Annotated in this window: 48 protein-coding genes, 1 tRNA gene, 1 rRNA gene and 2 pseudogenes; 32 read left to right on the plus strand and 20 right to left on the minus strand. The window is 61.4% G+C overall.

The window, feature by feature from the left end:
• Positions 1-5: 5 nt before the first annotated feature.
• The 4 genes from rrf to DK391_RS28365 all read left to right on the plus strand — a co-directional run bounded on the left by rrf (position 6) and on the right by DK391_RS28365 (position 6,114).
• Positions 6-119 (plus strand): 5S ribosomal RNA (gene rrf, locus DK391_RS28350).
• 732 nt (positions 120-851) lie between these two features.
• Positions 852-1,559, plus strand: a complete 708-nt coding sequence (gene imuA, locus DK391_RS28355) for a translesion DNA synthesis-associated protein ImuA (RefSeq protein WP_109481330.1) — start codon at positions 852-854, stop codon at positions 1,557-1,559.
• Positions 1,489-2,958, plus strand: coding sequence for a DNA polymerase Y family protein (locus DK391_RS28360; protein ID WP_239482979.1), 1,470 nt, complete (start codon positions 1,489-1,491; stop codon positions 2,956-2,958). Before imuA ends, DK391_RS28360 begins: the two co-directional genes overlap by 71 nt.
• A 6-nt stretch (positions 2,959-2,964) precedes the next feature.
• Positions 2,965-6,114, plus strand: coding sequence for an error-prone DNA polymerase (locus tag DK391_RS28365; RefSeq protein ID WP_109481332.1), 3,150 nt, complete (start codon positions 2,965-2,967; stop codon positions 6,112-6,114).
• A 23-nt stretch (positions 6,115-6,137) separates the two neighbouring features.
• Here the strand turns inward: DK391_RS28365 and DK391_RS28370 are convergent, their stop codons facing one another.
• Positions 6,138-7,052, minus strand: coding sequence for an SDR family oxidoreductase (locus DK391_RS28370; RefSeq protein WP_109481333.1), 915 nt, complete (start codon positions 7,050-7,052; stop codon positions 6,138-6,140).
• A 15-nt stretch (positions 7,053-7,067) separates the two neighbouring features.
• Positions 7,068-7,283 (minus strand): heavy-metal-associated domain-containing protein, encoded by a 216-nt coding sequence (locus DK391_RS28375; RefSeq protein WP_109481334.1) that lies wholly within the window; start codon positions 7,281-7,283, stop codon positions 7,068-7,070.
• A 134-nt stretch (positions 7,284-7,417) separates the two neighbouring features.
• Between DK391_RS28375 and cueR the strand changes: the two genes are divergently transcribed.
• The 4 genes from cueR to DK391_RS28395 all read left to right on the plus strand — a co-directional run bounded on the left by cueR (position 7,418) and on the right by DK391_RS28395 (position 10,037).
• Positions 7,418-7,843 carry a Cu(I)-responsive transcriptional regulator gene (gene cueR, locus DK391_RS28380; protein WP_109481335.1) on the plus strand — a complete coding sequence of 142 codons (426 nt, stop codon included), beginning with the start codon at positions 7,418-7,420 and terminating at the stop codon, positions 7,841-7,843.
• 282 nt (positions 7,844-8,125) lie between these two features.
• Entirely contained in the window at positions 8,126-8,272 is a 147-nt protein-coding gene (locus DK391_RS28385; RefSeq protein ID WP_109481336.1) for a DUF3563 family protein, read from the plus strand.
• Between the two features lie 201 nt (positions 8,273-8,473).
• Positions 8,474-8,839: a hypothetical protein gene (locus DK391_RS28390; RefSeq protein WP_109481337.1), complete on the plus strand. Its 366-nt coding sequence runs from the start codon at positions 8,474-8,476 to the stop codon at positions 8,837-8,839.
• Between the two features lie 163 nt (positions 8,840-9,002).
• Positions 9,003-10,037 carry an ABC transporter substrate-binding protein gene (locus tag DK391_RS28395; protein ID WP_109481338.1) on the plus strand — a complete coding sequence of 345 codons (1,035 nt, stop codon included), beginning with the start codon at positions 9,003-9,005 and terminating at the stop codon, positions 10,035-10,037.
• A gap of 30 nt (positions 10,038-10,067) precedes the next feature.
• On the opposite strand, the gene rlmJ is transcribed toward DK391_RS28395, so the two are convergent.
• Together rlmJ and DK391_RS28405 are read right to left on the minus strand one after the other, a co-directional pair.
• Positions 10,068-10,913, minus strand: coding sequence for a 23S rRNA (adenine(2030)-N(6))-methyltransferase RlmJ (gene rlmJ, locus DK391_RS28400; RefSeq protein WP_109481370.1), 846 nt, complete (start codon positions 10,911-10,913; stop codon positions 10,068-10,070).
• 178 nt (positions 10,914-11,091) lie between these two features.
• The gene (locus DK391_RS28405; protein ID WP_109481339.1) at positions 11,092-12,063 is read right to left on the minus strand and encodes an aldo/keto reductase; all 972 of its coding nucleotides are present in this window, start codon (positions 12,061-12,063) and stop codon (positions 11,092-11,094) included.
• 214 nt (positions 12,064-12,277) lie between these two features.
• Here DK391_RS28405 and DK391_RS28410 point away from each other — a divergent pair, with 214 nt between their 5' ends.
• Together DK391_RS28410 and DK391_RS28415 are read left to right on the plus strand one after the other, a co-directional pair.
• The gene (locus tag DK391_RS28410) at positions 12,278-13,075 is read left to right on the plus strand and encodes a 3-hydroxybutyrate dehydrogenase (RefSeq protein WP_109481340.1); all 798 of its coding nucleotides are present in this window, start codon (positions 12,278-12,280) and stop codon (positions 13,073-13,075) included.
• 61 nt (positions 13,076-13,136) lie between these two features.
• Positions 13,137-14,387 (plus strand): patatin-like phospholipase family protein, encoded by a 1,251-nt coding sequence (locus DK391_RS28415; protein ID WP_109481341.1) that lies wholly within the window; start codon positions 13,137-13,139, stop codon positions 14,385-14,387.
• A 103-nt stretch (positions 14,388-14,490) separates the two neighbouring features.
• Here DK391_RS28415 and DK391_RS28420 read toward each other — a convergent pair whose 3' ends face one another.
• On the minus strand, positions 14,491-15,690 hold the full coding sequence (locus tag DK391_RS28420) for an amino acid aminotransferase (protein WP_109481342.1): 1,200 nt from the start codon (positions 15,688-15,690) through the stop codon (positions 14,491-14,493).
• Positions 15,691-16,070: 380 nt separating this feature from the next.
• Between DK391_RS28420 and uvrB the strand changes: the two genes are divergently transcribed.
• The 6 genes from uvrB to DK391_RS28450 all read left to right on the plus strand — a co-directional run bounded on the left by uvrB (position 16,071) and on the right by DK391_RS28450 (position 22,281).
• Positions 16,071-18,164, plus strand: a complete 2,094-nt coding sequence (uvrB, locus tag DK391_RS28425) for an excinuclease ABC subunit UvrB (RefSeq protein ID WP_109481343.1) — start codon at positions 16,071-16,073, stop codon at positions 18,162-18,164.
• 385 nt (positions 18,165-18,549) lie between these two features.
• Positions 18,550-19,098, plus strand: a complete 549-nt coding sequence (locus tag DK391_RS28430; RefSeq protein WP_109481344.1) for an iron transporter — start codon at positions 18,550-18,552, stop codon at positions 19,096-19,098.
• A gap of 86 nt (positions 19,099-19,184) precedes the next feature.
• Complete coding sequence (locus DK391_RS28435; RefSeq protein ID WP_109481345.1) at positions 19,185-19,520, plus strand: cupredoxin domain-containing protein; 336 nt, start codon at positions 19,185-19,187, stop codon at positions 19,518-19,520.
• Positions 19,521-19,583: 63 nt separating this feature from the next.
• Positions 19,584-20,429, plus strand: a complete 846-nt coding sequence (locus DK391_RS28440; protein WP_109481346.1) for an FTR1 family protein — start codon at positions 19,584-19,586, stop codon at positions 20,427-20,429.
• Positions 20,426-21,835 (plus strand): 4Fe-4S binding protein, encoded by a 1,410-nt coding sequence (locus DK391_RS28445; protein ID WP_109481347.1) that lies wholly within the window; start codon positions 20,426-20,428, stop codon positions 21,833-21,835. The genes DK391_RS28440 and DK391_RS28445 overlap by 4 nt, the downstream gene beginning before the upstream one ends.
• A 38-nt stretch (positions 21,836-21,873) precedes the next feature.
• A complete protein-coding gene (locus DK391_RS28450) occupies positions 21,874-22,281 on the plus strand; it encodes a heme-binding protein (RefSeq protein ID WP_109481348.1) in 408 nt (135 codons plus the stop codon).
• 306 nt (positions 22,282-22,587) lie between these two features.
• Here the strand turns inward: DK391_RS28450 and DK391_RS28455 are convergent, their stop codons facing one another.
• The 4 genes from DK391_RS28455 to DK391_RS28470 form a co-directional block, all read right to left on the minus strand.
• A complete protein-coding gene (locus tag DK391_RS28455) occupies positions 22,588-22,878 on the minus strand; it encodes a hemin uptake protein HemP (protein WP_109481349.1) in 291 nt (96 codons plus the stop codon).
• Between the two features lie 149 nt (positions 22,879-23,027).
• Entirely contained in the window at positions 23,028-23,519 is a 492-nt protein-coding gene (locus tag DK391_RS28460; RefSeq protein ID WP_109481350.1) for an SRPBCC family protein, read from the minus strand.
• 39 nt (positions 23,520-23,558) lie between these two features.
• The gene (locus DK391_RS28465) at positions 23,559-23,957 is read right to left on the minus strand and encodes an OsmC family protein (protein WP_109481351.1); all 399 of its coding nucleotides are present in this window, start codon (positions 23,955-23,957) and stop codon (positions 23,559-23,561) included.
• Between the two features lie 154 nt (positions 23,958-24,111).
• Positions 24,112-24,984, minus strand: coding sequence for a pirin family protein (locus DK391_RS28470; protein WP_109481352.1), 873 nt, complete (start codon positions 24,982-24,984; stop codon positions 24,112-24,114).
• A 122-nt stretch (positions 24,985-25,106) separates the two neighbouring features.
• Between DK391_RS28470 and DK391_RS28475 the strand changes: the two genes are divergently transcribed.
• On the plus strand, positions 25,107-26,087 hold the full coding sequence (locus DK391_RS28475; protein WP_109481353.1) for a LysR family transcriptional regulator: 981 nt from the start codon (positions 25,107-25,109) through the stop codon (positions 26,085-26,087).
• 370 nt (positions 26,088-26,457) lie between these two features.
• On the opposite strand, the gene DK391_RS28480 is transcribed toward DK391_RS28475, so the two are convergent.
• Genes DK391_RS28480 through DK391_RS28490 form a run of 3 tightly spaced genes read right to left on the minus strand, consistent with a single transcriptional unit; the run spans position 26,458 to position 28,416 of the window.
• On the minus strand, positions 26,458-26,877 hold the full coding sequence (locus DK391_RS28480) for a biopolymer transporter ExbD (RefSeq protein ID WP_109481354.1): 420 nt from the start codon (positions 26,875-26,877) through the stop codon (positions 26,458-26,460).
• 16 nt (positions 26,878-26,893) lie between these two features.
• The gene (locus tag DK391_RS28485) at positions 26,894-27,625 is read right to left on the minus strand and encodes a MotA/TolQ/ExbB proton channel family protein (RefSeq protein WP_109481355.1); all 732 of its coding nucleotides are present in this window, start codon (positions 27,623-27,625) and stop codon (positions 26,894-26,896) included.
• A 59-nt stretch (positions 27,626-27,684) separates the two neighbouring features.
• Positions 27,685-28,416, minus strand: coding sequence for an energy transducer TonB (locus DK391_RS28490; protein WP_109481356.1), 732 nt, complete (start codon positions 28,414-28,416; stop codon positions 27,685-27,687).
• Here DK391_RS28490 and DK391_RS28495 point away from each other — a divergent pair.
• Positions 28,406-28,702 (plus strand): hypothetical protein, encoded by a 297-nt coding sequence (locus tag DK391_RS28495; protein WP_162600928.1) that lies wholly within the window; start codon positions 28,406-28,408, stop codon positions 28,700-28,702. The genes DK391_RS28490 and DK391_RS28495 overlap by 11 nt on opposite strands.
• Here DK391_RS28495 and DK391_RS28500 read toward each other — a convergent pair.
• The 6 genes from DK391_RS28500 to DK391_RS28525 form a co-directional block, all read right to left on the minus strand.
• Entirely contained in the window at positions 28,681-28,917 is a 237-nt protein-coding gene (locus DK391_RS28500) for a (2Fe-2S)-binding protein (RefSeq protein WP_109481358.1), read from the minus strand. The genes DK391_RS28495 and DK391_RS28500 overlap by 22 nt on opposite strands.
• Before the next feature lie 241 nt (positions 28,918-29,158).
• Entirely contained in the window at positions 29,159-30,043 is an 885-nt protein-coding gene (gene murI / locus DK391_RS28505; protein ID WP_204117455.1) for a glutamate racemase, read from the minus strand.
• A gap of 114 nt (positions 30,044-30,157) precedes the next feature.
• Entirely contained in the window at positions 30,158-30,634 is a 477-nt protein-coding gene (gene bfr / locus DK391_RS28510; RefSeq protein WP_109481360.1) for a bacterioferritin, read from the minus strand.
• Positions 30,635-30,806: 172 nt separating this feature from the next.
• Positions 30,807-32,330, minus strand: coding sequence for a fumarate hydratase (locus DK391_RS28515; protein ID WP_109481361.1), 1,524 nt, complete (start codon positions 32,328-32,330; stop codon positions 30,807-30,809).
• Positions 32,331-32,390: 60 nt separating this feature from the next.
• A complete protein-coding gene (locus DK391_RS28520) occupies positions 32,391-32,951 on the minus strand; it encodes a TIGR00645 family protein (protein ID WP_204117457.1) in 561 nt (186 codons plus the stop codon).
• Positions 32,952-33,248: 297 nt separating this feature from the next.
• Complete coding sequence (locus tag DK391_RS28525) at positions 33,249-34,148, minus strand: DMT family transporter (protein WP_109481363.1); 900 nt, start codon at positions 34,146-34,148, stop codon at positions 33,249-33,251.
• 422 nt (positions 34,149-34,570) lie between these two features.
• Here DK391_RS28525 and acs point away from each other — a divergent pair, with 422 nt between their 5' ends.
• The 11 genes from acs to DK391_RS28575 all read left to right on the plus strand — a co-directional run bounded on the left by acs (position 34,571) and on the right by DK391_RS28575 (position 43,676).
• Entirely contained in the window at positions 34,571-36,553 is a 1,983-nt protein-coding gene (gene acs / locus DK391_RS28530; protein WP_109481364.1) for an acetate--CoA ligase, read from the plus strand.
• A 176-nt stretch (positions 36,554-36,729) separates the two neighbouring features.
• Complete coding sequence (locus DK391_RS28535) at positions 36,730-37,095, plus strand: DUF4212 domain-containing protein (RefSeq protein WP_109481365.1); 366 nt, start codon at positions 36,730-36,732, stop codon at positions 37,093-37,095.
• Positions 37,092-39,110 (plus strand): sodium:solute symporter family protein, encoded by a 2,019-nt coding sequence (locus DK391_RS28540; RefSeq protein ID WP_109481366.1) that lies wholly within the window; start codon positions 37,092-37,094, stop codon positions 39,108-39,110. The genes DK391_RS28535 and DK391_RS28540 overlap by 4 nt, the downstream gene beginning before the upstream one ends.
• 63 nt (positions 39,111-39,173) lie before the next feature.
• Positions 39,174-39,264: transfer RNA gene (locus tag DK391_RS28545), tRNA-Ser, on the plus strand.
• Positions 39,265-39,556: 292 nt separating this feature from the next.
• Positions 39,557-40,357: a hypothetical protein gene (locus tag DK391_RS28550; protein WP_109481367.1), complete on the plus strand. Its 801-nt coding sequence runs from the start codon at positions 39,557-39,559 to the stop codon at positions 40,355-40,357.
• An 88-nt stretch (positions 40,358-40,445) separates the two neighbouring features.
• Positions 40,446-40,724 carry an AlpA family phage regulatory protein gene (locus DK391_RS28555; protein WP_239482980.1) on the plus strand — a complete coding sequence of 93 codons (279 nt, stop codon included), beginning with the start codon at positions 40,446-40,448 and terminating at the stop codon, positions 40,722-40,724.
• Positions 40,711-41,100: a GIY-YIG nuclease family protein gene (locus tag DK391_RS28560; RefSeq protein WP_162600929.1), complete on the plus strand. Its 390-nt coding sequence runs from the start codon at positions 40,711-40,713 to the stop codon at positions 41,098-41,100. Before DK391_RS28555 ends, DK391_RS28560 begins: the two co-directional genes overlap by 14 nt.
• Positions 41,097-41,993: an AAA family ATPase gene (locus DK391_RS45405; RefSeq protein WP_239482981.1), complete on the plus strand. Its 897-nt coding sequence runs from the start codon at positions 41,097-41,099 to the stop codon at positions 41,991-41,993. Before DK391_RS28560 ends, DK391_RS45405 begins: the two co-directional genes overlap by 4 nt.
• 168 nt (positions 41,994-42,161) lie before the next feature.
• Positions 42,162-42,515 (plus strand): hypothetical protein, encoded by a 354-nt coding sequence (locus DK391_RS45410; RefSeq protein WP_239482982.1) that lies wholly within the window; start codon positions 42,162-42,164, stop codon positions 42,513-42,515.
• Complete coding sequence (locus DK391_RS28570; RefSeq protein WP_204117456.1) at positions 42,512-43,090, plus strand: hypothetical protein; 579 nt, start codon at positions 42,512-42,514, stop codon at positions 43,088-43,090. Before DK391_RS45410 ends, DK391_RS28570 begins: the two co-directional genes overlap by 4 nt.
• Positions 42,975-43,676 (plus strand): hypothetical protein, encoded by a 702-nt coding sequence (locus DK391_RS28575; protein ID WP_239482984.1) that lies wholly within the window; start codon positions 42,975-42,977, stop codon positions 43,674-43,676. Before DK391_RS28570 ends, DK391_RS28575 begins: the two co-directional genes overlap by 116 nt.
• A gap of 306 nt (positions 43,677-43,982) precedes the next feature.
• On the opposite strand, the pseudogene DK391_RS28585 reads toward DK391_RS28575, so the two are convergent.
• Positions 43,983-44,657: pseudogene (locus DK391_RS28585) on the minus strand (competence protein CoiA family protein); the annotation flags it as partial.
• Between the two features lie 186 nt (positions 44,658-44,843).
• Here DK391_RS28585 and DK391_RS45415 point away from each other — a divergent pair.
• Together DK391_RS45415 and gpW are read left to right on the plus strand one after the other, a co-directional pair.
• Positions 44,844-45,140: pseudogene (locus DK391_RS45415) on the plus strand (phage terminase large subunit family protein); the annotation flags it as partial.
• The gene (gene gpW / locus DK391_RS45420) at positions 45,070-45,333 is read left to right on the plus strand and encodes a gpW family head-tail joining protein (protein WP_239482985.1); all 264 of its coding nucleotides are present in this window, start codon (positions 45,070-45,072) and stop codon (positions 45,331-45,333) included. The pseudogene DK391_RS45415 and the gene gpW, both read left to right, overlap by 71 nt.
• Positions 45,334-45,822: 489 nt before the next feature.
• Here the strand turns inward: gpW and DK391_RS44445 are convergent, their stop codons facing one another.
• Positions 45,823-46,137, minus strand: a complete 315-nt coding sequence (locus DK391_RS44445; protein ID WP_162600930.1) for a hypothetical protein — start codon at positions 46,135-46,137, stop codon at positions 45,823-45,825.
• A gap of 377 nt (positions 46,138-46,514) precedes the next feature.
• On the opposite strand from DK391_RS44445, the gene DK391_RS28600 reads away from it, so the two are divergent.
• The coding region (locus DK391_RS28600; protein ID WP_162600931.1) for a filamentous hemagglutinin N-terminal domain-containing protein at positions 46,515-48,880 on the plus strand (2,366 nt) is incomplete at its 3' end.

The following is a 48,880-nucleotide window of genomic DNA, read 5'->3' on the forward strand; positions in this document are numbered from 1 at the left end:
TCATGCCTGATGACCATAGCGAGTCGGTCCCACCCCTTCCCATCCCGAACAGGACCGTGAAACGACTCTACGCCGATGATAGTGCGGATTGCCCGTGTGAAAGTAGGTAATCGTCAGGCTCCTTACCCAAGACAAGACCCCGCCCTCAAAAGCGGGGTCTTGGCGTTTGGGCGGCGTGAATTCGCGTTCACACGTCCTCCAGCCGCAAAACGGTCGCACTTGGCCGCAGCAGTCTTACTCCTGCCTACTCCTCGCTCAACAACGCGCGAAACATCGCGCGTATTCAACCAGTGCGCCAACTTCGCACTGCACTAGGCGCTCACTTTCCGGCAAGCGCCAATTCCATCATCCCCAGCACTCCGTCAATCTCGTGATGTTCTCAGCGAGCATTCAGATTGATCAGACGATCGCTTTAAAAAGCGAAGCGGCAAAACCGTATCCACGCAGGGTGCGACACCGATCTCACCGCGACCTGAAACCTCCCGCGCAAGCTCAATGCTTCACTTGTACGATCGCACGACGTCAATACTTCACTTAACGCAGACGGTACCGTATCTGAGCTGACTCGACTCATATCGCGTCACGCCGCTTCGATCCACGTCTAGAGATTTTAAGCCGCGATCAATCTTCTCCCATCCTCCTCCGAACCGCTGACCACTCCAGCGTCTCCGCAACCTTCCAATATCCATTCGCGCTCCACCCTGTTAAGGCCCGTTAAAACATCTGACGAGATGTCTTAACTACGCCTTCACACTCCAATAAATCACCCCAACCCTCTCAAAAAGGGCGCCATTCCCATCATCATTTGCGTGTAGGATACTGTATAAATATACAGGTATTTTCCTACGCCGATGTCATCCACAGCTACCCGCGTCGATGAGATTCATCCTTCGCTGTGGCGAGCCTCGCAGCTCGCACGCGGCGGCCGGCGCACGCTCGACACCGGCTATCCGGCGCTATCGACTGAATTGCCCGGCGGCGGCTGGCCCATCGGCGCGCTGGTCGATTTGCTCGTTCAGGTGCCGGGCGTAGGCGAGATGCGCCTGTTGCGGCCCGCATTGAGTTCCATGGGCGATCGTCCGATCGCGCTGGTGCAGCCGCCGCATATCCCAGACGGCTTAGGTCTCGATTACATCGGTCTCTCGCTCGACAGGTTGCTGCACGTGAAAGCGCAAACCAGCGCCGACGCCTTCTGGTCCGCCGAGCAGATTCTGCGCGCCGGCACCTGTGGCGCGCTGATCCTGTGGGCGCAGCATGCGCAGGCGTCGTCGTTGCGTCGGTTGCATCTGGCGGCGCAGTCGTCCGAGACGCTCTTCATCATGGTCCGGCCGCTCACATCGGCTCCTGACTCATCGCCGGCTTTATTGCGGCTTGCCTTACGACCATCGGCCGACGGCCTGATGGTCGACATCGTGAAACGACGAGGCCCAACACGCGCGGAGCCGCTGTCGATTCCTCTTCAACCCACACCCGTTCTGTTTTCCCGTCATGCGCGTCTTTCTCGCCGTCCACTTGCCGAAGTTGCCGCTCGAAGTGTTCCGACCGAGGTGGTCGCCTGAACCCGCGCACGGCAGCGTGGTGCTGGAGAAGGACAAGGTCACGATCGCCGACAGTGCGGCGCGCGCGGCAGGCGTACGGTTGGGAATGAAGCGCGGCGGCGTACTGACGCTATCGCCGGAAACGGCCCTGTATGAACGCGACATCGCGAGCGAGCAAGCAACACAACGGGACGTCGGCATGGCGCTGATGAAGTTTTCACCCGATGTCACGCTGCTCGACGATGCCACCGTGCTCGTCGAAGTCGGCGGAAGTCTGCGGCTTTTCGGTGGTTTGTTATCACTGTGCCGGCAGGCGAAGGCGATGCTCGATGCGCTCGGTCTGACGGCGCGTATCAGCGCCGCACCGACCGGGCAGGGCGCATGGCTGTTGGCGAAATACGGCAACCGGCGCGTGCTGCAGCTCGCGTCGCTCGAGCGCGTGCTCGAACCGCTGCCGATGCTCGCCGTGCCCGAAATCCGGCCGTTTGCCGACTGGTTCAGCGGACTTGGCTGCGAATCGATCGCCGATGTGCGTCGTTTGCCGCGCGCGGGTTTGCAGCGGCGTTGCGGCGAGCATCTGCTGGATTCGCTCGACCGCGCGTTCGGCACCGCGCCGGAACTGTTCGACTGGCTCGAACTGCCGCCCACGTTCAACGCGCGTCTCGAATTGCCCGATCGCCTGGAAGATGCGGACGGCGCCGTCTTTGCCGCGCATCGGCTGATCGTGCAGTTGTGCGGCTGGCTATGCGCGAAGCAACTGGCCGTCACGGCGATCACGCTGTCGTTCGAACATGAGCGCGGCCGCGACGCGATCGCGCCGACGTCGATCGACATCGCGCTGGGTGAGGCCGCGTGGCGCGAAGATCATCTGCTGCGTCTAGTGAAGGAGCGCTTGCATCGTCTGACGCTGGAGGCGCCTGCGATTGTGTTGCGGCTCGATGCATCGAAAGTCGAGGCCGCCGAGCCTGCGACCGATCAACTGTTTCCGCAGCCAGGCGGCTCGCCGGCGGATCATGCGCGCCTGCTCGAATTGCTGATCGCGCGTAACGGCGAAGAGAACGTACTGCGTTCTGTGCCGACCGCCGATTATCGCCCTGAAATCGCCAACCGCTGGCTGCCGATCCATCACGTGGAAAAGAAACGCCAGTTGCCCAAAGGCTTGCCGCGCCCGACATGGATGCTCGCGACACCCGTGCGCCTGCTGATGCGCCAGCATCGGCCGTTTTATGGCTCGCCGCTGAAGTTCGCGTCACCGGGCGAGCGGATCGAAGCGGGCTGGTTCGATGGCGTGCTCGTCACGCGCGATTACTTCGTCATGCAAGGCGAAGACCGCAGCTGTTACTGGGTGTATCGCGAGCGCGTCAGCAGCCGCGATGCCGAAGAGGAGCCGCGCTGGTTCCTGCACGGCCTGTTCGGATGACGCGCGATGGATACGACCTTCAACGTACTGCCGGCCTACGCCGAACTGTTCTGTCTTTCGAACTTCACGTTTCTGCACGGTGCATCGCACGCGGAAGAACTGGCGGAGCGCGCGTTTCAACTCGGCTATTCGGGGCTGGCCGTCACGGATGAATGCTCGCTTGCGGGCGTCGTGCGCGCGCATGTCGCGGCGAAGGAAGTGGGCTTGCCGCTCGTGATCGGTGCGTACTTCCAGTTGCGCAATGCCGATGGCACGCCCGCGTTCGGTCTGATCCTGCTAGCGCAGAATCGCGAGGGCTACGGCAATCTGTCGGAGTTGATCACGCTTGCGCGCACGAGCGCGCCGAAGGGCGAGTATCGGCTGACGCCGCACGATCTGTCGCGACCCGAGCGCGAGTATGCGCATCTGCGCGGCATGCCCGATTGTCTCGCGATCCTCGTGCCGGATTTTCCTGCGAACGAAGCGGTGCTCGACGCGCAGATCGCATGGCTCGACGAGACGTTTCCAGGTCGCGCGTGGGTTGGTCTCGTGCTGCATCAGCGCGCGATGGATGATATTCATCGTGGTGCGCTCGAATATGTCGCGGGGAAGCAAAACGTGCCCGTCGTCGCATTGGGTCACGTTGTGATGCATGTGCGTTCGCGCAAACCGCTGCAGGACACGATGACGGCGATCCGCGTCGGCAAGCCGGTGCACGAATGCGGCTATGAACTCGCGCCGAATGCCGAGCAGCATTTGCGTTCGCGTTTGCGGATCGCGAATCTCTATCCGGAACACACGATACGCGAGACGATCAGTGTGCTGTCGCGCTGTGCGTTTTCGCTCGATGAGCTTCGCTATGAATATCCCGACGAACTCGTGCCCGAAGGCTTCACACCGACCGCGTATCTGCGGCAGGAGACATACATCGGCGCGCGGCATCGCTTTCCGTCGGGCATTCCGTTCAACGTGCAGGAACAGATCGAGCATGAACTCGCGCTGATCGCCGATCTCGGCTACGAGCCGTATTTTTTGACCGTCTACGACATCGTGCGTTATGCGCGCAGTCAACATATCTTGTGTCAGGGACGCGGCTCGGCGGCTAATTCGGCTGTCTGCTATTGCCTTGGCGTGACGGAGGTCGATCCCGCGCGCGGCAACATGCTGTTCGAGCGATTCATTTCAAAAGAACGCGGCGAGCCGCCCGATATCGATGTCGACTTCGAGCATCAGCGGCGTGAAGAGGTGATCCAGTACATCTATCGCAAGTATGGGCGCGACCGTGCTGCGATTGCGGCGGCGGTGTCCACGTATCGACCACGTGGCGCGTTGCGCGAAACGGGCAAGGCGCTCGGCATCGATGCGCAGATCGTCGATACCGTCGCGAAGTCGCATCACTGGTTCGATACGAGTCACGATCTGCTCAAGCGCTTTGAAGAGTCCGGCCTCGATCCCGAGAAACCGATGATCCAGGCGTGGGCGCGGCTCGCAGCACAACTGCTCAATTTTCCGCGTCATCTGTCGCAGCATTCGGGCGGTTTCGTGATCAGCCGCGGCAAGCTCACGCGGCTCGTACCCGTCGAGAACGCGGCAATGGCTGATCGCTCGGTGATCGAATGGGATAAGGACGATCTCGAATCGCTTGGTTTGCTGAAAGTGGATGTGCTTGCGCTCGGCATGTTGTCGGCGATTCGCCGCACGCTGAATCTCGTCGCGGAACAGCGCGGCGAGCGCTTCGAGATGCAGGACATTCCACCCGAAGACAAGGCAACCTACGACATGATCTCGAACGCCGATACGATCGGCGTGTTTCAGATCGAGTCGCGCGCGCAGATGAGCATGTTGCCGCGTCTGCGTCCGCAGAAGTTCTACGACCTCGTGATCGAAGTCGCGATCGTGCGGCCGGGGCCGATTCAGGGCGGGGCGGTGCATCCGTATTTGCGGCGGCGGCAGAAGCTCGAACCCGTCAGCTATCCGAGCGAGCAACTGAAGATCGCGCTGGAGCGCACACTCGGCGTGCCGATTTTCCAGGAGCAGGTGATGCAGGTCGCGATTCTCGCGGCAGGCTTTACGCCCGGCGAAGCCGATCAGTTGCGTCGCGCGATGGCCGCGTGGAAGCGTAAAGGCGGCCTGGAAAAGTACTACGACCGTATTGTCAACGGCATGCAGGAGCGCGGTTACGAGCAGAGTTTTGCCGAAGCGATTTTCGAGCAGATCAAGGGCTTCGGCGAATACGGTTTTCCGGAGAGCCACGCGGCGAGTTTCGCGTTGCTGGTCTACGCGAGCAGCTGGCTGAAATGCCATGAACCTGAAGCGTTTCTCACCGCGATGCTCAACAGCCAGCCGATGGGTTTCTATTCGCCGTCGCAACTGGTGCAGGACGCAAGGCGGCATGGCGTGATGGTGTTGCCTGTCGATGTGACGGTGAGCGGCTGGGAGTCATCGCTTGAAATCGTGGAAGGTCATGCACGGCGCGCGGTGCGTCTCGGTCTGTCGCTGTTGCGCGGCATGAAAGACGGCGCAGCGGAGCGCATCGAGAACGCGCGCGCCGTGAGGCCGTTCCGAAGCGTGCACGATCTCGCGCGCCGCGCGCAACTCAACCGGCGCGATCTGCATGTGCTCGCGGATGCGAATGCGTTGTCGTCGCTGGCTGGCAACCGGCGCGAAGCGTTGTGGCATTCGGTGGATGCCGTGCCCGACAAGGACATGCTGTCGGTCGCCGCCGTTCAGGACGATACGCCCGAGCTCGGCGCGCCTTCGGAAGCGCAGGATATCGTCGCCGATTACCGCTCGGTGGGACTGACGCTTGGCCGTCATCCACTGGAGTTGCTGCGGCCTGCGTTGCTCGAACAGCGGCTGATGCCGGCGTCGGCGTTGCGCGACTATCGCAATGGCAGGCTCGCGCGCGGTTGCGGCATCGTCACCGTGCGGCAGCGGCCAGGCACGGCGAAGGGCGTGCTATTCGTGACGATCGAGGACGAAACGGGCAACGTCAATGTGATCATCTGGCCGAGCCTGCTGGAAAGACAGCGGAAAGAGGCGCTCGGCGCGTCGCTGCTCGCCGTCTATGGCACGTGGCAATGCGAAGGGGAAGTGCGGCATCTGGTGGCGCAACGGCTCGTCGATATGTCGCATCTGCTGGGCGGCCTGCAATCGGTGAGCCGTGATTTCCACTGACACGTATCGCGCCGGGTAACGCGCTAACCGCGCCACGGAAATTGCGCGAGTACTTCGTGGATCGCCGTATCGAACGGTGTGCGTCGCCCGATACCGAGCGCTTCGAGTCGCGCCGAATCGAGATGGCAGTTATGCGGACGCGGCGTCGAGTCGGTCGGCGTGTGCTGCGGCGTCAATTGCGCGTCGATATCCAGTGCGTTCGCGAGGCGCTGAGCGATGTCGTACTTCGTCATCGGCTCGTCGCCAGACCACTGCGTGATGCCGCACACCGCTTCGCCGCGCGCATGCCGCTCCAGCAATTGACGCACGACCACGGCGACGTCGGGCGTAAACGTCGGATAACGGATGGCCCACGCATCCATCACGGCAGGTTTCGCTTCTGGCCTCGTGCGCGCCGATGCGGCAATCGCGGTTACGAGACTCGTCACGGCCGACTCCTGCCATCCGATGATCGGCCCGAACAACAAGGGCAGGCGCAGTACGCAGCCAAGATTCGTCGATTCGATCAGCGCCCGTTCGCCTTCCAGTTTGCTGCGGCCATAGGCGTTAATCGGCGACGGCGCGGCGTCGTAACGGTAGGGCGGTTGCGTGCCGTCGAACACGTAGTCGGTGGAAATGGACAGCACCCATGCGCCGCGCCGCCGCGCCGCCGAGGCAATGGCGCGCACGGCGTCCACGTTTAACGCCCGGGCGAGCGCCGGGTCGTTTTCGCACACATCGGGACGCCGCTCGGCGGCCGCGATGACGATTGCATCGGGTTGCTCGCGTTCGACGAACTGCGCGACAGCGTCGGCATCGCGAATGTCGAGCCTGACGCTGTGCGCGGCGGAGCGGCTGAAGGTGGTCTGAACGAGTCCCCAATCGCGCTGCTGCGCCAGTTCATTGACGATCGCGCGCCCCAGCAGACCCGATGCACCGATAACAGCCACTTTGAACATGCGTGCTTTCCCCGCTCAGTTGCTGCCGACGCCGACGCCGACGACGGTGTAGCCGGCTTCATCGATGGCCGCCTGGAGCGAGTCCACCGATGCGCCCGACTGGACGGCGACCTTGCCCGCCGACAGATCGACCTGGACCTGTGCGCCCGCGTCCTGTTCCTGGATGGCGCGCGTGACGGCTGCGACGCAATGCTGGCAGCTCATGCCTTCTACCTTGAATTCGATGCTCATGCTTGTCCTCTAGCTGATAAGTCCTGCAACGGTTGAATTATGCCTGTCGACCGGCAACTACATGATTGACCTTCCCACTGTGGGAAGGTCAAGAATCATGCAACATATCGTGAAAGCAGAGTGGGGAACCAGCGATGAACATTGGTGAAGCGGCCCGTGCGTCGGGCGTGACGGCGAAGATGATCCGCTACTACGAGAGCGTCGGCCTGCTCGCGGCGAAGGAGCGGACCTCGGCGGGGTACAGGGTTTACGGCGCGCAGGAAGTGCATTCGCTGCGTTTCATCCGTCAGGCGCGGCGTCTCGGTTTTCTGGTCGAGGATATCCGCAAGCTGCTCGCACTGTGGCACGACCGGTCGCGCGCGAGCGCAGAGGTGAAATCGATTGCGCTGGAACATGTGACCGAGCTGGATCGCCGTATCGCCGAGTTAACGGAGATGCGCGACACGCTGGCGCATCTCGCCAACCATTGTCACGGAGACGATCGTCCGGATTGCCCGATCATCGAAAGCCTGGCGGCCCTGGATTCACCGGCAACTGCGCCGCATTGTCACGGCGATTGAAAAACAGTGACGCAACGTTGTGGGTAATCGCCGTGTGCGCACCGAGATGGTGCAAAAGCAGGCTGGCCACCGGCTGATTTTTCGATCTTTGTCGAAAAAATGACCACAAATCAACGCTTTGATGAAGAAATTAACGTGCACCATTCCAAACCGGAATGCACGCCATTCGTGCAATTCACTGGCAAGGTGGCACCGACGCGCTATAATTCGGGTTAACCCTCTTACGGGAAATCCCTGATGCCCAATTCACCGGGGATTCTTAACTGATCCTTGGAGTTCATCATGTTTGCGTTTTTGATCGAAAAGCTGAGCAACTGGTTTGAAACTGCTGAACGTAGCCGCCGTGAGGCCTACCTGGCAGCATCGTCGGACATCGTCCAACTCGAGCAGCGTATTCGCAACCTCGAAACCAGCGGCTACTCGCTGTAAGCAGTACGCACCGGCTCGTACGGTAACGTTCGAAAACGAGCCCCGGTTGCTAGATCAAGCCCCGTTTTACGGGGCTTTGTCACATCTGGAGCCTGTCGATTGCGCTACGCTGGGCGCCGGCGACTAGCTCAAAAACGTGCGCCGCGGTAAGGTATGATGTTTTCGCGATAACCGGCATTCCTACAAACATCCGGGGCGCCCATGTTTTCAGACCACTCGATTCTCTGGCTGCGAACGGCAGCGACTGTCGTACTGCTCGGGGCAGCATCGACGGGATTTGCTGCTTCGTCGACGAGCCGCCCGCCGCTGGTTCTCGACACCCAGGGCGGCATCAGCGACGGCCAGGGCGGCACCGTGCTGCAGACGGCGCCGCTGTCGCACAGCCGTATCGTCGAAGCGCAGCCCATCGCCGCGCCCCAGGAACTCACGCCCAACGGCGCTCCGCCTTATATCGTCGCGCCGTATATCCAGGTGCCGGGCGGTTCGGCGACGCCATATCCCACGCCGACGCCACAGCCTCAACCGAGACCTCAGCCGCGCGTGCTGACGGTACCGCACTCGCAGTAATCCGGCTGGCGGAGCCCAGCAGCGCTCTGATTATTCGGGTTTCGGCGCATGGCGCACGCCAGTTCATCAGACGACAATCGTTGCGCGATCATCGCCCGCCGACGCGTATTTCACGCGTTCCGCGCCGCGAGACGAACAATTCGAACAGAACAGGAGACGACGAATGCGCAACCTCTGGTTACGCCGTACGACGAGTGTGTGTGCGGCGCTGCTGGCACTTGCGGCACACCCTGCAATCGCAAAGGACACGCCCGAGAAACCGGCGCTGACGATGGCCGTCGGCGGCTTGCCGGGCCTTTACTATCTTCCTGTGTTGACCGCGTCTCAGCTTGGCTTCTTCAAGGACGAAGGGCTCGATGTGACGCTGGAGGATTTCGCAGGTGGATCGAAGGCGCTGGAAGCAGTGGTCGGCGGTAGCGCGGACGTCGGCGCCGGCGCGTACGAGCACACCATCTTCATGCAAGCCAAAGGCCAGCACTACCGCGCGTTCGTGCTGATGGGCCGCACACCGCAGATTGCCGTCGCAGTGACGAAAGGCAAGGCCGATACGCTGAAGTCACTGGCCGATTTCAAAGGCGCGAAGGTCGGCGTGAGCGCGCCGGGTTCGTCGACCGCTCTGGTTCTGACTGTCGCGCTGCGCAAGGCGGGCGTGCAACGTAGCGATATTTCGGTAATTGGCGTCGGCAGCGGGGCGACGGTGATTTCGGCCGTGAGCAACGGACAGGTCGACGCACTGTCGAACGTCGAACCGATGATGACCACACTGCAGCGCTCGGGCGATATCAAGGTGCTGATCGATACGCGCACCGTGAAGGGTACGCAGGACGTGTTCGGCGGCACGATGCCCGCCGCGACGCTCTACGCATCGGACAGTTTTATCCAGAAAAATCCGAAGACGACTCAGGCGTTGGCCAATGCAATCGTGCGTGCTGATCGCTGGCTTCAGACGGCAAGCGACGCCGATATCGTGAAGATGGTGCCTGCTGCGTATCTGCTGAACGACAAGGCGCTTTACATCGATGCGTTTCACAACGTTCGCGAGGCGTATTCACCGGATGGCATGATGCCCGCCGACGGCCCACCGACCGCGTTGCGTGCGCTCTCATCGTTCGATACGCGGCTCGATGCGTCGAAGGTCGATCTGAAAGCGACCTACACGAACGACTTCGCGCGCAAGGCGGCCGAGCAGGTCAAATAGGGCGCACGGCGTTGCAAGGCTCGCGGCGGCTCAGTCGCCGCGATGCTCGATCTTGAATTGCGCGGCCTTGTCTTCTCCAAGCGCTTCGACGAGCCACGGCAACGTGTCCTTCATCATCTTCGCCAGCGTGTAGGGCGGATTCAGAATGAACATGCCGCTGCCGAAGAGTCCAAAACCGTCGTCAGGCGGGTTGCTGACCGTCAACGAAACATGCAGCCAGTTCTTGTCCTGCAGCCGTTTCAGTTGCTCGGGAAAGCGCTGCGATTCTGGCCGTGCGACCTGCGGATACCAGATCGCATAGGTGCCGGTCGCAAATCGTTTCAGACTTTCCTCAACGCAGTTCAGCACACGCGCATAGTCCTTCTTGTCTTCATAAGACGGATCGACCAGCACCAGCGCGCGACGTGGCGCGGGCGGCAGCAGTGCCTTGATGCCATCGAAGCCATCGCCTGCGAACAGCATCGCGCGGCGGCCGGCGTCGCGGAAGTTATGCCGCAGCACGTCGATCTCGGTGCTATGCAATTCGAACAGCCGCATGCGGTCCTGTTCGCGCATCAGACGCCATGCGAGATAGGGCGAGCCGGGGTAATAACGCAACTCGCCGTCGGGATTCAGCGCCGACACTTCATCGACATAATCGGCGAGCACGGGCGGCAGATCCTTGCGGTTCCACAATCTGGCGATGCCCGTTTCGAACTCGGCGGTTTTGGTCGCGTAGCCTTCCTTCAGCGAATAGACGCCTGCGCCCGCGTGCGTGTCGATGTACCAGTACGCCTTGTCCTTTTGTCCAAGGTAGCGCAGCAACTGCACGACAACGGCGTGCTTGAGGACGTCGGCGTGATTGCCTGCGTGAAAAGCGTGGCGGTAACTGAGCATGGCGATGAAGGCGCTGAAGAAAGACAGGTTTATGCGGACGCGCTGCAAAGCATTGCGGCCGCACGGTCAAACGTTGGGGCTGCGTATTGTACGCGAGCGGGCGCCGCAGCCCGCCGCAGCAACTTGACTGCGCAGACCGCCAGCAACATGCAGCCGGCCTGCGCGTAATCCCAAACGCTTACTGATAACCGTCGCCGACGATCGATTCGATCTTTTCCTTGAGTTCCGGCGTGATCTGTTCGGCCACGTCCTTCGCTTTCATGTTTTCCGCGATCTGTTCGACACGCGACGCGCCCGTGATGATCGTGCTGACATTCGGATTCTTCAGGATCCACGCGAGCGCTAGATGCCCCATGGTGCAGCCAAGCTCATCGGCGATCGTGCCAAGCTGGCCGACCACATTGTTCTTGCCCGAATCCGTCAGTTCCTTGCGCAGCCAGTCGTAGCCCTGCAGGTCCGCGCGGCTGCCTGCTGGTACGCCGTTACGGTACTTGCCTGTCAGCAAACCGGAAGCGAGCGGGCTCCACGTGGTGAGGCCGAGACCGATGTCTTCATACAGCCGGCTATATTCCTGCTCGACGCGCTTACGATGGAACAGGTTGTATTGCGGCTGCTCCATCACGGGCTTGTGCAGGTGATGACGCTCGGCAATCTCATAGGCTGCGCGAATTTCATCGGCGCTCCATTCGGACGTGCCCCAGTAGAGCGCCTTGCCGCGCGTGATCATGTCGCTCATCGCCCAGACCGTTTCTTCGACGGGCGTGTTTGGGTCAGGCCGATGACAGAACACGAGATCGACATAATCGAGTTGCAGACGCTTGAGCGAATGGTCGATTGCGTTCAGCAGATACTTGCGGTTGAGCGTGTGATACTGGTTCGGTGCCTCGTTGAGCCCCCAGAAGAATTTGGTCGAGACGATGTAGCTCACGCGCGGCCAGTTCAGTTCCTTCAGCGCTTCGCCCATGATCTGCTCGGACTTGCCGCCCGCATAGACCTCGGCGTTATCGAAGAAATTCACGCCCGCGTCGCGCGCAGCCGCCAGCGATTCCCGCGCGGCGCTTCGGTCCACCTGATTGCCGTAAGTCACCCATGAACCGATGGACAGTTCGCTGACTTGCAGGCCGGAACGGCCGAGACGTCGGTAGTTCATCCAGATCTCCTTGTGTGAATGTCGTGCTGGAACCCAACACGATAATCCGAATCTTTAAGACGTGCCTTTGCATGTGTAGTTCGCGCCGGTTCATGCACAATAGCGGAACCGGCCGCAGTGCAGCAATCGACCGAACGGCATATGCCATTCAGCCAGCTTGATGCTGCCTGCGCGCCATATTTTCATTGCTCAATCAACTGCATGGAGGTTCTGGATGTCGTCATCGAATGAGAGTCTGAAAGGCAAGGTCGCCGTCGTCACGGGTGCGGCGAGCGGCATCGGCAAGCAGATCGCGTTGACGCTGTCGGCGGCGGGCGCGGCCGTCGCGATCGCGGACCTGAACCAGGACGGCGCAAACGCCGTCGCCGAAGAAATCAACAAGGCAGGCGGCAAGGCGCTTGGCGTCGCGATGGACGTGACGAACGAAGACGCCGTCACCCAGGGCATCGATAAGGTCGCGGCCGAACTCGGCTCGGTGGATATCCTGATTTCAAACGCCGGCATCCAGATCGTTAATCCAATCGAAAACTACTCGTTCTCGGACTGGAAGAAGATGCAGGCGATTCACGTCGACGGCGCCTTCCTCACCACCAAGGCGGCACTCAAGCACATGTACAAGGTCGATCGCGGTGGCATCGTGATCTACATGGGTTCGGTGCACTCGCATGAAGCGTCGCCGCTGAAATCGGCCTATGTGACGGCCAAGCACGCACTGCTCGGTCTGTCGCGCGTGCTCGCGAAGGAAGGCGCGAAGCATAACGTGCGCTCGCATGTCGTATGTCCGGGTTTCGTGCGTACGCCGCTGGTCGACAAGCAGATTCCCGAGCAGGCCAAGGAGCTGGGCATCAGCGAGGAAGAAGTGGTCAAGCGCGTGATGCTGGGCGGTACGGTGGACGGCATCTTCACGACGGTCGAAGACGTCGCGCAAACAGTGCTGTTCCTGTCGTCGTTCCCGACGGCGGCGCTGACGGGCCAATCGTTCATCGTCAGCCACGGTTGGTACATGCAGTAAGCGCGCAATAGGTGTGCAAAAAGCGTGCAATAACCGCATGCAATAGACGAGGAGGGTGATGATGGCGCAACGCGATTCACAACGCAGTGTGAAGCGGGCACGCGCCGGCGATGCCGGTGCAGGAGAAAGTGGGCAGGCGGGCGCCGCGCCCGACGTTCGCGCCAGTCATCACGCGGCGATACCTGAGTACGAAACCGTCGCGCTGATGCTGCAAGGCGGCGGCGCGCTCGGTGCCTATCAGGCGGGTGTGTACGAGGGGCTGGATGAAGCCGGCATCCGGCCCAACTGGCTGGCGGGCATATCGATCGGTGCGTTGAATACGGCGATCATTGCGGGCAATGCGCCTGAGCATCGCGTCGAAAAATTGCGCGAGTTCTGGGAGACCATCTGCCAGCCGGCCTATGGTCCGCCCGTGCCGCCTGCCATCGAGCAGGCGTTCTTCAACTCGAACGACACGGTGCGCAAGGCGTTCACGGCGATGCAGGCAGTCGGTGCTCTCGTCGATGGGCAGAAGGGCTTTTTCACGCCGCGTTTTCCCCCGCCGTTGCCCGCCGTTTCCGTCCCGCCGCAGAATGCGAGCTACTACGACACCACGCCGCTCAAGGCGACCCTCGAACGCTTATGCGATTTCGACCGGATCAACTCGAAGAAGATGCGTGTTTCGGTTGGCGCGGTGAATGTGCACACCGGCAACTTCGCGTATTTCGACAACTCGAATACGACGCTGAGGCCCGAACATTTCATGGCGTCGGGTGCGTTGCCGCCGGGCTTCGGCGCGGTGGAGATCGACGGGCAGTATTACTGGGACGGCGGATTGATGTCGAACACGCCGCTCCACGAAGTAGCGCAAACCAGCCCACGCCGCGATACGCTCGCGTTTCAGGTGGACTTGTGGAGCGCGCTGGGGCCGGTGCCGGACAACATCACCGACGTGCAAGGCCGGATGAAGGATATTCAGTATTCGAGCCGCACGCGCCTCGTCACAGACATGATTCAGCGCACGCAGCGCTTCCGGCATGTGTTGCGCGAAGTGCTGGCGCGGGTCGCGCCCGAGCATCGCGACGACCGCTGGTGCAAGCTCGCCGAAGAACTGTCGTGCTCGAAGCGCTATAACGTGATTCACCTGATCTACCGCAACAAGGAATACGAAGGGCACTACAAGGACTACCAGTTCGGGCTGTCGACGATGCTCCAGCATTGGGAGAGCGGCCTCGAAGACATTCGCCACTCGCTTGCACAACCGGGTTGGCTAGAGATGCCCGATAACGATTCGGGCTTCGTCACGCACGATATCCATCGCGATCTGCGTTGAGTCAGATTTCAGTCCGATGCACGCGGCATAAAAAAGGCGCTCACAAGGAGCGCCTTTTTTTAATCGACGTTGAGACGGCGTCTGCCGCCGTCCCTCGCCATACTTACTTCAGAACAGCAGCAACCGCGTTAGCCACCACGTCCAGGTTGCGCGTGTTCAGCGCAGCCACGCAGATGCGGCCCGTGCTGACAGCGTAGATGCCGAACTCTTCGCGCAGACGGTCCACTTGCGGTGCCGTCAGACCCGAGTACGAGAACATGCCGCGCTGTGCGTTGACGAAGCTGAAGTCGCGGTCGATGCCCGCTGCCTTCAGACCCTCGACGAGGCCATTGCGCATCGCGCGAATGCGGTCACGCATTTCGCCGAGTTCCGCTTCCCACGTAGCGCGCAGTTCCGGCGAACCGAGCACGGCTGCCACGACGGCACCGCCATGCGTCGGCGGGTTCGAGTAGTTCGTGCGGATCACGCGCTTGAGTTGCGACAGCACGCGTGTGGCTTCTTCCTTGCTGCCCGTGATGATCGACAGCGCGCCGACGCGCTCGCCGTACAGCGAGAACGACTTCGAGAACGACGACGACACGAACACGTTCAGTTCCGATTGTGCGAACAGACGCACTGCGGCTGCGTCGGCGTCGATGCCGTCGCCGAAGCCCTGATACGCGATGTCGAGGAACGGCACCAGTTCACGCGCCTTCACGACTTCAACGACCTGCTTCCACTGGTCGACCGTCAGATCCACGCCCGTCGGGTTGTGGCAGCAGGCGTGCAGCACGACGACCGTGCCTGCCGCATAGCTGTTGAGCGCCGACAGCATGCCTTCGAAGTTCACGCCGTGGGTGGCGGCGTCGTAGTACGGGTACGAGACGACTTCGAAACCAGCGCTTTCGAACAGCGCGCGGTGGTTTTCCCAGCTCGGATCGCTGATCGCGACCTTCGATGCCGGGTTCACGCGCTTCAGGAAGTCCGCGCCGATCTTCAGCGCGCCCGTGCCGCCCAGCGCCTGCGCCGTGACGACACGGCCAGCCGCGATCAGCGGCGAATCGTTGCCGAGCAGCAGCTTTTGCACGGCTGCGTCATAGACAGCGATACCTTCGATAGGCAGATAGCCGCGCGGCAGCGCTGCTTCGATGCGTGCCTTTTCTGCATCGCGGACAGCGCGCAGCAGAGGAATCTTGCCTTCTTCGTTGGTGTACACGCCGACGCCAAGATTGACCTTGGTCGTGCGCGTATCGGCGTTGAAAGCTTCGTTCAGGCCCAGAATCGGGTCGCGAGGAGCGAGTTCGACAGCGGAGAACAGAGACATGATGATTCGGCAGTAGTGAAAAGAGGGACGACTTCGGATGCTGCTAGGAACCGCATGCACCTTGCAGTGGCCGGGTTCGGAATGAGTGGCGGAGCATTGTGCCCCGCATTCCGGCGATGCCTGAAACCGACGGCCGCGCTGGCGCGCAACGTGCCATTGTAACGAATCTCGCCGGGTTTTTTGACATCGGCGTGACGGGCGAGCGGATTAATTTGCAATGAAAACAGCGATCTGGCGATGTTTTTATGCCGCGTCCGCATGAATCCGTGCGCAGCAGCGGAAGGGCGTCACGCAAGCGCAGGCCCACGCGGCGAGCCGTCAGCCCGCCTGTTCGCAAAACGCTAGAATAGTCGTTTGCTTCCGGCATAGGTGCCGCTTCCATGTCCGAACATCATCTGAGTGAAGTCCAGGACGCTCTCGACGAATCCAAATTCGTGACGTTCGAGGGCTCTCCGTTCCGGCTCTACCAACCGTATCCGCCCGCCGGCGACCAGCCGACGGCTATCGACACACTTGTTGAAGGTGTCGAGGACGGCCTGTCGTTCCAGACGCTGCTCGGCGTGACGGGCTCCGGCAAGACCTACACGATGGCGAACACGATCGCGCGCCTCGGCCGGCCGGCTATCGTGTTCGCGCCCAACAAGACGCTCGCCGCGCAGCTGTACGCGGAATTCCGCGAGTTTTTCCCGCGCAACGCCGTCGAATACTTCGTCTCGTACTACGACTATTACCAGCCGGAAGCGTACGTGCCGCAGCGCGACCTGTTCATCGAGAAGGACTCGTCGATCAACGAGCACATCGAACAGATGCGTCTGTCGGCGACCAAGAGCCTGATGGAACGGCGCGATGTCGTGATCGTCGCGACCGTGTCGGCGATTTACGGTATCGGAAATCCGTCGGAATATCACCAGATGATTCTGACGCTGCGCACCGGCGACAAGATTGGGCAGCGCGACATCATCGCGCGTCTGATTGCGATGCAGTACAACCGCAATGAAGCCGATTTCGCGCGCGGTTCGTTCCGGGTGCGCGGCGACACGATCGATATTTTCCCGGCCGAGCACGCGGAAATGGCCGTGCGCGTCGAACTGTTCGACGATGAAATCGACACGCTGCAACTGTTCGATCCGCTCACGGGCAAAGTGCGTCAGAAAATTCCGCGTTTCACCGTGTATCCCTCGTCGCACTATGTGACGCCGCGTGAGACAGTGATGCGGGCTGTTGAGACGATCAAGTCGGAATTGCGTGATCGTCTTGAGTTTTTCTACGGCGACGGCAAGCTTGTCGAAGCGCAGCGGCTCGAACAGCGCACGCGTTTCGATCTGGAAATGCTGCAGGAACTGGGTTTCTGCAAAGGCATCGAGAACTACTCGCGGCACTTCTCGGGTGCGCTGCCCGGCGAGCCGCCGCCGACACTCGTCGACTATCTGCCGTCCGACGCGATGATGTTCCTCGACGAATCGCACGTGCTGATCGGCCAGTTGAACGGCATGTACAACGGCGACCGCGCGCGTAAGGAAAATCTCGTCGATTACGGTTTCCGGCTGCCGTCCGCGCTCGACAACCGGCCGCTCAAGTTCAACGAGTTCGAACGCAAGATGCGCCAGGTCGTGTTCGTGTCGGCGACGCCCGCTGACTACGAGAAGAAGACGGCGGGGCAGGTGGCCGAGCAGGTGGTGCGCCCAACGGGGCTTGTCGATCCGGAGATCGAAGTGCGCCCGGCGCGCTCGCAGGTCGACGATGTGCTCGGCGAGATCAACGAGCGCGTGAAGGCGGGCGATCGCGTGCTGGTCACCGTCCTGACCAAGCGCATGGCCGAGCAACTGACCGAGTTTCTCGCCGACCACGGCGTGAAGGTGCGCTATCTGCATAGCGACATCGACACCGTCGAACGGGTCGAAATCATCCGCGATCTGCGTCTGGGCACCTTCGACGTGCTGGTCGGGATCAACCTGCTGCGCGAGGGTCTGGATATTCCGGAAGTCTCGCTGGTGGCGATTCTCGATGCCGACAAGGAAGGTTTCCTGCGCGCCGAGCGCTCGCTGATCCAGACCATCGGCCGCGCCGCGCGGAATGTGAACGGCAAGGCGATTCTCTACGCCGACAAGATCACCGATTCCATGAAGCGCGCAATCGACGAAACCGAGCGGCGGCGCGCCAAGCAGATGGCGTTCAACGAGAAGATGGGCATCGTGCCGCGTGGCGTGGTGAAGCGCATCAAGGACATCATCGACGGCGTCTACAACGTCGACGAAGCGCGGGCTGAGCTGAAGGAGCAGCAGGTTCGTGCGAAGTTCGAAGACATGTCTGAAAAGCAGATCGCCAAGGAGATCAAGCGTCTTGAGAAGCAGATGATGGAGCACGCGAAGAATCTCGAATTCGAAAAAGCGGCTCAGATGCGTGACCAACTTGCACTGCTGCGGCAGCGCGTGTTCGGCGCGAACGTCGGCGATCATCTGACGGGCACGGACTAAACCTTGGTGTCCAGGAGGCGTGCATGCGGCGCTTTGCCGCCGTGTGCACGTCTATCGAGCACGTTTTTGCGCGATATTCCTGCGGAACCATTTCGAAACCTGCGTTAAAGCTCACCGTAAGACCCTGTTGCAGCAAGGCTTTCGACGCTCCCACATTTGTTTCTCCCCTTGAACAGTGATAAACTGGATCAAGTATTGAGAATGGTTCGCATTACCGTTCGTTGCTGGTTTCGCATTTGCGTCGGCGCGTTGTTGGCGCATTGGCGTCGGCGGCATCGAACCATTTGAGGAAGACGCGAAGACCACGCGCAGGCGAGACCTCTTCAGCGCGGTTTCAGATTTCAGCTTTTCGTTGCTTCAGTCTAAAAAAACCAAAGGAGTTTCAATGCGCGTTTCGTCAATCTTGAGCGGCGGGGTTGCTGCCCTTGCTGCCGTGGCCATGATGTCGGCGTCGGCCGCTGAATACCCCATCGGCAAGCAGCAGATCCGTGGCGGCATGGAAATCGGCGCCGTGTATCTGCAGCCGATCACGATGGATCCGGAAGGCATGATGCGTAAGGCGTCGGATTCCGATGTCCACCTCGAAGCCGACATCCACGCCGTCAAGAAGAACCCGACGGGTTTCGCCGAAGGCGACTGGATGCCGTATCTGCAAGTGCGTTACGAACTGACGAAGCCGGGTTCGAGCTACGACCAGAAGGGCGACATGATGCCGATGGTCGCCGACGACGGTCCGCACTATGGCGACAACGTCAAGCTCGCCGGCCCGGGCAAGTATCACCTGAAGCTGATCGTGCAGCCGCCGATGCAGGATGGCCATATGGCATTCGGCCGTCACGTCGACAAGGAAACGGGCGTGGGCCCGTGGTTCACGCCGTTCACGCTCGAATACGACTTCACGTTCGCGGGCATCGGCAAGAAGGGCGGTTACTAAGCGTTTGATCGCATCGCGATCCCTGATGTAGTACGCGGCGCGTGAGAAGTATGTGAAAAAGCGCGCCGCATTCTTAGGAAGGGTGCATGAGAGTGAATAAGAAGATTGCCGTTCTCGCGATGGCGGCATCGTTGTTCGGGGTGGCGCACGCCGCCGAGGAAGCCGTTACGTTCAAGCTGGAAATGACGGACGGCAAGCTGACGCCGGCGCGTATCGAAGTGCCTGCGGGCAAGCGTATCCGTATCGAAGTGAAGAACACGGGTAAGGGCGCGGCCGAGTTCGAAAGCGTCGAGCTGCGCAAGGAAAAGGTTCTGGCGCCGGGCGCCGAATCGGTGGTCGTGATCGCGCCGCTCGATCCCGGCACCTACAAGTTTTTTGATGATTTCCATCAGCAGGCGCAGGGCGTGATCGTCGCCAAGTGACGTCGCGGCAGCACGAGCCGTAACACGGACGCGCGGCGTCCACTGAAGTGGTTGGAGGTTTCGATGGGTCAGGTAGTGTTCATCGTATGGCGGGAAAGCGTCGAGGCGCTGCTCGTCGTCGGCATTCTGTACGCGTGGCTGAAGAACGGCGACGAACAGGCGCGTCATGGTCTGCCGTATCTGTGGGCGGGCGTCGCCGCGGGCATTCTGGCCGCGATCGGCCTGGGTGCGGCGCTGGTCGGCTTCACGGAAGTGTTGTCGGGCGATGCGCAGGATTATTTCCAGACAGCCATGGTGCTGGTCGCCTGTGTGCTGATCGTGCAGATGGTGATCTGGATGAAGTCGCATGGGCGCACGCTCAAGCGCGACATGGAAAAGTCGCTGCTCAAGAGCACGCAAAGCGCGAACTGGTGGGGCGTGGCCGTGCTGGTCGCGCTGGCGATTGCGCGTGAAGGCAGCGAGACGGTGATCTTCCTGTACGGCCTCGGTTTCGGCCAGTCGGGTCATGTCGGCATGGATCAGATTCTTGCTGTGCTGATCGGCCTTGGTCTCGCATTCGTGACGTTCTACATGCTGCAACTCGGCGGCAAGATCTTCTCGTGGCGCCTGTTTTTCCGCGTCACCGAAATCATGCTGCTGTTCCTCGGCGCGGGCCTGTTCCAGACGGGCGTCGACAAGCTGATCGACAAGGAAATCCTGCCGACCATCGTCGACCGCGTGTGGAACACGTCGATGATCATCGACGATTCGAGCACCTTCGGTTCGCTGGTCGCGACGCTGACGGGTTATCGCGCGCATCCGGCGCTGATGAACCTGATCACGTACGCGTTGTACTGGCTGGTCGTGTGGTATCTGATCCGCCGTTCGCAACGTGCACCGGCGCAACACGCAGCAGGACGCGCGGCATGACAGGTGCAGTTGCAAATCGCCGCAGCTGGCTTGCGGAAGCCGGTAACTGGATGCAGCGCCACGGCGCTGCCATCCGCGGCATTCAGTGGGTGGTCGTTGCTGTCTACGCGTTTCTGATTCTCGTCCCGGCGTTCACCGAACTGCCGGGCGACACCGCGCATCTATGGAACAACCTGACGCTCGCCGCGCAGTTCGTGTTCTGGGGCATCTGGTGGCCGTTCGTGCTGCTGTCGATGGTGATGCTCGGGCGCGTGTGGTGCGGTGTCTTATGTCCCGAAGGCGCGCTCGCCGAATTCGCAAGCAAATACGGCAGAGGCTGGGCGATTCCACGCTGGATGCGATGGGGCGGCTGGCCTTTCGTCGCATTCGGTCTGACGACGATCTACGGCCAGATGGTCAGCGTCTACCAGTATCCAAAAGCAGTGTTACTGGTGTTAGGCGGATCGACCTTCGCCGCGATGATCATCGGATTGTTATACGGTCGAGAGAAGCGCGTCTGGTGTAAATACCTGTGCCCCGTCAACGGGGTTTTTTCGCTTTTGGCGCGCCTCGCGCCGTTCCACTACAAAGTCGATGAAGATGCGTGGCGCCGTTCGTACAAGGAAGGCGAACACGGGCATCGCGTGATCCCGATCAACTGTGCACCGCTGGTGCCGTTACGCAAGATGGAAGGCGCGGCGGCGTGCCATATGTGCGGCCGTTGCAGCGGTCACCGCGACGCGATCGCGCTGACGTGGCGCAAGCCTTCCACCGAGGTCGTGCAACTCGGCGACAAGCAGGCGAGCGCATGGGACACGGCGCTGATCCTGTACGGTCTGCTTGGCATTGCCATCGGCGCGTTCCACTGGACGGGTTCGCCGTGGTTCATCGACATCAAGCAGTCGCTCGCGACGTGGCTCGTCGATCACGACATCATGTGGCCGCTCGACACGAACGCGCCGTGGTTCCTGTTCACGCATTACCCCGAGCAGAACGACGTGTTCTCGTGGCTCGACGGCACGATGATCATTGCCTACATCCTCGCGACGGGCGTGGTCTACGGCACGATTCTGCTCGCGCTGCTGGCGGGCGCGACGCGCATGCTGGGACGCTTCGATCGCACGCGTCTGCATCACCTCGCGCAGGCGCTGATTCCGATTGCGGGCACGGGCGTGTTTCTCGGTCTGTCGGCGACCACGCTGTCGCTGCTGAAAGCCGAGCATGTGCCGCTCGACTGGGCATCGGATGTGCGCATCGGGATTCTCGTGATCGCGAATGCGTGGAGCGCATGGCTCGCGGGGCTGGTGACGCGCCGCTACACGGCACAGATTTTCCAGCGCGCGGCGTCGGTGGTATGGTTCATGGCAGCACTGGCCGTCGTCGATAGCGCGTGGTGGCTGATGTTCTGGTACTGGCCGGCACACTGATTGATCGGCGGCGCGCCGCGTACCGAGCGAGGCGCACCGTGAGAACCAAACCTGTACTGACCGACGAAGACGTCATCAACATGGCCGCCGCTGCGCAAGCGCATGCGGTGGCCAATCACTGGACCGTGACGATCGCGATTCTCGACGACGGCGGTCATCTTCTTCATCTGCATCGAATGGATGGCGCGGCGCCCGGCACGGTCGACATGGCGACCGCGAAAGGGCGCACAGCCGCACTTGGCCGCCGCGAGACTAAAGTCTACGAAGACATCATCAAGCAAGGACGCATCGCGTTCCTGAGCACGCCGCTGGCGGCGTGCGTGGAGGGCGGGGTGCCTGTCATCGTGGAAGGCGAGACGGTGGGCGCGATCGGCGTGTCGGGCGTGAAGTCGGAGCAGGATACGGCGATCGCGCGCGCTGCGATTGCGGCGCTCGAACTGCACTGACGCTGCTGCTGCGAACCGCGAGCTTCAGCCGTCAACCATCGGCCGCAAAAACAAAAGCCGCGCAGATGTCTTAATCTGCGCGGCTTTGCTTGCTTCATTCATCAACGTTGCGCCAATCATTTGAGCGCACGTCGCAGTGAGAACCAAAAAAAGCGGCCTGGCTTGCTTCGACGGCTGGCTTGGTGTCTGCACGAAGGGGTCTAGATCTCGCGTGCAAGCCGTCGTGGCTGGCTAGTGCCCAACACCTCTCTGGGAGGTGGTCCCCACAATACCCGGTACTGAATCGATCCTTACTGCGGCAATTCTTTACTTCGTCAGGATCAGCTTGCCCAATCGCGTGGCGCGCAGCTGATACGTCTCGCCGTTGTGCATGATGCTCACGTGGCTGCGACCCTGAAGCAACGCGTCGCTGCGCAGCACGCGCTCGGACGTTTCGGCGCTAGCGGCAACGGCAGCGGGCGCTGGTGCGTTCCCGGTACCGCCTGCATGGCGTTCCGCGGGCGCCGATGTCACGGACCTGGCCGGACGGCTGGTCGTCAATGCTGCTGCCGCGGGGCGGCGCAGGCTGAGCGTGGAAGAGCGCGTCATGTTCGTCATGCTTGCCGTTGAGTTCGTGTTCGTCGATTCGTTAGAAGGATTCTAAATGATAACCATTCCCATTTACAAGGTTGAAGAATTAATCGATTACACGTTTTGATAGGCGAGGGGATTTTGCGCCGCCAGAGAAGGCTGGCGGCGCGCAGGACTTAATGCAACTGGTCAGGCGTATTGCGCGAGCTGACGTACTGGCGGATCAGTCGAACGGTATCGATGTCCGACTCGCGATACGCCGATTTCACGATCTCTTCCGTCTGATGCGCGTCGGGATCGGCGGCGGCTTCGGCAGACGGCAGACTCGTCTTGTACTCGAAGCGCAGGAAGAGTTGCAGTTCGTCGGGTTGCTCGATGGTCATCGTCAGCGAGCCGCCGACATAATCCGCCGTGGCAAGAATGTCGTAGCGCACGCTTTGTTGCGGCGTAAGCGTGACGTGATCGCGCACGGTGGCGTGGCCATAGTGCAGTTCGCGCTCCATCGTGCTGTCGGTGCGCGACAGGATCGAACAGCTGTCTAGGCCCATCACGAACAGTTGCGGCTGTTCCGCGCGCAGCACGAGACCCTCCCACAACTGCTCGCGCGTCATGGTTTCGACGAGCGGATTGAGGGGATCGTTGATCTGAATGAGATGTTCGAAGTTCAAAATGCCAGCTTCCTTTTGATGCTCAACGTTCACGCAGTATCAGGCGACAGCGAGACCCGTGCGGATCGAGATCGGATTGCTCAGGATCTTGTGCACAGGGCATGCATTGGCGATTTGCAGGAGTCGTTCCTGCTGTTCGTCGGACAGATTGCCCGTCAGCACGATCTGGCGATCGATCGCCGTGCCGTCGCCTTCCTTCTGCATCGACAGCGTCACGCGCCCTTCGTCGAGCGGCCAGCCCTTGCGCTGCGCGTACATCTTCAGCGTGATCGACGTGCAGGCGCCGAGGCTCGACAGCAGCAGCGAGTTCGGCGTCGGGGCGCGATCGCCGCCGCCCAGCGACTCGGGTTCGTCGGCGAGCCATGTGTGTGCGCCGTCGTCGAACATCCCCTGATAGTTCGTCGAGCCGATATGTGCGGTGACCTTCGTGTCTGCCATGCGCGCTCCTGTGCGGGACATTGTGTCGTGACGTTGAATCGGGACAGATAGCGCCACGCGCCGCATGACGCGGCGCGTGGCTCGAATTGCTATTGTGAACGAATTTGGCGTGTTTCGCGGCTGAGCGCTGGCAGGTGGCGAGCCGCGCAGCCGGTCAGTGCGTGATTTGCCCCATGCGGCCCGCCTGATAGTCGATCACGGCCTGGCGGATCTCGTCTTCCGTGTTCATCACGAACGGGCCGTAACGCACCACAGGCTCGTTCAGCGGCACGCCGCCGAACAGCAGCACATCGAGCGGTTCGTCGCCGGCAGCGATAGTTACCGTGTCGCCGTCGTTATCGAAGACGATCATCTGCTGCGCGCCGATCTCGAGCCGCTCGTCGCTATAGAAGCCTTTGCCCGTCAGCCCATACGCAAACACGCGATAGTCGCGCGGCACGGGATGCACGATGGCCGCACCCGGCTGCAACGTGAAATGCTGATAGAGAATCGGCGTGCGGGTTTCGATGGCGGCCTTCACGCCGAGCGCTTCGCCTGCGATCACCTTGACGCGAACCTTGCCGTCGGCGGACGTCGCAACGGGAATGCCAGCCGACGGCATTTCCTGATAGCGCGGCGCGATCATCTTGTCGCGCTTCGGCAGGTTCACCCACAGTTGCAATCCATGCACGCGGCCACCCGTCGCGACAAACGACGGATCGGGCATCTCGCTATGCACGACGCCCGCGCCGGCCGTCATCCATTGCACGTCGCCTGCGCGCAGCGTGCCGGAATGACCCGCCGAATCCTTGTGACCGAACTGGCCTTCGAGCACGTACGTGACCGTTTCGAAGCCGCGATGCGGGTGATCCGGCGCGCCTTTTGCCTCGCCCGGCGCGTAGTCGACAGGGCCCATTTCGTCGAGCAGCAGAAACGGGTCGAAATCCATCAGCATGCGGGTCGGAAACGGTCGATGGACGACAAAACCACCGCCTTCAACCGTGCGAACGGAAGGGTACGTGCGTTCGATCGTGCGGGTCGCGCTCATCAAAGTCACCTCGAAAATTGGGGAATAGCGTTATTTCTGAAACGTAGCAGTATTATATGGACCGTTTTGGGGCATAACAGGCCCTCTATCGCAATGGATTGTTCTGCTAGTGAAACGATGACATGAAGATCGATTCGCATAACCTCAACGACCTGATGTACTTTTCGCAGGTCGTCGAACATGGCGGGTTTTCCGCCGCCGAACGCGTGCTCGGCATTTCGAAGTCACGCCTGTCGCGCCGGCTGACGGAACTGGAGGCATCGCTGGGCGTGCGCCTGCTGCAGCGCTCGACGCGCAAGCTCGCGCTGACGGAAGCAGGGCAGCTGTTCTACCAGCATTGTCAGGCGATGCTGTCGGAGGCGCAGGCGGCCGTCAACGTGGTGCAGCAGTTGCGCGCGTCGCCGCGTGGCACCGTGCGCGTGAGTGTGCCCGTGACGATCTCGCAGACCATCATGTCGCAGATCATCTCGGAGTTCATGCATCGTTACCCGGAAGTGCGCGTCGTGGTGCGCGTGACGAACCGCGTGGTCGATCTGTTCGAAGATTCGATCGATGTCGCCTTGCGCGTGCGTTCGGAGCCGCCGGAGAACGCGAATATCGTCGTGCGGCCGCTGTGGCGCACGCAGCAGATGCTGGTCGGCGCGCCGAGCCTGCTGAGCCAGAATGCGCCGCCGCTCGAACCCGGCGATCTGAAGGGCTTCGAAACGCTCGATACGCCGACAGGCGATGGCCGGCACGTATTCAACCTGATTGCGCCGGATGGCTCGCGCCACACGCATGAACACGAGCCGCGTCTGGTGACAGCCGATCTGATGATGGTGCTGGAAGCCGCGCTCGCCGGTGTCGGTATCGCGGCACTCCCGGAGATGATGTACGGCGCGGCGTTGCGCAGTGGGCGGCTGTCGCCTGTGATGCCGGGCTGGACGCTGCCGTCGCCGCAGCTGTACGCGGTGTTCCTGTCGCGGCAGGGCATGGTGCCTGCAGTGCGGACCTTCGTCGATTATCTCGTCGAGATGCTCGATCCCGACACCGGCAAGTTTATCCAGCAGGAATGCCCGGAGCGTGAAGCGAAGCAGGCGCGGCTGAAAGCAGCCGTAGCGTAGAGAGCTTGAAGAGCACGCGCGCCGCGAAAGGGAAATACCTTTTGGCATTTAAGCTCCGCCAGCGATGGATACTTTCAATGGCCGCAGGCTTGAATGAAAGGACGTGCAGGCTTATATTGAAATCCCTTCGCTAAGGAGCTTCCTATGCGAAAAATCACGGCCGCTTTGATAGTAGGCCTGATAGGGCTGACAGCGTTGTCCGTGTCGACCACGGCGTTCGCATGCAGTGATCAGATGCAGAGCACGAGTTCTGGCAAATGATCCTGCCGCCCGAAGGCGCCGAGTGCGCATGAAAAAAGGCCTTCATCCGACGATGAAGGCCTTTTACTTTTAGCCCTGAAAAACAGGGTTTTTATTCAAACTGAAGCGCTTATTTAGCCTTCGGCTCCGTGACGAAACCGATCTTCGTCAGGCCGCCTGCCTGTGCCGCCGACATCACCTGCGCCACCTTCTCGTACGCGACCTTGCGGTCCGCGCTCAGGTGCAATTCAGGCTGCGGTTCCTGCTGTGCGGCTGCGGCGATCTTCGCTTGCAGCATATCGTCGGAGATCTTCTGATCGTCCCACGCCAGGTTGCCGTCGGCATCGATCGCTATCGTCACCTGCGCGGGCTTCGTGTCTTCCTTCTGGCTGCTCGCATGCGGCAGATCGATCTTCACTGCGTGGCGGATCACGGGGATCGTCACCATAAACACGATCAGGAGCACCAGCATGACGTCGACGAGCGGCGTCATGTTGATTTCGTTCATGAGGCCGTCGTCATCGTCGCCGGCGAAAGGGCTCATTGCCATCGCTATGCCTCGCTAGTTAGTTGGCGCGGGTCGCGAGCCGAAGACCGTCTCCGCGCTTCGTCGACGACAGGCGCGCGCCCGTCACGAAGAACGCGTGCAAGCCGTGAGCGAAGCGGCTCAGCTTGCTGACGATGCCCTTGTTGGCACGCGTCAGGGCGTTGTAGCCGAGCACAGCGGGAATCGCGACGAACAGACCGAACGCGGTCATGATCAGCGCTTCGCCGACCGGGCCAGCAACCTGATCGATCGACGACTGGCCCGCAGCGCCGATGCTCAGCAGTGCGTGATAGATGCCCCACACCGTGCCGAACAGGCCGACGAACGGCGCCGTGCTGCCGATCGACGCGAGCACGGCGAGGCCGCTCTGCATGCGCGCCACGCTCTCGTCCCTCGTGTCCTTCAGGCAGCGCGTGATCCAGTCCGACACGTCCATGCGGTCATGCAGATGCGGTTGCGTCTGATGATGGTGATCGGCGGCTTCCTGGCCCGACAGCGCGAGCGCGAGGAACGGGTTTTCAGCCGGCGACGACGTGCCGCTGCCGAGCTTCTTCATGCCGTCGGCGACATCGTCCGAATGCCAGAAGGCCTTTTCGGCGTTCTTCGTCAGGCGGTTCAGGCGCATCACGTTCCAGCTCTTGACGACGATCACGCTCCACGACAGCACCGACATGATCAACAGCGCCACCGCGATACCGCGTGTGACGAAATCCCCTTGTGCCCAGACGTGGGCAATACCGTAGTTCTGCATGGCAATTCCTTTTTTCTTTGAAATGCGGGTCGGCTGAGCGATCAGCGTGATCAGTCCGATCAGTTGTTCAGGCTGAAATCGAAAGGCTGGACGGCGGGCACGCGGACCGCTTCGCCGTCTACCAGATAGGGCTTGCACGAGCTGGAGCGAATGGCATCCAGCGCGGCCTGATCGAGGCGATCGGAGCCACTGCTCTTTTTCAGTTCGACGTTCTCGATCCGGCCCGACGCCGACAGAATGAACTGGACGATCGCGCGTCCCGTTTCGCCGCGCCGGCGCGACATCGCCGGATAGGTCGGTTCGACGATGTTGCAGCTCAAATGTGACGCGTCTTTGGGCGCCGTGATCGACATCACCGGTTTTGCGACCGGCGCTGCCGGTGCGGCAGGCGCTGCCGGAGCCGGTGGCGCGGGCGGAGCGGGATCGACGGGCGCGCTGATCTCGTGCTGCGACGGCGCCTGGGCGACAGGCATCGGCGCGGGCGTAGGCTTCGGCGTCGGGCGCGGCTGCACCTTCGGCTTGACCTTCTGCACGGGCACGGGCTTCGGCGGCGGCGGAGCCGAGTCGATCGCGACGGGCGCAGCGGCTGGCGCCGGCGGCGGCAGCAGTTCGGCCGTGATCGTGCGCGGCGTTTCGATCGGCAACGGCGGGACCGTGCGCACCGTGAACGCAATAGCGCGCGCGATGACGTGAAGTCCGATGACGATACCCGTCACCGTGGCGATACGCGGGTTGATTCGGGCGGAAGCGTCCGGCGCGAGACCGGTTGGGAGAGTAGGCGTGGCCTGCATGGTTAGCGTGGCGGCGCGCCGGCGATGCAGCACGTCATGCAAAACAGCGTCATGTTCGGAATATCAGCAGCGAAATACAGACAGTGGTCAGAAAACCGATCAGCAATTCCATCTCGAACTCCTCGAAGAATGGCGTCGCTGGCTGGTGTCCAACTGGCTTGCTGACGGCGGAAACGAAAAACTGCAGCGCCCGGTGATGGCGCGCTTTTCGATGCACTACGTTGAAAACGCGAAGCGGACGGGTGAAGACCCGGAAAGCCGGCTTCAGGCTGCCTTGCGTTCGTAGAAAGTCAGCGGCACAGCTTGCGTGTGATGCTCGACGCCGCAACGGCTCGCACAGACGCCGCTTTGCGCCATGACGTCCCGCACGGACTCCTCGCACTTGCCGCAGCACATGGCGACGCCGAGTTCGAATTGAAGTTCGTCGAACGTGACATTACCTTCGGCAATGGATGCACGGATCTTCCGGTCGGATACTGACTTGCACACGCAGACAATCATGACAGCTCGCGATAGCTAACGTTAATGCGAATTATTATCATTTTGTTTGGTCGGTTTGGCAAGCCTCCCGTGCAAATTTTTGTAACAAAACCAGCTTGTTAGAAGGGTTTCGCCTATGGCGGCGAGATGGCGAACAGAAGGGGGATTTAGGGTCAGCGCGTTCGTCGTGCCGACCCTGAGTCAATCTTCATACAGAATGCACGCGTAGAACCGGCCTGCTGATGCAGCCATTTGATCTGCGTCAGGCTGCGTGAGAATCCGGCGTCAGCGTGCGGCGCGACGGGATGTGGACGCGCTCGACGGGCGCGTCGATGTCGAGCAGCGTCGCGGCGAGTTGCTTGAGATGCGCGCCGTCGCTGGTCGAGCAGAAGCGGGGTTGCGGCGAGGCATCGCGTGCTGGCGAGCGCAGGCCTTGCTGATCGAGCACGCGTTCCAGCTGGCGCGCGATCGCAATACTCGTATCGATCAACGCCAGCCGGTCGCCGACGATGTCGCGGATCGCCGCGTCGAGGAAAGGGTAGTGCGTGCAGCCGAGCACGAGCGTATCGGCGCCCGCGTCGAGCATCGGCTGGAGGTAGCTTTGCAGCAGCGCGCGCAATTCAGCCGAGCCGATGTCGCAGCGTTCGACGGCTTCCACGAGGCCGAGACCGGGTTGGCACAGAAAACGGCAATCGCTGGCGTAGCGTTCGAGCAGGTCCTGAAAGCGGGCGCTGCGCAGCGTCACCCGCGTGGCGAGCACGCCTGCGACGCGCGTTTTCGACTGTTGCGCCGCCGGTTTTACGCCCGGCTCGACACCGATCAGCTGAATCGGCAGTTTCTCGCGCACCAGAGCGATGGATTGCGCCGTCGCCGTATTGCACGCCACGACCAGCGCCTTTGCGCCCTGCGCGACCAGCCATTCGCCGATAGCAAGCGTGCGGTCGGCGATGAAATCATCGTCGCGCTCGCCATAGGGCGCATAGAGCGAATCCGCGACGTACACGAGCGCTTCGTCCGGCAATTGCGCACGCACGGCACGCAACACCGACAAACCGCCCAGACCCGAATCGAAAATTCCGACGGGCGCGCGCGGATCGAGCAGTGGGAGCGAAGCAGAGTTCACAGCGGCGGGGGACAAAGCGGTCATGGTTTCAACGGAAGCCATATATGAAAATCCGCGCAGCGCCTGTAATCGAACGCTGCGCGGATCGGACCGCAGAAGTGTAGCAGGAGTGGGGACGCACCCAGCTGACGTGTTGTCTTATTCTTGCGAGCCCATCGCCGACTGCTGGTAGTTCTGGATGCCGATCTTGTCGATCAGGTCGATCTGCGTTTCCAGCCAGTCGATATGCTCTTCCGTGTCGTCGAGAATCGTCGTGAAGATTTCACGCGAGATGAAATCGCGCACCGATTCGCAATAAGCGATTGCTTCTTTGCAGGTGCCTTGCGAGATGTATTCGAGCTTCAGATCACACTCGAGAATCTCTTTGGTTTCTTCGCCGATGAACAGCTTGTGCAGATCCTGCAGATTCGGCAGGCCGTCGAGCATAAAAATGCGTTCGATCAGCATGTCGGCGTGCTTCATTTCCCCGATGGATTCGTCGTACTCATGCTTGCCGAGCTTTTCCAGACCCCAGTGCTTGTACATCCGCGCGTGCAGAAAATACTGGTTGATCGCAGTAAGTTCGTTCTTCAACTGGGCGTTCAGATATTCGATGACTTTTTTGTCGCCTTGCATGACGTTTCCTCTTCAAGAGCTGGTTTTTCAACAACAATAAACGTCTGAAAACGAAAAGCCAAGGACGAATATGGTTGTTGAGAATCATTCACGCAATTTAATTTGTATTTTGCGTGAACAATAAAAAAGCCGGGACTATAACGTCCCGGCTTCGGTAAAACAAAGAAAATCGTCAAACAGTTGCGACGGGAATCTTACCGATCCTGGCCTGCCATTCCTTCGGTCCCGTCTGGTGCACCGAGGTGCCGTTCGAATCGACGGCGACCGTCACCGGCATATCCTGCACGTCGAATTCGTAGATGGCTTCCATGCCGAGGTCTTCGAACGCCAGCACCTTCGCGCTGCGGATCGCCTTCGACACCAGATACGCCGCGCCGCCCACGGCCATCAGATACGCCGCCTTGTGCTTCTTGATCGCCTCGATGGCGACGGGGCCGCGCTCGGCCTTGCCGATCATCGAGATCAAACCGGTTTGCGAGAGCATCGTTTCCGTGAACTTGTCCATGCGCGTCGCCGTGGTCGGGCCTGCCGGGCCGACGGCTTCGTCACGCACCGGGTCGACCGGGCCGACGTAATAGATCACGCGGTTGGTGAAATCGACGGGCAGCTTTTCGCCCTTGGCGAGCATGTCGGCGATGCGCTTGTGCGCGGCGTCGCGGCCCGTCAACATCTTGCCCGACAGCAGCAGCGTCTGGCCCGGCGTCCACGAAGCGACTTCTTCCGGCGTCAGCGTGTTCAGATCGACGCGCTTGCTCTTCTCGGTGTCCGGTTCCCACTGCACCTTGGGCCATGCGTCGAGCGGCGGCGGCGTGAGCTTGGCGACGCCCGTGCCGTCCAGTGTGAAGTGCGCGTGGCGCGTCGCCGCGGAGTTCGGGATGATCGCGATCGGCTTCGACGCAGCGTGCGTCGGTGCTGCCATGATCTTCACGTCGAGCACGGTAGCCAGACCGCCCAGACCTTGCGCGCCGATACCGAGCGCATTGACCTTCTCGTGCAGTTCGCCGCGCAGTTCTTCGATCCAGTCCTTCGGGCCGCGTGCGATCCCGTCCTGAATGTCGATCGGATCCATCAGCGATTCCTTCGCCATGACCATCGCCTTTTCAGCCGTGCCGCCGATACCGATGCCCAGCATGCCGGGCGGGCACCAGCCTGCGCCCATCGTCGGCACGGTCTTGAGAATCCAGTCGACGATCGAATCCGACGGGTTCAGCATCGCGAACTTCGACTTGTTCTCCGAGCCGCCGCCCTTGGCCGCGACCTGCACGTCGACCTTGTCGCCCGGCACGATCTCGTAGTGGATCACGGCCGGCGTGTTGTCCTTCGTGTTCTTGCGGCCACCTTCGGGCGGACTCACGATCGACGCGCGCAGCACGTTGTCCGGGTTCAGATAACCGCGGCGCACGCCTTCGTTGATCATGTCGGTGACGCCCATGGTTGCACCGTCCCAGCGCACGTCCATGCCGACCTTCACGAACACCGTGACGATGCCCGTGTCCTGGCAGATCGGGCGCTTGCCTTCCGCGCACATGCGGCTGTTGGTCAGGATCTGCGCGATCGCGTCCTTTGCAGCCGGGCTCTCTTCGAGCTCGTACGCACGGCCAAGCGCTTCGATGTAATCGAGCGGATGGTAGTAGCTGATGTACTGCAGCGAGTCCGCAATACTCTGGATCAGGTCTTCCTGTTTGATGACGGTCATAGCTAGGCTCAGTGGGGCAGTGTGGCGTTCGTTTTCGCGGTCGCGTGACGATGCGGCCGGTCAGACGCCTTCAGGGGAGTTGGAAATCGTTGTGTTTTTGCCGTGCGCGGCAGGCTCGTGGAAATGCGCCGGGTGCGTATGCGTGGTCAAGCGGTCGACCAGCGCCATCACCAGCGCCGACACGAGGAACGTCACGTGGATGATCACCTGCCACATGATGGCTTGCTGCGAGTGCTTGTCCGGGTCGATGAAGGTCTTCAGCAGATGAATCGACGAGATGCCGATCAGCGCCATCGACAGCTTCACCTTCAGCACGCCCGCGTTCACGTGGTCAAGCCATTCTGGCTCGTCGGGGTGGCCTTCCAGGCCGAGGCGCGACACGAAGGTTTCATACCCGCCGACAATCACCATGATCAGCAGGTTCGAGATCATCACCACGTCGATCAGGCTGAGCACGACCAGCATGATGTTGGTTTCGTCGAGCGTCATCGCGTGCGTGACGAGGTGCCAGACTTCCTTGGCGAACAGCACGACGTAGACGCCTTGCGCGACGATCAGGCCCAGATAGAGCGGCACCTGCAGCCAGCGGCTCATGAAGATCACGGAGGGCAGCAGGCGCATGCGGCGCGGACGGCCAGGCGGAGTGGGGCGCGGAGCGATCATGGGGCGTTCGGCTTGGTGTTGGCGCTTCGTGATGACGGATCGTAGTGTTGCGTACGGCGTGCACGGGCGCGCTCGCTGCGACGACGGCGGATCACGCGAAAAGCGAACAACCGACGGTCGGCGGCACGGTGATAAAACCGGCCGGCAAGGCGCGCTGGGCGCCGTATTGTACAGCGGGAAGCGTGACAGCCATGTCGAAGCACGCAGGCGGCCGTTTAGCGGCACCAGTGACGTCGCGTACGGCGCATGATCCCGCTACGAAGCGACAGGCGGTACGCGCCGCGCCTTCAGGCTGGCGAGCGCAATGCCCGCGATCACGCAGGCGAGCGCGACGCCATGCGCCAATGTAGGCCGTTCGTCGAGGAAGACAATGCCGTAGACGGCAGCCGCCACGGGCAGCACCGCGCTGAACACGCCCGCGAGACTGCCCGGCACATGGCGAATACCCTTCATCCACAGCCAGAACGAGAAGATGCTCGCCGACAGCCCATACCACAGCACGAGTGCCCAGATGCTGACGGGCACGCTCGCGTAGCTGAACGCAAACATCGACGACACGCCGAGCGGCAACATCAGCAGCAGGCCGAACAGGTGCGTGTACGCGCAGATATCGATAGGCGCGAGCGTCTGCGTGAGGCGGCGCGACAGAATCACATACAGCGATTCGCAGCACACGGCGCCGAGCACCATCAGATTGCCCGCGAACGAACTTTCGTTCGCGGCACCCGGCGCGGCGCCGGCATGGGCCAGATTGATCACCACCACGCCGGCGATCGCCAGCGCAATCGACGCCAGCGCGCGGCCATCCGGCTTTTCCTTGAGGAAGATCCACGAGAACAGCGCGACCACGGCGGGAATCGTGCTGGTGATGACGCCCGCCGCGACGGCGCTGGTCCGGTGCACGCCGTTGAGCATGAGCAGCGTAAACCCGAATGTGCCGAACAGCGCCTGTAGGAACAGATTGAGCCATTCGCCACGTTTCACGCGGCGCAGTTTGCTCACGCGCAGCAGCGGCCACAGCACGGCCATCGCGATCACGAAGCGCAGCAGGGCGAACAGCGGGACGGGAACGAAGGCGACAATCGATTTGCCGATACCGACGTTGCTGCCGACGAGCAGCATCGCGGCAATGAGGAACAGGGAATAGCGGTTCAACTGGAATCCATGCGGCTAGTTCAGTTAGCATTGTAAAAGGGTGCTAACAACGGTGCAAAGCAAGCCTTGCGATCCGCTTGCAGCGCCGCAGCGCCTGGTGTTTTGCCTGGCAGACGCTCGCGTGGCACGTAAGTACGCGGTAAGTTGCAACGCTTATCGTGGGAAGCGATCGAAGCTGATGAAGGCACGTTGCGCGCTCCATATTGCGATATCGTGGCCGTCATGCGCTGAATCGCTATGTGCGCGTCGATGCATGTCGTCGATGGGCACGAGGGTGGGAGACACGCCGCCCGTCACTGACACACGCGGTGCCACGACGACCGGTATGACGTAGGTAGCGACGCGTTGCGCCCGTAAAGGCCGGCACGCATCGCGAGCCCGCCGGCAAGGATTGACGTTTCATCTTCACCAAGGGGTAGTCGATGTCTGCGATTGAATCGGTTCTTCAAGAACGCCGCGTATTTCCGCCTTCCGCCGAAGTGACGGCGCAGGCGACTGTGTCCGGCATGGATGCGTACAAGGCGCTCGTCGCCGAAGCCGAGCGCGATTACGAAGGCTTCTGGGGCAGGCTGGCGCGCGAGACGCTCAGCTGGAAGAAGCCCTTCACGAAGGTGCTCGACGAATCGAATGCGCCTTTCTACAAGTGGTACGAAGACGGCGAACTGAACGCGTCGTACAACAGCATCGACCGGCATGTCGAAGCGGGCAACGGCGATCGCGTTGCGATCATCTTCGAAGCCGACGACGGCACCGTCACCAACGTCACGTACAAGGACATGCTGCAACGCGTGTCGCGCTTCGCGAACGCACTCAAGAAGCGTGGCATCAAGAAGGGCGATCGCGTCGTCATCTACATGCCGATGTCGATTGAAGGCATCGTGGCGATGCAGGCTTGCGCGCGTATCGGCGCAACGCATTCGGTCGTGTTCGGCGGCTTCTCGTCGAAGTCGTTGAATGAGCGTCTGGTCGATGTCGGCGCGGTCGCGCTGATCACGTCGGATGAACAGATGCGCGGCGGCAAGGCGCTGCCGTTGAAGAACATCGCCGACGAAGCGCTCGCGATGGGCGGCTGCGAAGCCGTGAAGAGCGTGATCGTGTATCAGCGCACGGGCGGCAAGGTCGGCTGGGACGACACGCGCGATCTGTGGATGCACGAGGTCACCGCGAACGAATCGGATGAATGCGCGCCCGAGTGGGTGAGCGCCGAGCATCCGCTTTTCATCCTCTATACGTCGGGTTCGACGGGCAAGCCGAAGGGCGTGCAGCACAGCACGGGCGGCTATCTGCTGTGGGCCGCGCAAACCATGAAGTGGACCTTCGACTGGAAGCCCACGGATGTCTTCTGGTGTACGGCCGACATCGGCTGGGTGACGGGCCATAGCTACATCACGTACGGTCCGCTCGCGCTCGGCGGCACGCAGGTCGTGTTCGAAGGCGTGCCGACGTATCCGAACGCGGGCCGCTTCTGGGACATGATCGCGAAGCACAAGGTCACCGTGTTCTACACGGCGCCGACGGCGATCCGTTCGCTGATCAAGGCAGCCGAAGCCGACGCGAAGGTGCATCCGAAGAGCTATGACCTGTCAACGTTGCGCATCATCGGCACGGTCGGTGAGCCGATCAATCCCGAAGCATGGGTGTGGTACTACGAGAACGTGGGCGGCTCGCGCTGCCCGATCGTCGATACATGGTGGCAGACGGAAACGGGCGGCCACATGATCACGCCGCTGCCGGGCGCAACGCCGCTCGTGCCGGGTTCGTGCACGCTGCCGCTGCCGGGCATCATGGCCGCGGTCGTCGATGAAACGGGTCAGGACGTGCCGAACGGGCAGGGCGGCATTCTCGTCATCAAGCGTCCGTGGCCGTCGATGATCCGCGCGATCTGGGGCGACCCGGAGCGCTTCAAGAAGAGCTATTTCCCCGAAGAACTCGGCGGCACGCTGTATCTGGCAGGCGACGGCACGGTGCGCGACAAGGACACCGGCTACTTCACGATCATGGGCCGTATCGATGACGTGCTGAACGTGTCGGGTCACCGTCTCGGTACGATGGAAATCGAGTCGGCGCTGGTGGCCAATCCGCTGGTGGCGGAAGCGGCCGTGGTCGGCCGTCCCGACGATACGACGGGCGAAGCCGTGTGCGCGTTCGTGGTGTTGAAGCGCTCGCGTCCCGAAGGCGAGGAAGCCGCGAAGATCGCAGCCGATCTGCGTAACTGGGTCGGCAAGGAAATCGGCCCGATTGCGAAACCGAAGGACATCCGCTTCGGCGACAACCTGCCGAAGACGCGTTCGGGCAAGATCATGCGCCGCCTGCTGCGCTCGCTCGCGAAGGGCGAGGAGATCACGCAGGACGTGTCGACGCTGGAGAATCCGGCGATTCTCGATCAGCTCGGCGAGTCGCGTTGATCCAGCGCGTAGCGGCAAGCGCGGCACTAGCCGCAGTGACAGCAGCATAAAGCCGTAACAGAACCAGACGGCGCATCCTTCCCGGTTGCGCCGTTTTTCTTGCGCGCCGTGTTCACGACAATCGTTGCGCGGACAACCCCGATTGCCGATGCAACATGTTTTTGATAAACAGGCGCATGGCCGCGCGACACCTCACTCCACAGAACACGATCAATCCCGTGCCCGAACCGCCGCCCGTGACGGCGGCGATGGCGCGTGCGCACGCGCGCTATTGGCGCTGCAACGTCGGCCTGATCGTCGTGCTGATGCTGATCGGTTTTTTCGTGTCGTTCATCGTGCCGCTGATCGCGCGACATATCGAACAGGTGCGTTTCGCGGGCTTCAGCCTGCCGTTCTACATGGGCGCGCAAGGTGCGATCCTCGCGTACCTCGCGCTGATTGCCGTGTATATCGTGCTGATGCAGCGCGCTGACGCCGTGCTGCTGCGCGCACTCGAAGCCAGCGCAGCTGACGATTCCGCCGTGCGCGCTGCCGACCGATGAAGCTCGCGCATCGGCTGGTCCGTTCGTATTCGCTCTATACGCTCGGCTTTTTTGGCTTCATCTATCTGTTGTGGCGCATCGAGGCCGTCAGCGGTCCCGGCATGTGGATCGGCTATGTGTTCCTGTTCGTGCCGATCGCCGTGTATGCCGTGATCGGACTGTTGTCGCGCACTTCCGATCTGGTCGAATACTACGTGGCGGGGCGGCGCGTGCCGTCCGCGTTCAACGGCATGGCGACGGCAGCCGACTGGCTGTCGGCGGCTTCGTTCATCGGTCTCGCCGGCACCGTGTACGCGACGGGCTACGACGGCCTCTCGTACATGATGGGCTGGACGGGCGGCTATTGCCTCGTCGCGTTCCTGCTCGCGCCGTATGTGCGCAAGCTCGCGCGCTACACGATTCCCGATTTTCTCGGCACGCGCTTTTCGAGCAACGCGGTGCGCGGCCTCGCGGCCTTGTCGGCGATCCTGTGCTCGTTCGTGTATCTCGTCGCGCAGATTCAGGGCGTCGGACTGATCGCGACGCGCTTTATCGGCGTCGACTTTGCGATCGGGATTTTCTGCGGGCTGGCGGGCATTCTGGTGTGCTCGTTTCTCGGCGGCATGCGCGCGGTGACGTGGACGCAGGTTGCGCAGTACATCATCCTGATCGTGGCGTTCCTGATTCCTGTGTCGATGATTGCGCACAAGGACGGTCTGGGCTGGGTGCCGCAACTGAACTACGGGCGCCTGATGGAGCGCGTCGAGTCGCTCGAGCGCACGGTGCGCGATGCACCGACGGAGCAGGCCGTACGCGACGATTACCGGATGCGCGCCGCGCTGATCCAGACGCAGATCGACAGCCTGCCGCAGTCGTATCTCGACGAAAAAGGGCGGCTCACGGCGCAACTCGACGATTTGCGTCGGCATAACGGACCACTGCGCGAGATCGCCGGACTGCAGCGGCGCATCGACGACTTCCCGCGCGACCCGGCGACAGCGCAGATCGTCTGGGCGCAGCAACGCGCCGAGGCGCTGCAGCGCGCGCCTGCGCCCGTGCCGATGCACGCACCCTTTCCCGCTGCGCACGAGGCCGACGGGCGGCTGCATCAGCGCAATTTTCTGTCGCTGCTGCTGTGTCTTTCGCTCGGAACGGCGAGCCTGCCGCACATCCTCACGCGCTACAACACGACGACTTCTGTGGCGTCGGCGCGGCGTTCGGTCGGCTGGACGCTGTTCTTCGTCGCGCTGTTCTATCTGACGGTGCCGGTGCTCGCGGTGCTGATCAAGTACGAGATCCTGTCGAATATCGTGGGGCATCGTTTTGTCGATTTGCCGCAGTGGGTGACGCAATGGCGGCGCGTCGAGCCCTACATGCTGAGCATCGCCGATGTGAATGGCGATGGGATCGTGCGCTGGAGCGAAATCCAGATGCAGCCGGATATGGTGGTGCTTGCCGCGCCCGAGATAGCGGGGCTGCCTTACGTGATGTCGGGGCTGATCGCAGCGGGCGCGCTGGCGGCGGCGCTATCGACCGCCGACGGCCTGCTGCTGACGATCGCCAATGCGCTGTCGCACGATGTGTATTACCACATGGTCGATCCCAACGCGTCGAGCCAGAAGCGGGTGACGATTTCGAAGATTCTGCTGCTGGGCGTGGCGCTGTTTGCGTCGTACGTGGCGTCGCTGAATACGGGGAATATCCTCTTTCTGGTGGGCGCGGCGTTTTCGCTGGCGGCGTCGAGTCTGTTTCCGGTGCTGGTGCTGGGCGTGTTCTGGAAGCGCACCACGCGTCTCGGTGCGGTGGCGGGCATGGTGGCGGGGCTGGTGGTGTGCATCTGGTACATCGTGTCGACGTATCCGTTTTTCACGCAGCTGACGGGCTTTGTCGGGCCGAGATGGTTTGGCATCGAGCCGATCAGCTCGGGCGTGTTCGGTGTGCCGGCGGGGTTTCTGGTGACCGTGCTGGTAAGCCTCGTGGACCGCAAGCCGGATGCTTATACGATGGCGCTGGTGGACTATATCCGGCATCCTTGACGCGTTGGCCATCAGGAGGAGGTGGCAAGGGCGGCAGAGTCTGCTATAATTCGCGTCCCCGCCGGAGAGATGGATGAGTGGGTTAAGTCGCACGCCTGGAAAGCGTGTATAGGTTAATAACCTATCCGGGGTTCGAATCCCCGTCTCTCCGCCAGAATGAATATGAAAACCCCGTGGCTTCAATGGCTTACGGGGTTTTGTTTTTTCTGGCCCATCAATTAGCCCATCAGCGAGCACGATCTCGCGGCATCAATTGAAGCTGCATTAGCGCTCCGCCAGTGCGCCGGAATGTTCAGGACAATGCCATCGCGCTAGAATCATTTAGAAGGACTACAGGCAAGGCTTCCCCCGGTAGTCGGCGGTTCCATTGACGAGCCGTCGGGGAGATCCCGGCGGGCGTTCGTCATCGCGGACTACTACAGGTTCTTTGCGTGGAGGAACGCGTGATGAAAGCTTGGGAAAATGATTCGTGTGCAACGGTGCAGGCGTGCTTCTCGGTGTATCCGGTCGCGGTTGCCGCAGCGCTGTGGTGCGGTGTCTCACCCGATGAAGTCGAAGAGGAGTTGCGTCGTGCAGCCCCTGTTGGCCAGGGAAATGTGCTGGCGCGCGCAACCTTGCGCCATCCGTACCTGAAGTGTCTGGAGCCGCGCATTCGTGCCATTCATGCGGCAATTGACGGCGGAGAGTTGCTCTCATGCAGGGAAGATGGGCGTCCGGTAAGCGGTGAGCATGTCGCTTATGAGCGTCGGCATGTGTACGGCCAGCATCTGAAAGAATGGGCGAAGTCCATTGCGCCTAGCGAGCGCCCCGTATTCCTCTTTGATAACGTAGAGCGTGGCGTTCATGCCGCCATTACGCAGGAGGTATATCAGGCGATCAAAGCCGCACACGACGGGAAAGAGCAGAAGCTGATCCGCGCTAATGAACGTATTAGGGAACTCGGAGAGGAGAAGGCGCGCATCGAAGCCGAGTGCAATTCGCTCAAAGGCATGGTCGATCGTATGAGCGCACAGCTCAAGAGTGCTCCGCCGGGTGAGCGTTCGGAGACCACCTATCTCAATATAGTTGCTGGTCTGCTGCGCCTGCTGATACCGTCTCAGGTTCAAGACCTTGCGGGTGCATCCTACGAGAGCCAGGCTGCTGTCATACAAGCGTTGCTGGAAGCATTCCCGTCTAAACCGGGTATTTCACAGCGCACCCTACAAGAGCGATTCGCGGCTGCGAACCGGAGTCTTGACGCATCTTGAAGTGTTCGCTTCGCGTGCCACCGCAATTGCGGTACGGCACGCCGCAATTGCGGTGTATTTCTCTAAGCATTCCGCTTGAATGGAGGCCATGCCGCGCTATTCCAGCGCGCGCCTTTCCCAAGAAGGTAACGACATGGCCGACACAATCCCCATCCTGATCCCGCGCCGCCGCGTATCCGCGATAACCGGTCTTGAGCGCTCCGCGCTTTACGAGCGCATCGCGCGCGGCGCATTTCCGCACCCTGTCCGCATCGGCTCCGCCGCCGTGCGATGGATCGAAGCCGAAATCATCGCATGGGTCCAGCAACAGATCGACGCGACCCGCATGCAGCAACCGCCGAAGGGTGCCCGCCGTGGCAGCGCGTGAACCGGGCAGCAGCGCGACGCCTGACGACGCCGAAGCGCTGGCGGCGGCGCGCGCCGAATTCTGGGCGCGCTGGCGCGGCGAGCTTCCGTCCTACGCGGAAGCTCGCCATCTTGCCGCGCGGCAAATCCCAAGGAGGTCGGCAGCCACAGGTACAAAATGCGATTCCCCGTCCGTGCACGTTGTGAGTGCCACGACCCGCCGCAAGGCCGAAGGGCTTCTCGACCGCTTTGAACGGCTCATAGAAAAGGAACTGGCCCGCTGCGAGCGCTGCATGACGCGGGATGAATGGCGCGAGCATCGCGAATGGATTGAGGAACATGCGCGCGGCTCGCTCTGGGAGGCGCTGATCCATCGCTCGCACAAGGGGATGCTATGAGAAGCGAGCGCGATAAAGAAGCCGATCTCGTGCGCGCTGCGGAACTGATCGAGTTCAGCGAAGCGCGCCGCGAACAGATGGAACGAGGTCGCCAGAGCGCCGTCCAGGGCGCGCAGAAGGCGACCGCGCGGCCCATAGAGACGCCGGAGAGCCACCGCGCTACCGGCGGCGACCAAGCCGGACAGGCGGCAGTCCTGCTTCAGTGCGCGGCAGACGTGAAGCCGCAGCCCGTCCTGTGGCTGTGGCCGGACTGGTTGCCGGTTGGCAAGCTGACCGTGCTGGCCGGGGCGGCGGGAACCGGCAAAACCACGCTGGCGCTTTCGCTTGCCGCGACGGTCACGCGCGGCGGACAGTGGCCGGACGGGACGGCGTGCGCGCACCCCGGCCAGGTGCTGATATGGAGTAGCGAAGACGATCCAGCCGATACGCTGGTGCCGCGCCTGATGGCGGGCGGCACAGACCTGAACCGGGTGCATTTCGTGTGTAACGTTGCGAAGGCGGACGGCGAACTGATGCCATTCGATCCGGCGCGGGACATGCCATTGCTGGGTGAGCGCATGGCCGCAATGGGCGCTGTTCGTTTGCTGATTGTCGATCCGATCCTCAGCGCTGTAGGGGGCGACGCGCACCGCGCCAACGACGTGCGCCGCGATCTGCAACCGCTGGTTGACCTGGCGGCGCGTCACGGCTGCGCGGTGATCGGTATCTCGCACTTTTCGAAGGGCTCCAAAGGCAATGCGCCGGTCGAGCGCGTCATCGGCTCTCAGGCGTTCGGCGCGCTTGCGCGCATGGTGCTGGTCACGGTCAAGGAGGAAGGCGCGGAGCGCCGCATACTAGCCCGCGCCAAGTCCAACATTGCGCCCGACGATGGCGGCTTTGCCTACGCGCTGTAGCGGGTCGAGGTTCAGGCCGGTATCCGCACGAACGCCGTTATCTGGGGCGAACGCATCGAGGGCACGGCGCGCGAAATTCTGGGCGAAGTCGAACAGGACGACGACGAACGCCGGACGCTACGCGACGAGGCGCGCGAGTTTCTGGCCGGTCTGCTGGCAGATGGTCCGATGGACGCGCACCGCATCAAAAAGGATGCCGATGGCGCGGGCTATAGCTGGTCAACCATGTTTCGGGCCGCGCATGAGCTTGGGGTCAGAAAAGAGAAGTCGGGCATGAAGGGCGGCTGGAGATGGACGTTGCCGAAGATTTCAGGCTGCGAAGATCTCACGAAGATTTCCGAACTCTCTAACGTGAAATCTTCGGGGGAGCGTGAAATCTTCGCTAGTGGCGCGGGTTTGCAGTCTCCTCCTTTAGACCGTTCCGCCGAAGATTTCAGCGGTAGCGAGTTTGAATCTTCGGGGAAATCCTCGACGCAAGCCGCACCACTGGACGACGATGACCGAGTGACGGATTGGGTATGAACGCCGTCGATATCATGAAGCGCGCCGCCGCCTTGGGAGTGTCTGTCTGGATCGACGGCGAACGGATCGGTATCGAAGGACCGGCGCGCGGAGTCGTGGCCATCAAGCCGGAGCTTGCGGCGCGCAAGTCTGAGGTACTGGCGTATCTGGTGGAGTTGCGGCAAAGCGTCAAACCGCCCACCGATGGCGGCGCGTATCTGCCTTGGGGGCCGTACCTGTCTCCGATCGATGTGCAGCGAATGAGAGGCGAACTGTTCGACAAGGTTGACGCGCTCGCACAGGCCGAAGCGTGGACACCCGAGCGCTTCGCCGAGACGATGGACCGCGCCCGTAACGGCCCGCCTGCTGATCTGCCGGGGAATGTCGAATACTTCACTGCGAGGCTGATCGAGCGCCATGCCGGGATCGAAGCGGCGGCGTTGCTGGCGGCGCGTTCGTGGCGTTATGAGGGACGTGGAGATGGCAACCAGGCAAGCAGCCAAGGCAGCAAAACAGAGAGGGAAACGGGCGGCAAAGCCACCAGCAGCGAAAGGCACACCGGACACGCTGGAAATCACCGACCCGCGCTATGTTGACGACGTGAAGCGCGACGCGATGCTTGCGGCCAGCCCGCTTGCACGCGGCGCGGTAACGGGCCGCAAGTACAGCGAAGCGGCTTTCGGCGCGGATACCGATCTGACTGCGTACATGGCCGAACTTCGCATGGCGGCGCAAGCCGTAAAGCAAGGCGACATGCACGGCCTCGAATTGATGCTCATGACGCAGGCGAGCACGCTCGACATGATCTTTAACCACCTCGCCCGCAAGGCGACCTACAGCGAATACCTGAATCAGTTTCAGACGTATCTAGCGCTTGCCCTGAAGGCGCAGGCACAGAGCCGCGCGACTGTGGAAGCGCTGGCGGAACTGAAGCATCCTCGCCCGGTGGCCTTTGTAAAACAGGCGAACATTGCGAACGGGCCGCAACAGGTGAACAACCAAGCGGACAGCGTCGGCGCGCAGCCCGATGCCCACGCGCGCGCGGAGAAATCCGCGAACACTGCAAACGAACTATTAACAGACCATCATGGCACGACACTGGACGGCGGAGGAACGGGCGAAACAGGCCGATGCGATACAACGCTGGAAACCGTGGGAAAGCTCAACGGGGCCGCGAACTGAAGCTGGCAAGGTGGCATCCGCCAGCAATGCACAGCGGCACGGCGCGAGGTCCGCGCGCAGGCTGGCCGAACTTCGCGAACTCCGCGCGTTGCTGCGCGAATGCAAAAACCGGCTGGTCCGCTAGTTTTTTGGCCGGCAAATGCCGAGTTGTGTTCAGGCGCGGCAGGGGGGCATCCCGCTCGCTGCGCAAAAGGTACTTCCAAAGGACGAACGCGATGCGGACACGAAGACTCGCGAGCTTGTTCTAGCTAAAACATTGCAAAGCTGTCCGTATGATTGGCGTGAACGCGGACAAGTGCGATCGACTCACTCGGCCATATAGATTCGACACGCGGGCACATGAACGGAACCCTTCGCATACAGGTCGCGCGACTTGGGTGAAAAATCCGTTGCGAGATTGAAGGTGCCGCGAAGCTTTGGCGTGCGCCAACGTTTTGATCGCCGGTCATAGCCGCCAACCGAGTGCAAGAAGCCGCCCGACTCGTACCACGAACTTTCTGGAACGTGTAGCTGATAGTCGCCGAAGTGGAATGCCTCAAACTCAGCACCAGCACGCCAGTAGTACACCTTCCCGTAGTAAGCCGCATGGCACCATTTTTCCCACGCGTTCGGGCTGATTCGGCTTTTGCGTAGATCGTCACGCGGCAGCGCGCTCCACAACACATGCACGCCACGCTGGTTATAGGCGAGTGTGCGACGGGTGATTTCGTGCACGCTGAGTTTGCTTCGCTGTACCTCAACCGCGACTGGCACGCCACGAATGACCGCATACACGTCGGCGATGGAGCCGCCTAAATCCCTTTCAAGTTCGACCTCGCTCACGTTCGCGGCTTGGCTTAGCGCGTTGAAAATCTCAAGCTTGCAACGCATGTGCTCGGCTGTCTCGCCTTGTCCCCGATGGCAGGTAATTGGCGGTTTGTGAGCGAAGTGGTGAACCTTGATAAGCCCCTTGCGCAATACGACCTGTGTGGCACATGTCGGACACTCGAACGGGGCGTCTTCCTTCTGAGCCTGAAAGGCATATTGTTTATTCCGTCAATCGTTCTTTTTGCCGTCAACATGTCGCGCTGGGCCAAATGCCGTTCATTGATGACTGAAGCATAAGCGTTGAGGGCGCGATTGCGAAGAGCAAATTAGCTGTTCGGGTGATTCGCGGTTCCTTGCCCGATGTTGTTGCCTCAACTGAAGGAAGACGCCACCGGACGGTTTTCGAAGCAACGGATTGCGCCGATGATGCGGGTAACGCCCGTGCTGCGCGATCTGATTGGCACGCGGCGAATGCGCAACGCCGACGAGACGATCCTGTTCAAATCCTTTTCGAGCCGCTTTCTCGCGCTCGCGGCTGCGGGTTCGCCGGACGACCTCGCACGCCGCCCGGTACGCGTCGTACTCTGTGACGAAATCGACGAGTACCGGCTCACGCGCGAAGGCGACCCGATCGCATCGGCCGAGGAACGCACAGCCACGTTCGCGAAATGGCTGTCGGTGTGCGGGGTTCGCCGACCATCGAAGAACAGAGCCGCATCGCGACGGAACGCGGAGTGTCACTTACTCCGCATCAAACCAGGCGCACTTTTCGGCGCTGATCCGGCAACTACAGCAGGCACTGGGGCTGATTTGTCGGCGGCGTGCGCCGGTTCGGTTTTTGTATCGGTGACAGGGGGCTCAATACATGTTCTAGCAGTCCATGCGCAGATGACACCTGAGTTGATCTTGAGCTTCGATGAAGTCTCAATACGATCAATTGTGGACCATTGACGGAATACGATTACGCCGCTTGAATCCTTGACAAGAATTCCCTTGTCGAGATAACGAATGATTGATGCATTTGCTACAGTTGATGGGCTTCCTATGTAGATAATCCTCGCTGCGGCAGGCGCTTCATAAAGCTTGAGGGCATCTATCCGCCCGGTTACCCAGAAGAAGATGACGATGCCCGGTACGAAATAAATTACGAACCATGTGCTATCTGAGAATTGCGCGCGCACGCGGGGATGATTCATGACCCATACGATGAAAATCACCCAAGCGAAGATTGAAATTAGCCTTATGGATTCAAGAAATCGATCGCCAAGAAAAACGTAACCCAACAGCGATGCAACCGCGATAAATAAGAGACCGTATTTCGGTGAATCGCGAAATCGCTTCAATTTCGTCGGATTCGGCGAAGATGCAACAATTTCGGCTTCCGTCCTTCCGTCCTTCCGCCCTCGATGCGTCGCGTCAGCAAATCCAAAACTAGATAAACCGCAGCGGCTCCCGTCAGTTGTGGTGCCCAGTCTAAGGCACTTCTGATGTGATCCGTTACTGAAGTTGGTAGATCCGAGAACGATAGATTGATCGCGTGGAAAAATCCCCAATCGTACGAAAGGGATGCGATAACAATCCCGGAGGAAGCAAGGGCCGCGAGTTTGCCCAGCAGATCAAGTAATGACGATTTTTCCGGAATTGTTTTGGTCATCAAGTTTCCTGAGTTTTTAGCTCTTAGTCTTCGCTCTCAGCGTAACAGAGCATAGCAACAATCAGTTGGTACAGGTTCTCGATGCGGACAGGCGGCAAATCCCCGAACGTTTGCACGTGCTGGTAACGCTTGTGGGGACGACATCGGATGACGCTGCTGATGCGCTTACGCCGAAGCTCGCGGCACCTTCTGATTGCTCAGCGGTCAAATGAGCGATCGTCAGCAAAAAGCCTCCACCAGATTTTCCTTGCCGCACAATCAGACGCCACTGAATTTGCGCGATCTGTTGTTTCTGCATGTGACTTGACAGTTATCAACAGTTTTTGAGGGTATTTCGCGATAGGTTTATCGGTTCAATAATAAGCAACACGAACAAAATGAATCAGAAGACTTACCGGCTCGTGTTCAGCCGGTTGCGCGGTATGCTCGTGGCCGTCGAGGAAACCGCAACAGCAGCAGGTAAAGCAGGAGAGACGCGCGCAACGGGGCGCGCATCGGGAACACAGGAGATAGGTGCATCGCTGCGCCAGCTTGCGCTCTCTGCCCTGCTTGCCCTCTCGCCGCTCATGGCGGGCGCGCAGATCGTACCGGGCGGCTCACACGCGCCTGGCGTGGTCACGACGCAGAACGGTATCCCTCAGGTCAACATCAATAAGCCTGCTGGTTCGGGTGTGTCGATGAACACCTACAACCAGTTCGATATTCAGAAGAACGGCGCGATCCTCAATAACTCGCCGAATATCGTTAATACGCAGCAGGCTGGATACATCAACGGCAATCCGAACTTCGGGCCGAACGATGCGGCACGCGTGATCGTCAATCAGGTCAACAGCAATTCGCCGTCGCAGTTGCGCGGCTATCTCGAAGTCGCGGGCCAGCGCGCGCAGGTCGTTATCGCCAATCCGAATGGCTTGATGGTCGATGGTGGCGGCTTCATCAATACGTCACGCGCCACGCTCACGACCGGTACGCCGAACTTCGCGGGCGATGGTTCGCTTTCGGGCTTTAACGTAACGGGCGGCAATATCACCGTGCAGGGTGCGGGGTTCAATGCATCAGATCTTGACCAGGTTGATTTGCTGGCGCGTGCGGTGCAGGCGAATGCCGCGATCTATGCAAAAGACCTCAACGTCGTAACGGGTGCGAACGCCGTCGACTACAACACGCTTGCCGCCACACCGATAGCGGGCAGCGGCGCTGCGCCTGGTGTATCGATTGACGTGAGCAATCTGGGCGGCATGTATGCGAATCGCATCGTGCTCGTCGGCACAGAGAACGGCGTCGGCGTGTCCAGCAAGGGCGTGCTGGCAGCACAGGCCGGCGACCTGATCCTGACGACACAGGGCAAGCTGGTGCTCGCCGGTCGGACCAACGCAAGCGGGAACATTACGGCGAGCGCGCGCGATGGCATCGACAACAGCGGCACGACCTACGCGCAGCAAGGCGTCAGCACGAACACGTCGGGCACGCTCACCAACAGCGGCACGCTTGCCGCGCAGCAGAACACGACGATCAGCGCGGGCAGCGTCGCATCGACGGGGACGCTCGGCGCAGGCGTGAACGGTGACGGCACGATTGCCGGTTCCGGCGACCTCGCGGTGACCGCTAGCGGCGCAATCACGGCGACGGGCCGCAACCAGGGTGGCGGCAATACGACCATCCGGGGTGCGGGCGTCAATCTCGCCGGCAGCAACACATCGGCGAACGGCGCGCTGACGCTATCCAGCAGCAGCGACCTGAACCTGTCGAACGCGACGACCACGGCGGGCGGCACGCTCACCGCCAGCGCAACGGGTACGCTGACCAGCGACGGCGGCAAGCTGTCGGGCGGTTCCATTCAGGCATCGGCGGCGAACGTCTCGAACGCGGGCGGACAGATCGTTTCCGGTTCGACGGGCAGCCTCACTACGGGCGGCACGCTCGCAAACCGTCAGGGTGTGATCCAGTCGGCGGGCGCTTCGACTGTCAACGCTGCGTCACTCGACAACACGGGCGGACAGATCCTGTCCCTTAACGGCGACGGCCTGAACCTCGGCGTGACGGGCACGCTGCTGAATGGTGTCGGCGGCACGATTGGCGGCAATGGCAATGTCCAGTTGAGCGCGGCCACCTTCACGAATCAAGGCAAGGTGAACGCGCTGCGTGATGCGGTGCTGCGCGCGGGGAATGTGACCAATAGCGGCTCCGTCACGGCAGGCGGCGCATTGAATGCAACAGCAACGGGCGCACTCAGTAACGCAGGCGGCACACTGTCAGGCGCGGCGACGACCGTGTCTGGTGCGTCCGTCGACAACACGAACGGCAGTATCGACGGCGATGCGCTTGCCGTCACGTCGTCAGGCGACCTCGTCAACCGCAACGGCAAACTCAGGCAATACGGCGCGAGTGACCAGACCATCAGCGCGAGCGGCGCGCTCGACAGCACGGGCGGCACGATTGCGTCGAACGCAAACAGCCTGACGGTTTCGGCGAACACGATTACCAATGACAGCGGCACGCTCCAGCACGCGGGCGCGGGCATGCTCAAGGTCAAGGCTTCGGGCGCGCTGTCGAACGTCGGCGGCAAGGTGCAGACGAATGGGGCTCTGAACGTTGCTGGCGCGAGGCTCGATAACAGCGGCGGCACGCTCAGCGCACAACAGGCTGTACAGGTTCGCGCGGATTCAGGCGTCGTCAACCGCAACGGCACGCTGTATGGCGACAACGGGCTGACGGTATCCACACAGGGCGACATCGACAACAC

Source organism: Paraburkholderia sp. C35, from assembly GCF_003121405.1.
GTDB lineage: Bacteria > Pseudomonadota > Gammaproteobacteria > Burkholderiales > Burkholderiaceae > Paraburkholderia.

Coding starts and splice junctions, on each gene's coding strand:
- DK391_RS45410 (WP_239482982.1), top strand. CDS start 42,162: ATGGACGCGCACCGCATCAAAAAGGATGCCGATGGCGCGGGCTATAGC.
- murI (WP_204117455.1), bottom strand. CDS start 30,043: ATGACCGCTTTGTCCCCCGCCGCTGTGAACTCTGCTTCGCTCCCACTG.
- DK391_RS28515 (WP_109481361.1), bottom strand. CDS start 32,330: ATGACCGTCATCAAACAGGAAGACCTGATCCAGAGTATTGCGGACTCG.
- DK391_RS45405 (WP_239482981.1), top strand. CDS start 41,097: ATGAGAAGCGAGCGCGATAAAGAAGCCGATCTCGTGCGCGCTGCGGAA.
- DK391_RS28465 (WP_109481351.1), bottom strand. CDS start 23,957: ATGGCAGACACGAAGGTCACCGCACATATCGGCTCGACGAACTATCAG.
- DK391_RS28410 (WP_109481340.1), top strand. CDS start 12,278: ATGTCGTCATCGAATGAGAGTCTGAAAGGCAAGGTCGCCGTCGTCACG.
- DK391_RS28405 (WP_109481339.1), bottom strand. CDS start 12,063: ATGAACTACCGACGTCTCGGCCGTTCCGGCCTGCAAGTCAGCGAACTG.
- DK391_RS28500 (WP_109481358.1), bottom strand. CDS start 28,917: ATGATTGTCTGCGTGTGCAAGTCAGTATCCGACCGGAAGATCCGTGCA.
- imuA (WP_109481330.1), top strand. CDS start 852: ATGTCATCCACAGCTACCCGCGTCGATGAGATTCATCCTTCGCTGTGG.
- DK391_RS44445 (WP_162600930.1), bottom strand. CDS start 46,137: ATGACCAAAACAATTCCGGAAAAATCGTCATTACTTGATCTGCTGGGC.
- DK391_RS28520 (WP_204117457.1), bottom strand. CDS start 32,951: ATGCGCCTGCTGCCCTCCGTGATCTTCATGAGCCGCTGGCTGCAGGTG.
- DK391_RS28385 (WP_109481336.1), top strand. CDS start 8,126: ATGTTTGCGTTTTTGATCGAAAAGCTGAGCAACTGGTTTGAAACTGCT.
- DK391_RS28455 (WP_109481349.1), bottom strand. CDS start 22,878: ATGACGAACATGACGCGCTCTTCCACGCTCAGCCTGCGCCGCCCCGCG.
- DK391_RS28420 (WP_109481342.1), bottom strand. CDS start 15,690: ATGTCTCTGTTCTCCGCTGTCGAACTCGCTCCTCGCGACCCGATTCTG.
- DK391_RS28440 (WP_109481346.1), top strand. CDS start 19,584: ATGGGTCAGGTAGTGTTCATCGTATGGCGGGAAAGCGTCGAGGCGCTG.
- DK391_RS28445 (WP_109481347.1), top strand. CDS start 20,426: ATGACAGGTGCAGTTGCAAATCGCCGCAGCTGGCTTGCGGAAGCCGGT.
- DK391_RS28430 (WP_109481344.1), top strand. CDS start 18,550: ATGCGCGTTTCGTCAATCTTGAGCGGCGGGGTTGCTGCCCTTGCTGCC.
- DK391_RS28550 (WP_109481367.1), top strand. CDS start 39,557: ATGAAAGCTTGGGAAAATGATTCGTGTGCAACGGTGCAGGCGTGCTTC.
- DK391_RS28470 (WP_109481352.1), bottom strand. CDS start 24,984: ATGAGCGCGACCCGCACGATCGAACGCACGTACCCTTCCGTTCGCACG.
- DK391_RS28415 (WP_109481341.1), top strand. CDS start 13,137: ATGGCGCAACGCGATTCACAACGCAGTGTGAAGCGGGCACGCGCCGGC.
- DK391_RS28475 (WP_109481353.1), top strand. CDS start 25,107: ATGAAGATCGATTCGCATAACCTCAACGACCTGATGTACTTTTCGCAG.
- acs (WP_109481364.1), top strand. CDS start 34,571: ATGTCTGCGATTGAATCGGTTCTTCAAGAACGCCGCGTATTTCCGCCT.
- bfr (WP_109481360.1), bottom strand. CDS start 30,634: ATGCAAGGCGACAAAAAAGTCATCGAATATCTGAACGCCCAGTTGAAG.
- DK391_RS28490 (WP_109481356.1), bottom strand. CDS start 28,416: ATGCAGGCCACGCCTACTCTCCCAACCGGTCTCGCGCCGGACGCTTCC.
- uvrB (WP_109481343.1), top strand. CDS start 16,071: ATGTCCGAACATCATCTGAGTGAAGTCCAGGACGCTCTCGACGAATCC.
- DK391_RS28480 (WP_109481354.1), bottom strand. CDS start 26,877: ATGGCAATGAGCCCTTTCGCCGGCGACGATGACGACGGCCTCATGAAC.
- rlmJ (WP_109481370.1), bottom strand. CDS start 10,913: ATGCTCAGTTACCGCCACGCTTTTCACGCAGGCAATCACGCCGACGTC.
- DK391_RS28365 (WP_109481332.1), top strand. CDS start 2,965: ATGGATACGACCTTCAACGTACTGCCGGCCTACGCCGAACTGTTCTGT.
- DK391_RS28375 (WP_109481334.1), bottom strand. CDS start 7,283: ATGAGCATCGAATTCAAGGTAGAAGGCATGAGCTGCCAGCATTGCGTC.
- DK391_RS28435 (WP_109481345.1), top strand. CDS start 19,185: ATGAGAGTGAATAAGAAGATTGCCGTTCTCGCGATGGCGGCATCGTTG.
- DK391_RS28370 (WP_109481333.1), bottom strand. CDS start 7,052: ATGTTCAAAGTGGCTGTTATCGGTGCATCGGGTCTGCTGGGGCGCGCG.
- DK391_RS28395 (WP_109481338.1), top strand. CDS start 9,003: ATGCGCAACCTCTGGTTACGCCGTACGACGAGTGTGTGTGCGGCGCTG.
- DK391_RS28485 (WP_109481355.1), bottom strand. CDS start 27,625: ATGCAGAACTACGGTATTGCCCACGTCTGGGCACAAGGGGATTTCGTC.
- cueR (WP_109481335.1), top strand. CDS start 7,418: ATGAACATTGGTGAAGCGGCCCGTGCGTCGGGCGTGACGGCGAAGATG.
- DK391_RS28575 (WP_239482984.1), top strand. CDS start 42,975: ATGGCAACCAGGCAAGCAGCCAAGGCAGCAAAACAGAGAGGGAAACGG.
- DK391_RS28555 (WP_239482980.1), top strand. CDS start 40,446: ATGCCGCGCTATTCCAGCGCGCGCCTTTCCCAAGAAGGTAACGACATG.
- DK391_RS28540 (WP_109481366.1), top strand. CDS start 37,092: ATGAAGCTCGCGCATCGGCTGGTCCGTTCGTATTCGCTCTATACGCTC.
- DK391_RS28360 (WP_239482979.1), top strand. CDS start 1,489: ATGCGCGTCTTTCTCGCCGTCCACTTGCCGAAGTTGCCGCTCGAAGTG.
- DK391_RS28570 (WP_204117456.1), top strand. CDS start 42,512: ATGAACGCCGTCGATATCATGAAGCGCGCCGCCGCCTTGGGAGTGTCT.
- DK391_RS28535 (WP_109481365.1), top strand. CDS start 36,730: ATGGCCGCGCGACACCTCACTCCACAGAACACGATCAATCCCGTGCCC.
- DK391_RS28390 (WP_109481337.1), top strand. CDS start 8,474: ATGTTTTCAGACCACTCGATTCTCTGGCTGCGAACGGCAGCGACTGTC.